Raw genomic sequence first — 57,183 nt, 5'->3', positions numbered from 1 at the left:
CCGCCGCGCTGTAAAGCCCGGCCAGTTCCTTCATGTCCGTAATGAATCCGGCGTTTGTGCTGGGGAAGGGGAATTCCACGCTTTTTTCCTGGTTGCCGAAGAGCAGCAGATGGAGGTTCCGGTGCCCGCGCCGGTATAGTTCTTCCAGCGCCAGGGGGATGAAATGGCCTCCCTTGACCGGATTGAACAGGCCGGTTGCGCCGCAGGCAATGACAAAGGCTCCGGACGGGATGCCCAGGGCCGCACGGATGGCCTCCCGGTTTTCCGCCGGGCGGAAGAGGTCCGTATCCACGGGGTTGTAAATCTGGACAATTCTTCTTCCGGGGAACATGCAGCTTTTTTCCACTTCCTTTTTCAGCCAGAGGGAGGGGGTGACGAGCGTGAGGGAAGGGATGCTGCCGAAGGCCCTGCGTTTACGGGAGAAGAGCCATGCAGGCAGGTTATGGAACAGGCGGGGCGTGCCAAGCTGGGGGCAGAGGCCCCGGCATCCGTCCCGGAACAGGCCGCAGTCCATGGTGCAGTGGCACCCCGCGGTACAGGAAAACATATCGTGAAGCGTATGGACCAGCGGGCGGCGGATGTGGCGCAGCCGCGTGAAATCCACCGTTCTGCCGCCTATCCAGTGCAGGTGCACCAGGTCCGCCTCCTCCATCTGGGCGGTATCAAAGCCCATGCCCAGCACATTCAGTGAAAAAGGAAGGTCCCTTCTTCTTTCCGGCAGCAGAACGTTAAAGCCGTGCGCCAGATGGCGGCGCAGGGCGTCTGTAGCTCTTCTGGCGGCGGACCTTTTGATTTCAAGGCCGTTTACTCCCTTGCGCCTCCTGAGTAAAAGAACGGATTCCATGCCGGAAATGTTCCGGTTCAGAGCATCATTCAGCCGGTAGGGAGCGGAGCTGGCCGATACGCTGTGGGAGACTTGAAATACTGTCCTGCATTGAGGAGAAGCCACATAGGAAAGTATGGGGATTTGAAATCCGAAGTCAATACAAACGGCTGAACGGGAATAGGAATGAAATGAAAGCGTTCCGGAAAGATACGGCCGGCGGGCTGGGCGGCTTAGACTTTATCTACGTCGCAACCTGTTGGTGGAGCTGTATTAAACGGGGATGCTCCGCGGGAGTCCGCTATCTTCGGATTTCAAATCCGCCTTTTTTGGAGGGAAGGAGGAGCTGCCTGCATTTTTGGAGCCAGCCTTTCTTTGCGGTCCGCGGGATTCCCATGTCGCGCCTGTCCTGGAACGGGAAGGAGGAAAGCTCCTTCCAGTCTTCCGCATAAGTTTCCGCACTGTCCAGGGAGGTAATGCCCCGCAGTTTGCACAGGATGGAGAAAATGCTCTGATCATACCGGTTTTCCACAAATCCCGGCAGGTTCGGAGAAGCGGAGGGAGAATTATCCACCAGGTTCAGATGGCCGTAAAAGGTATGGAGCCATTCGCGGATCAGGTTTTCCGTGAGCGGATTCTTTTTCAGAAAGACGTGGCCTCCCGCAATTTGCTGGGTGTGCGTGATCCAGGTATCCGCTCCGGAAATGCCAAAGTGGCGGAAAATGTCTCCCTTGGTCCACTTGTATTCCGGCTGTCCACTGTTGAAAACCAGCATGCCGAGGCTGTCCCGGTCCAGCATGTCCACGTATTCCCGGAAGCGCGCCGCTCCGTTGATGTTGATATGGCAGCCGGCATCCAGGTACAGGAGGCGGTCTCCTTCCTGCATGTCCTGCAGGATGTGGTGGATGGACCAGGGTTTCCAGGACCAGTATCCGAATCCCCGGCAGGACGGCGTCAGGTATTTGCCCATGCGGCTGGTGAATTCCGCGGAAAGGTCACGTTCCGTGAACAGCGTGATCTCATCAAAAAAATCCAGCGCTTCCGCCTGCCTGCCCAGCCGTTCCAAAGCGGCGGACATGCGGGAGTCTGCGAATGAGAGAAAGCGGTTCATTAGTTCGGAAGACGGGGATAAGGCAATTTACAGGGAAGGCGGCGATGTGTCAAACGGCTCTTCCGGCGAGGCGTTTTTCCCTTGGGAACCGCTGGAATGCGTTTGGGAAAAGTGTTCTGCGAGCATTCTTTTGCAGGAGTAATAGCGTCCCTTCTGTCCGGGAAGCAGGGAACAGGCCGCCAGAAGGATGCGGCCCCAGCCGTTGGCCGGCAGTTGCGCCGAGTTCAGCAGGTCCACCAGCTGCCTGTCCCGGCCCGGCAGGACGGAGAGAAACCGCGCCCCGTCCGCGTTCTGGTAGAACAGGTGCCACCAGTCCAGCAGGGATTGCTGCTGAACGGCGGTCATCTGGTGGAAAAGGGGATGTTTGGAGACGAAGAAAGGCCTGATTTTCCGCACGCCGTAGGTGAACAGGCCTTCATTCTGCCACCCATGTTCCTTCCAGTAGTCCACAATGTACAGCAGCCGCTGGAATTCCTGCACACATTTGAAGTAGGTGGGGTCATTGCAGCGGCGGGAAAGGGAACCGTTCCGCATGAGGCGGTAGTAGTACAGGCAGTCCGGGATGAACAGGAGGCGGGAGGCATGGGGAACGGCCATCAGCCGGAAGGTTTCATCCTCCGCGCCGGATTTCAGGTTTACATTGAAGCGGAGGCGGTGGGCGTCCAGCATGCTTTTCCGGAACAGCTTGCTCCACACGCAGATGTCCATTTTACCCCAGATGGAGTCCCGGAAGAAGCTGGCGGGGGAGGCGTTTTCTTCGAAATGCCAGGAGGGCGACCTTCTTCTGGCCTCAATGAGCCGGTCCGAGGAGTCCTCAAAGACGTGGTTGCCGCACTCCACGATGTCCGCATCATGTTCCAGCGCCGCGGAAAAAAGGCGGGAGTACATTTCCGGGTCCACGTAGTCGTCCGGGTCCGCAAAGCCTACGTAAAGGCCGCGGGCTGCATCCAGCCCGGCATTCCTTGCGGCGGAAACGCCCGCGTTCTGCTGGTTCAGGAGGATGATTCTGCCGTCTTTTTCCTTCCAGCGGAGCAGGTGCGCCCAGGTATCGTCCATGGAGCCGTCATTGATGCAGATGATTTCAATGTTCCGGAGGGTCTGCCGTACCAGGCTGTCCAGACAGTTGTCCACATAAGCGGCTACATTGTAGCAGGGAACGATGATGGAAACGTCGGGCCGCATAGAGTTTGTAATGTATGTAACGGATTTACAATCCGTGGTCAATGATAATTTTTGCAAGATAAATATTACCGCAGGTTTTTGATGTTGTCAGCATGAAAAGGAGGGTATGGAGACTGGGGCTTCCGCAGGGTGCGGGGGGATTGCGCACCAATGGTTTTCCGCATGGGGCGGTCAGGGCTTGGAGTGTCCGGATTGTAAATTCGTTGAGAATTTGGAGTCCGGGAACGCCTCAAATGGCAGTTGCCTAGGGCCGGGTGGATGTGGTACAAGAGGCCGTACAACTTCTTCATTTATTCTTCTTTTATGATTATTGTCACGGGTGGGGCCGGCTTCATCGGCTCAAACATTGTCGCCGCTCTGGAAAAATCCGGTAAAAAGGATCTTGTGGTGGTGGATGAACTGGGTTCTTCCGAGAAATGGAAGAACATTGCCAAGAGGGAGCTGTGCGCGGTGGTTCCTCCCGAAGACATGCTTGACTACATGGAGGCGCATGCGGAGGAGATTGAGGCCGTCATTCACATGGGGGCCATTTCCGCCACCACGGAGACGGACGCCGATCTGATTATCCGGACGAATTTTACGCTGAGCTGGTATCTGTGGGAGTTCTGCGCCCTGTACGGCAAGCAGTTTATTTACGCCTCCTCCGCAGCCACGTACGGAGACGGTTCCATGGGGTTTGACGATGACGCCTCCCTGGAGCATGTCAATGCGCTGCGCCCCCTGAACGCGTATGGATGGAGCAAGGCCCTGTTTGACCGCAAGGTGGCGCGCGAGGTCAGGGAAGAAAGGGCTGTTCCGCTCCAATACGCGGGCCTCAAATTTTTCAATGTGTACGGCCCCAATGAATACCACAAGGGAGGCCAGAAGAGCGTGGTGGCCCACATCTTCCCGCAGGTGAAGGCAAATGAAACGGTGAAGCTGTTCAAGTCCTACCATCCGGATTACCGGGACGGCTGGCAGCTCCGGGACTTTGTATGGGTGGAGGATTGTGTGAATGTGGTGCTGTGGCTGCTGGACCATCCGGAGGTGAGCGGGCTGTTCAACGTGGGGTCCGGAGAGGCCCGTTCCTTCCACGATCTGGCGAAGGCGGCGTTCAACGCGCTGGGGCTTCAGGAAAAGATAGCCTACCGGGAGATGCCGGAAGAGCTCAAGGGCAAGTACCAGTATTATACGCAGGCGGACCTTTCCAGGCTGCGCGCCGCCGGCTATGCGGCCCCCATGACTTCCCTGGAGGACGGCGTGCGCCAGTACGTGCAGAAGTACCTGGACCGGGAGGACAGCTACGTTTAACCCGCATTTCTTTTTCTGCCCATGTCTGCGCAGCGCATTCTGATCATCAAGCACGGAGCCCTTGGCGACGTGGTGCTAGCCATGGGGACGATGAAGCGTCTCCGGGAGCTTCATCCGGAGGCGCACATTACCCTGATGACCATGGGGATGTTTGTTCCCATGGCGGAGCAGCTCGGGGTGTTTGACGATTTCATTGTGGACAACCGTCTGCCCTACCGGAAACTGGGCGCCACGCGGGATGCTATCCGTTCCATCGTGAAAGGGAATTTTGACGTGGTGTACGATCTCCAGGAGTCTTCCCGTACCAGAAAACGTTATTATCCCGCCGTGCGCTTCCTGCTGGACCATGACATGGACTGGGTGGCCTGCAATTCCGGGGAGCGGCGCAGGCTGCTGAAAAAAGGAGCCTTCCGGTTTGGCCGGGTGGAGAGGGAGCCGTTCCATCTGGAACGGGTTTTGACGGACCTTTCCTTCATGCACGGGGAAGGGCGGCATTTTGACGAGCTTCCGGAACGCTACGTGCTGATGATTCCGGGCTGTTCCCCAAGCCATCCCTACAAGCGCTGGCCCGTGGAGAATTTCTGCGCCCTGGCCCGGCGCCTGGCGGAACGGGGCATTTCCTCCGTCGTGATCGGCACCCGTGCGGAGGCAGCGGAGGTGGAGGCCATTGCGGCCAGTTCCCCCCTGGCCGTCAGCTTTCTGGGCAAGTCCACCCTGATGGATATTCCCCAGATGGCGCTGCGTTCCCTGGCCTGTGTGGGCAATGATACGGGCCCCACGCACATGTGCGCCTATGCCGGGGTTCCGGTGACAGCCATTTTCTGCCACCGGACGCGCAAGTCCGCCATTACGGCCCGCTGCATTTCCAACCTGATTTCCCCGGGAGCCATTGAGGAAATTACGGTGGACCAGGCATGGTCCACGCTGGAGCCCTTCCTGCCCCCGCGGGAAGAACCTGAATCTGCGAAAATGGAGGATACTCCGCAGGCGTGATGACGGCTCCCGTGAAAATTTCCGTGCTGGTTCCGGTGTACAATGTGGAACCGTATCTGGCCCAGTGCCTGGAAAGCATCTGCGCGCAGACGCTCCGGGAGCTGGAAGTGGTTTGCGTGGACGACGCTTCCACGGACGGTTCCCTGTCCATCCTGCGGGAGTTTGCGGAGCGGGACCCGCGGGTGAAGGTGGTGCAGGTTCCGGAAAACGGCGGCCTTTCCCGCACCCGGAACCTGGCGATGAGCCATGCGCAGGGAGAATACCTAGTGCTGGTGGATTCAGACGACTGGCTGGAAACGGATTTGCTGGAGGAAATGTACAACCGCGCGAAGGCGCTGGATGCGGACAAGCTGGTGTGCGGGTTCCGGTATTATTACGAGTCCGACCCCGGCCGGGAGGACCAGTTCCTGCCGGAGGACGTGGCGCCCCCGGAAAAGGGGTGGATTCCCTGTACGCCGGAAACCATCGGAAAAATACACCATGGAGCGGGCGGCATGATGATACGCCGTTCCGTTGTGGAGGAGCACGGCATCCGGTTCCCCGAGGGCGTTGCGTGCGAGGACCTGTATTTCCACTATGCCTCCTTTCCGCGGTGCAGAAGAGCCTGCGTCGTTAGCAGGGCGGCGTATGTTTACCGCAAGCGCGCCGGGTCCATCACCAGCGGCTTTGCGTCCGGCAGTTCCCTTCAGTCGCTGGGTTACCTGACGGTGGCGGAGCTGGTGCTGGAAGAGTGGAAGCAAGCCGGAATCTTGGAGGAGTACAGGACGGCTTTCCTGAAAATGCTGGTGATGGGCGTGCGGAATATCCGCAAGTACGCCCCCCATGCCGTCCAGAAGGAGGTCACCCGGAAGGTGTCCCGGATGCTCCGTGAAGAAAACCTGTACCGCCCCGGAGAGGATGATTCCAGCCTGTCCCGCCGGGAAGGAAAACTGCTGAAAACCTGGCTGGCCGGAAAATCCGGCTTGGACTTTTCCTATTACTGGAAGAGAATGCGCAAAGCGGGCGCCCGGCTGCTGCGCCGCTGACCCCACCCGAACGATCGACTGATGAAGAAGAATGAATTTGCCGTCGTCCTGGCCAGTGACAACCGGGGCATCCTGCCTTTGAGCGTTACCGTTTTTTCCCTGCTGAATACCGCCGGGCCGGAGACTTTTTACAAGATTTACGTGCTTTCCGACGGCATTGACGGGGAAAGCCGGAACAGCATCGAGCGCCTGGCGGCTCCGTTTGAGTGCCGGTTGGAGTTCATAGACGTTTCCGGCATTCTGGAAGAGCACGATTTCCCCCATACGGAACAGTGGCCCGTTCCCGCCTGGGGCCGCGTGTTCATTCCGGAATTATTGAAGGAGGAGCGGGGCAACATCCTGTATCTGGATATTGACGTTCTGGTTTGCCGTGATTTGACGGAGCTGTTCAGGACGGATATGTCCGGGAAGGCGGTGGGGGTGGTGTTTGAGAATTTTTCCAAGCCAGGTTCCCATTTCAACGAACGCCTGGAGATGCCGCTGACCTGCACGGGGTATTTCAATTCCGGCGTGCTGCTGATGAATGTGGACGTGTTCCGGGAAAAAAACCTGGTCAGGGCCGTGCTGGATTATGCCGTCAGCCACCGGGACAGGCTGACCTGCCCGGACCAGGACGCGCTGAACGGCGCCCTGTGTGAGCTGACCGTGCCGCTGCATCCGCGCTGGAACTGGCATGACGGTCTGACGCGCCGCATCCTGAAAAACGACCCCAGGGAACAATTCTGGCGCGGAGTGACGCCGCGCCAGGCGGTGGAAGCGGCGTTGGAACCGGGCATTCTGCATTACCAGGGGGTGCACAAGCCCTGGCGGTATAATTGGCGCTATGAAGGGGAACGTTATGAACGCGCCATGCGTGAAGCCGGGCTGCTGCATGGCCCGCTGCCTGGAAGAACCCTCCCGGCTATCCTGAAAAAGCACCTTTACAGGCCTGTTTACCGGATGACCAGGAATAAAATTCTCAGGCTGCAAAAGCAGTTTGAGAAGGAGGACGGCACATGCTCCTGAAGCCGGATGCGGGTTAATGCTCCTGTTTTATCCTGGACCGGATATCACGTAAAACCGCCTGGTAATACTTCTCGTAATCCGGGCCATCCGCGTTTTTTCCGGGAGGCGCGGGCAAAGAGGAGCAAACCTCCACATCAAACTCTTCCAGAAGGGCCTTCATGGCTTTGGCGGGCTGGCCGTAGAAAACGATGCGGTTTTGAATGTAGCGCGCCTTTTTCAAATCGCGCAGCCAGCGTGACCGGAGATTCAGGATATAAAGCAGGTCTATTTCTTCCGAAGAAAGATTCAGGCCCATGATGTAAACGTTGGAAAAGAAAAACAGGTCAATCCATGATTCCCCCTGTTGAAGCTGCGGCTTGCGCAGCTTTTCCGGGATGCTTGCTATTTCTTTTTTCTGTGTTTGAACCGAGTAGGTGTAGGCGCCCTTGAGGTAGTTGTCTATTTTGCCGATGCAGCCGCAATAGTGTTCGTACCCGTATTGGATCGTGAAGGAAGAAGGCCTTTCATCATACGTGCCGTGAATGTTCCAGATACGGAGGGAACGGCGGCCGTTCTCCATGCAGACATGGCGGCGGATGCTGTATTTGGTTTCCGAATTCTGGCGATGGCTCGTCCTGTAGTGTTGTGATTCCAGGATTTGAATCAGGAACGTATCGTAATTGGTGGTCAGGTAATCGTCTACCGGGAGACCGGCAAGCCGGTGTAAAATGGAGCCGGGATACTTCTGCGGGGTGAATTCTTCCAGTTTTTTCCTGATTTGATCACGCACCCCGGAAGATACTTTAACCATGTCGGTTTCCGGATGTCGCTTTTGTTTTTTCAGGATTAAATATTCGTAAATCAGGGGAAAGGGCAGGTAATCCCCCTGTTCCATGAACGGGCAATAGCCGCCCTGTTTGCAGCCTTCACAATCGTTGCAGGGAGGACAAACGGTTTCTTTGAGCAGATCGGTGCTGCTCGGGCTTCCCAGCGTGCGGATTAAGCCGTTCCCAAACAGGACGGCGTTCTTTCTGACGGGGGATTTGGTATTGGCGGAAGTAGTCATCAGGAAACGGCGGAACCGTTTTCCATGCTGGTCCATGGACGCGAAAAATCAAGAAACAAAGAAAAATCCTTTTCTTGCCGCCGTCTTGTCCGGCATGGGAACCGGAAAGCCGCGTCAGTGCAACTCCAGCAGGTAAATCTCCGGAGGGCAGTTGAAGCGGAGGGGGAGCGTGCTGGTTCCCAGCCCCTTGGTGATCAGGTAGGTATTACCGCCGGAGATGTGCCAGGGGTAGGTGTAGGGCTGGGCGTGTTCCGGGCTGGCTTCAAACCACAGGAGGTCGAAGGGGAGGCGAATCTGGCCCCCGTGGGTGTGGCCGCTGATGATGATATCCGCGTCTCCGTGGGAGAGCATGTGGTCCGCTTCCGGACGGTGGGAGAGCAGGAAGTGGGGAATATCCGGAGACCGGCGCTGAGGGCGGTGTTTTTTGGAATTGCGCGAGGTGTCCAGGATTCCGGAAAGCTGGAGCTGCCTTCCGTCCCTGAACGTGATGAGAACACTTTGATTTTCCAGAACCGTGATGCCGGCATCGGACAGTTCCCTGCGCCAGTTGTTCCAGCCAAAGGTGAAGTCATGGTTTCCCTGAATGGCGAATACGCCGTAGGGCGCTTTCAGCCCGTGAAGCAGCCGGCCTGCGGCGGAGGGGCTCATGCTGGCATTGGTGCTGGCTCCGCGGGCATAATCCCCCGCCAGCAGGATCAGGTCCGGTTTAAGCTGCATGATTCTCTGGACATAACGCAAGGCCCTTACTTCATCAAAGGCTGTAGGCATCAGGTGCAGGTCCCCGGCAATGACGACTTTCAGGGGTTTTCCCCGTCCGTTCCATTGGGTGATGCGGTAGTCCACCTTCCGGACGAACAGAAGATTGGGCTCTATCAGGTATGCCCAGGTGATGCCGGCCACGCCGAGCGCGCAGGCGCCCAGCAGGAGGGCGCCTAAAAGCCGGAGTATTCTGACGGAGAAGGGCATGGAAAAAGAAATGGCTGGGAAAGCCTATAATTCCCAGGGACCGGAAGCGAGCGCTGAGTGCGTCTTGCCGTTTGAGAAAGGCCCCTTTGCGCCGTAGGGCAGGCGGAAAGAAGCCCCTCCAGGAGATTTTAGCAAATTTGATTGACGGGCGCCCGCATGGTATGCTTTTATGCTCCAAGATATTTCCATATCCTTTATCACCCATCATTTAACCACGCATATGAAGAAGATTACCGTTATGGCTCTTTCCGCTTTTGCGGCGAGCATCATGGCTTCCTGCTGTTGTCAGGATCAGGGTGCCCCCCCCCTGACCCCCCTTCCCAAGTTCAATGACCTGAACCAGCCCGCCGTGGATGTGGCGCCGGTAGTCATGAAGTCCAAGAAGTAATCCTCTTCCGGGATTAGATACGACTTTTCAAGCCGCACTTGGTGATTGTCCAAGTGCGGCTTTTTCTATAGAAACGTGGCAGAACATATGGAAGATTGGAAACATTGTCCCGAATTTGCGCCTTTGGCGGACCTGCTGCGCAAACATGACAGCTTTGCGGTAATCGCGCACGTGCATCCGGACGGTGACGCCATCGGTTCCACGCTTGCCCTGGGGGAAGCCCTGAAGCAGATGGGCAAGAAGGTAATTATGATGAACGAGGACGGCGTGCCTTCCAATCTGGCCTTCATGCCGGGTGTGGAGAATATCATTCCCACGCCCGACGAACCGGTGGAGGTGGACGTGGCCGTCTCCGTGGACAACGGCGCATTCAAGAGGCTGGGGGAACGGAGCCTGAAGGCCCTGGCGGGAGTGAAGGTGTGGGCAAACATCGACCACCACCAGACGAACGAGCTGTTCGGGGACGTGCAGTGCGTCCTGCCGGACGAGTGCGCCACGGGTGCGGTGCTTTATTACTTTTTCAACTACCTGGGCGTTCCCATTACCCCTGTCATGCGTGATGCCCTTTACGTGGCCGTGAGCACGGATACGGGCTCCTTCCAGTACCAGATGACGACGGCCGCCGTGATGGAACTGGCCGCGGACCTGATCCGGATGGGCGTGGACGTGCAGGACATCAACCGCCAGCTGTACCAGGAAAAGCCCTGGGTAAAGATGCAGCTGATGCGTGAAGCGCTGAACGGCATGAGACTGACGCCTGACGGCAGAATCTGCACATTCTGCCTGACGAATGAGGCGAAGGAGCGGATTGGAAGCCGTCCGGAAGATACGGAAGGCCTGATTGACCTCCTGCGTTCCGTGCAGGGAGTCTGGCTGGCCGCCTATCTGGAGGAGGCGGAGGATGATCCGCGCATCCGCATTTCCCTGAGATCCAAGACTCCGGAAGTATCCGTAGCGGAGCTGGCCTCCCGCTTTGGAGGCGGAGGGCACGCCATGGCCGCCGGCGTGCGCATCAGGGGACCCATTGAAGAAGTGCGCCTCATCATCCTGAAGGCCATGCAGGAGGAAGTGGAACGCGTGCTCCAACAGCAGATTTCATGAATACTTCCGATTCCATTCAAGCCCCCTCCGGTGTCCTGCTGGTTGACAAGGCGCAGGACATGACTTCCCACGATGTGGTGGCGATCGCCCGCCGGTCCCTGGGAATTAAGAAGATAGGCCACTGCGGCACGCTGGACCCCATGGCTACGGGGTTGCTGATGCTGGTGGTGGGAAAGGCGACCAAGCTTCAGGACAAGCTGATGTGCGAGCATAAGGAGTACGCCGGAACCCTCACGCTGGGGGTGGAAACCTCTTCCCAGGACGCCATGGGGGAAGTGGTGGCGGAGTATTCCGTGGACGGCGTAACGGAACAAGCCGTCCGTGCGGCGTTTGACCGGTTTGACGGCGCGTTTGAGCAGATTCCCCCGATGGTCTCCGCCATTAAAAAGGATGGCGTGCCGCTGTATAAGCTGGCCCGGAAGGGGCAGGAAGTTGTGCGGGAGCCGCGGCCTGTGGAGGTGTTCGGCCACCGGATTTCCCGTGTGGCCGTTCCGGAAGTGGACTTTACCGTGCAGTGCTCCAAGGGTTTTTATGTGCGTTCCTATGCGTATGACATCGGGAAGGCGCTGGGATGCGGAGCGCATTTGAGCGCCCTGCGCCGCACCAGGTCCGGCGCTTTTACCCTGGAGCGCGCCATTACGGTGGATACGCTGAAAACCGCTCCCAGGGAAGAGCTGTTTCATGCCATGCTTTCCCTGGAGGAGCTGGCGGATATTCTGATTGCCAGGTAGGAGCATGGTCATTTACCAGGAGTTCAAGGAACTACAGGGCGTTTCCTCCCCCGTGCACTGGGCCATGGGGATGTTTGACGGGTTGCACCTGGGGCATGCCGGAGTGATTGCCGCGGCAGTGGAAGGCGCTGCGCGTGACGGCGGCATTCCCGCCGTGCTGACCTTCCGCACCCATCCCCTGGCCCGGGTGCGCCCGGAAAGCGTGCCCCCTGCCATTATGGCGGCGGACGCAGAAAAATTCGCGCTGCTGGAAGAGCTGGGGGTGAAGATGGTGCTGACGCTGGAATTTTCCTCCCGCCTGGCCTCCATGAGCCCGGAGGAGTTTATTAAGGAACTCTGTTCCTCCTGCCGGGTGGCGGAAATTGCCGTGGGAGAAGACTGGCATTTTGGCCGGGGCCGCGCGGGCGATGTGGGAACTCTGCGTCTTCTGGCAAGCCGCTACGAGTTCCGGGTGACGGCCGTTCCCCCCATCCTGCGGGATGGGGAGCGCGTGAGCAGCACCCGGATTCGGAAAGCCGTGCGCGCGGCGGATTTTTTACAGGCGGGGGAAATGCTGGGCCGTCCCTACCGCTGGAAGGGCACGGTGATTCACGGGCGCCAATTGGGGCGCCTGCTGAACTACCCGACGGCGAACATGAAACCCGGCAGCGGAGTGCAGCCTCCCCACGGTGTTTACGCCGTGCGCGCCCGGGTGAAGGGGGCGGAATATGGGGGCGTGGCCAATCTGGGGGTGCGTCCCACCGTGGAAGGAGCCGGGGGGGAACTGCTGCTGGAAACCCATTTGTTTGGAGAGCCGGGGGACATCTACGGAGAGGAAATGGAAGTGGAGCCGCTGCGGTTCCTGAGGGCGGAAGCCAAATTCCCCTCCCTGGATGAGCTGAAAAACCAGCTTGCGCTGGACGCCGCCTATGCCGCGGAAGTGTTGAAACGGGGTAAGTAAGACACAGAAAACCGTAAAATGAAGGATGACGGCTTGACCGCAGGGGCGATCGGGGTTTTGTTGTTCGGACGTCATGTTGGTTGAGCAGTTAAAATCAAAAATCCACCGCGCCATGGTCACCCGTGGCGATGTTCAGTATGAAGGCAGTATTGAAATTCCTGCCGATCTGATGGCCGCTGTGGACCTGTGGCCCGGAGAAAAAGTTCTCGTGGCGTCCGTCACATCCGGAAACCGTCTGGAAACCTATGCCCTGCAGGGGCCTGCCGGTACGGGAAACATCATCATGAACGGCGGCGCAGCCCATTTAATCAAGACGGGTGAACGGGTGGTCATCATGAGCTTTGCCTTGTCGGACAAGCCCATCGTCCCCAAGAAAATCGTTTGCAACGAGCATAACGAAATCATTTCCTAGACTTTACAAACCATCGGAATTCACACATACTCCCCGCGTTCATGAACCTTTTTTTAGCAAATTCACTCAATATCAGCATACAATTACTCTTTGCCGTTCTGGTGATTGTGTCACTTCTTCTCCTGGGCGTGGTGCTTATGCAGAGACCCAAGCAGGAAGGGCTGGGCGCCGCCTTCGGCGCCGCCATTACGGACCAGGCCTTCGGCGCGCGCACTACGGACGTGCTGAAAAAAGCCACAGTGTACTTCGGCACCGCTTTCATGATTCTTTGCCTGGTGCTGGGCATGCTGATCAACCGTCAGCATGTCAAGAGCTCCGAGAGCCTGCTGAGCCCGGAAATGATGAAGGCCGCCGCCAAGCAGGAAGCCGCCGTCCCCGTCAAGACGCCGGAAGAACTCCAGCAGGAGGAGCTGCGCAAGCGCGCCGCTGAAGCGGAAGCCGCTTCTTCCCAGGCCCCGGCTCCCGCCGCTCCGGAAGTACCCGCGGCGCCCGCCAGCTAAGGAAATTTCCTTTTCAAGCACCCCGGCTGTCTGATGATGGCCGGGGTGCTTGCGTATCCGGGCAGCACCGCATGTTTGCCGCACCGGAAGCGCGTTTTGAAATTGGCGGCTCCGGTTGTTTTCCGCTTGCCCTGAACCGTAATTGCGCTACTCTTGGCAAAGTATGAAGGCACCTTTTTTGAACCGTAAATCCAGAGGATTCACGTTGATTGAATTGCTTGTGGTGATCGCCATTATCCTGACGCTGGCCGGCATTGCCATGACGGTGGTGAATGGCGTGATGGAAAAGTCCCGGGTTACCACGGCGCGGAGCGATTGCAACGGGTTGCAGACGGCCGTTGAAAATTACATGCTGGACAATGGCCGCGTTCCCGTAGCCTGGAACAGCCGGGAAATGGCCAAGCAGTCCCGCAAGGACGGACAGTATTACGTGACGACGGCCGTGGATGACGACAGCCGCATCATGAGCATCCTGACCAATTACATGGACCGCGGCGACGAGGACAGGAAGCTGAACCCCAAGAAGACGGCTTATTTCAACACCACCACCACGGATGTGGAAGGCTCCCCCGGCCTGTTCTTTGAAAGCCGCGGGCGCGTGGGATTGATGGACCCGTGGGAATCCCCCTATTACATCATTCTGAATGCCAATCCGGACGACCGCACCCCCCGCGTCCAGGTCGGTTCCCGCATGGTGACCAAGAATGTAGCCGTTTACAGTACCGGCAAGGACAAGCAGGGCAGCACGGTGGACGGGCACATCAATAATCAGGAATTGACGGAAGACAACGTTACTTCCTGGTAACGCATTACCGGACCGTCAGTTGAGAGACGGGACAATTTATGTTGCGGGGCTTCCGGCTTACGGCCGCGAGGCCCCGTGATATATTCAGGCATAAAGCCGCCAAACCGTATTTTTTTCTTTTCAACCACTCTTAAAAACCCCTCAATAAGCCCAGACATGAACTGGTTCAAAACAGACGACGTACGCATTCAAGACATCGAGCCCCTGATTTCCCCCGCCATCCTGATCAAGGATTATCCGGCGACCACGGAAATCGCCAAAATGGTGGCTACGACACGCAAGAATGCGGAGAACATCATTTCCGGCCACGACGACCGCCTGCTGGTGGTGGTGGGGCCGTGCTCCATCCATGATCCCCAGGCCGCGGTGGACTATGCCTCCCGCCTGAAGGAGCAGATGGCGCGCTTTGAAAAGGATCTGGTGATCATCATGCGCGTGTATTTTGAAAAGCCCCGCACCACGGTGGGGTGGAAGGGCCTGATCAATGACCCGTTCATGAACCACACCTTTGACATCAACCGCGGCCTTCACATGGCCCGCGGCCTGCTGCTCCGCCTGGGAGACATGGGAATTCCCGCAGCCACCGAGTTCCTGGACACCATTACTCCGCAATACATCGCGGACCTGATTACATGGGGAGCCATCGGCGCCCGCACCACGGAAAGCCAGGTGCACCGTGAGCTGGCCTCCGGGCTTTCCATGCCCGTAGGGTTCAAGAACGGCACCAGCGGCAGCCTTCAGATTGCCGTGGACGCCATCATTTCCTCCTCCTGCCCGCACTGCTTCCTTTCCGTGACCAAGCAGGGCGTTTCCGCCATTGTCTCCACCACGGGCAACAAATCCTGCCACCTGATTCTGCGCGGTTCCTCCCTGGGGCCGAACTTCGATGGCGAGCATGTGAAGGAAGCCGCGGAAGCCTTGCAGAAGGCCGGCATTAACAACCGCATCATGGTGGACTGCTCCCACGGCAACAGCTGCAAGGATTACCGCAAGCAGCCGTCCGTGGCTGCCAGCATCGCGGAACAGATTTCCAATGGTTCCGACCAGGTGGTGGCCGTGATGATTGAAAGCAACATCGTGGAAGGAGCCCAGCCGCTGAGTTCCGACCTGGTGTACGGCAAGAGCATCACGGACCAGTGCATCGGCTGGGACACCACGGTGGAAGTGCTGGAGAACCTTGCCGGCGCCGTCCGCAAGCGCCGCGCCAAACGGCAGGAAGCGTAAGTCTTCCGGTATGGCCGGAAGGCAGTTGCCAGGGATGAAGGATTAGCCGATTACGCTAGGGATCATTGCGCCCGGAAATTGTAGTTCCAATCTTTCATATCCGGTCATTTTCATTGGCCCTTCGGCGTTTTTGCCGGAGGGTCAATAGTCGTCTCCCCACAGGTAGGAATGGCGTTCGGAAATGGTTTTGCCCCGGTTGTCTTTCAGGACGAGCTTCCATGCAAGAATCTCCCCTTTTGTTTTGGCCTCATCCCCGGTGAATTCAAAAACGGAGTGTTGCGTGCCTCCTTTTCTCCCGGCCGGGTAGGAGATGGATTTGTTCAGAACGGTGGAGCCTGTTTTACCCTGCCGGTACATCATGACCAGGGTGGCCGCCTGTTCCGGGTGTGCATCATTCCACGTGACGAAGTAGTATTGGCCCAGCCGCTGGAGGCGCTGTTGTTGGGAGACGGCTCCATGCAGCAGGTAAGTGGTCTGGGAACGGTGCATGCCTACGTCTTCCGCAGGAATTACCGTGGTTTTCAAGGGAACCTCCCGCACGTGTTCAATCCGGGAAACCTGCTCCGCACAGGAAAACAGGACCGGCAGCACGGCAGCAGCGCAGAGGGGAGCAGGAAACTTCATGGAGCCCATTCAATACATATCCGTCCGGGGAGTCAACACAAAGGTGGGAAAGCTCCAGCATGGAAACGTGGTATGGACGCAGAAAAAATGCAGTCGTTCCAGAGGGGAATTGTTCTGCTGGGGAAGCAGGCGGAGCCCTTGCTTTTCCCGGCAGGCAACGCTGGTTTAAGCAGGGTCATCCGGGCAATGTGCCGCCACCCTAATACAACGGTACGACCAATGTGGAGCCCAGCGCTAGCCAGCAGGGCAGCGTGATGAAGGAGGCCACGGTTGTGGTCAGCAGGATTTGGGTGCCCAGGTCCGGATGGCCGCCGAAGCGCTTGGCCAGAATGACCGGAATAACGGCGGAGGGGATGGCAGCCTGGATGATGATGACGCGCTTGATGTAGTCGTCCACCGGCAGGAAATAGGCCATCAGGAGCAGGAGCGCCGGAGCCAGTCCCAGGCGCGTCAGCAAGCCGCAGACGATGGGTTTGGGCTCCCATTTCATGTTGTGCCACAGGTCTCTCATGGAGCAGCCGAAGAGGATCAGGCAGAGGGGAGTGGCGCAATTGCCGATCATTTCAAAGGTTTTCATCAGGGGCGGCTGGGCCACGTAGATTCCCAGGCCGGACCAGGCGAGGGTGAGGCCCGCAATGACCGCCAGCAGCGGTCCGCGGAAGAAGACGCCCATGTTCAGGTTGCCCGGCCCTCCGGCAATGATGATGACGCCGATGCTCCAGACGACCAGTTCACACCCTACGTTGTGGACGAAGAGGACGCCCAGCGTGGGATCATTGCTGGCCGTAAACAGCATCTGGATGATGGGAATGACGAAGAAGGCGTAGTTCTGCACCCCCGCCGTCAGGGTGAAGGTGCGCAGCCCCGTGCCGATGCGCATGCGCAGCATTTTGGCGACCAGCCATGCGGACGCGATCCCCAGCAGGAGTTCCAGCGCCCCTGCCGCAATGGCCTGAAGGGAGAAAGAAATGCTGCTGAGCGTCTCATTTCCGGAGAGCACCATGTATTTCATGATGCTGTGGAAAACAAGGCAGGGATAGGCCACGTCCATGGCGATGCGCATGATGGGCGCGTCATGGTCCGCCTGGATGACCTGTTTTTGACGCAGGTAGAAACCCGTGGCGAAGAAAAGATAAACGGGAATGGTGGAGAGGAAGGAGGTGAGGATGATGGAACCGGTATCCATGGCGGGAAGATTGCTGGGCGCGACTGGTTAAGGCAAAGGAACGGAGCAGGTCAGGCGCTTTCCCGCAAATGGAGCAGGAAATGCGCCAGGTCCTCAATGCTGAAAAATACCCTTGAAGGATTGGCTTCTTCCAGTCCGCTGATGTCCGCGGTGGTTCCCCAGGCGGCGGACAGGCAGGGCACGCCCGCTTTTTTACAGGCGGTTACATCCGAAACCGCGTCTCCGATGTAATAAAATTCATCCTTTTCCACGTGGTAGGCATTCAGCAGTTCCTCAATAGCTTCCGCCTTGTTCGGCCTGTCTTCCGCACCGGTTTTGACAGAGCAGAACAGATCCTGCATGCCGAATTTTTCAAGTGTGATGCGGCAGCTCTTTTCTCCCTTTCCGGTAATCAGGGCAACCAATATCCCCGCGGCTTTCAGGGTGTGGATCAGCTCGCGAATGCCTTCATACGGTTCCGGACATTCATCATGCATTTGCTCATAAACCGGATAAAAGTCATGAAGGGCTTCCCGCCATTTTTCCCCGGCCACTACCTTGATCATTCCGACTTCATTGAGGCCGAAGGTTTGCGTGATTTCCCGTTCGCTTAGCGTACGGCCCGCGTAGGGGGAGACCGCCTGCTCAAACGCCCTGATGCACAGGGGGACTGTCTCTCCGATGGTGCCGTCCAGGTCAAACGCTATCAGTTTAATCATTGTTCCGGGCTTCCGTTGATTTTACGGATAACTTTGCAGGGATTTCCCGCCGCCAGGCTGTTGGCGGGAATATTCCGGGTGACTACGCTGCCGGCTCCGATGACGCTGCCTTTTCCAATCGTAATGCCCGGCAGGATGATCACGCCCCCTCCAATCCAGCAGCCGTCTTCTATCGTCACCGGAAGGGCAAAGGTATGGCGAACGTATTCAACGCCCTCCGCCGTTTTAACGGGAGTGAGGCGCTCATTCAGGTCAATGGGATGCGTAGCGGTGTAAATCTGCACGTTGGGGGCGATCAGCACATTGCTGCCAATGGTGATTTTATTACAGTCCACGAACGTGCAGCCCGTATTGACAGTGACGTTGTTCCCGATATGGATATTGCAGCCGTAGTCGCAGGTGAAGGAATGGCCTATGGAGACTTTGGCGCCGATGCTGCCAAGCATTTCCTTCAATACCTGGTATTTCTCCTCCTTATGGTCGTAGGGCAGGGAATTGTATTTCATCAAGAGGCGATGCGTCTTGGCCTTGAATTCCAGAAACACCTTGTCGTGGCAGTCATACCACTCTCCCGCCATGCATTTTTCCAGTTCAGTCATGATGGTTCTCCTTTCAATTACCGGCGGTATTGGCGGCAGGCACCCTGCTGCCCGGTCGTCAGCAGGGTGCGGAAGCCTTATTCCCACTCAATGGAAGCCGGGGGCTTGGTGGAAATATCGTAAAGGACCCGGTTGATGCCCTTCACTTCATTGAGGATCCGGTTGCTGGTTTCACGCAGCAGTGCGGGGGGCAGTTCCACCCAGTCCGCCGTCATGGCGTCTTCCGACACGATGGCGCGCAGGTTGGTGGCCCATTCATAGGAGCGTTCGTCGCCTTTCACGCCCACCGTCTTCACGGGAATCAGGCCGGCATAAGCCTGCCAGACTTTTTCATACCAGCCGTACTTTTTCAGATTGCCGATGAAGATGGCGTCACATTCCCGGATGATGTCCAGGCGGTCCCTGGTGACCACGCCGGGGCAGCGCACGGCCAGGCCGGGACCGGGGAAGGGGTGGCGCCACAGGATGTCGTGCGGGATGCCCATGGAGGCTCCCAGTTCGCGCACCTCGTCCTTGAACAGTTCCGCCAGGGGTTCCAGCACTTTCCCCTGCGCCTGGAGCTCCAGTACGCGTTCCACGCGGTTGTGGTGGGTCTTGATGACGGAGGCCTTGGATTTGGCATTGGAGGCGCTTTCAATCACGTCCGGGTACAGGGTGCCCTGGGCGAGCATTTCCGCGTCTCCCACGGCGTCCCAGAACACGTCGATGAACAGGCCGCCGATGATGCGGCGCTTCTTTTCCGGATCGCCTTCCCCGGCCAGGGCCGTCAGGAAGCGTTCGGAAGCGTCCACGGTCTCGATTTCCACGTTCATGCGGGCGAAATTGGCGCGGACCTCATCAGCCTCATTCTTGCGCAGCAGGCCGTTGTCCACAAAGATGGCGCGCATGTTCACGCCTGCTTCATGCAGCAGGACGGCCAGCACGGTGCTGTCCACGCCGCCGGAGACGCCGCAAACCACCTGCTTGCTGCCCACGCGCTCCTGAATTTCACGGATGAGCTGTCTCTTGAAGTCGCCGATGTCGAACTTCTTGAGGTTGGCGGCGCAGGAGAGGAAGTTGCGCAGGATGGTGCGCCCTTCATGGGAATGGGTCACTTCCGGGTGGAACTGGATGCCGAAGGTGGTTTCTCCCCACTGGAGGGAGACGGGGACGCCTTCCGCATTACGGGCGATGACCTGGCAGCCTTCCGCCAGATGGTCCACCGTATCCGAATGACTCATCCATACCTGGGAGGAGGCTGACATGTCCTGGTACAGGCCCGCGCAGGCTTCCGGCAGCAGGGCGGCGGGGCCGTATTCACGCTTGTTGCTGGCTTTCACGGAGCCGCCGTGCTTGATGTTCAGGAGCTGCATGCCGTAGCACACGCCCAGCACGGGGACGTTCAGGCTCTGGAGCCATTCAAAATCAATGTCCGGGGCGTCCGCGTCCGTGGTGCTTTTAGGGCCGCCGGAAAGAATGACGGCGCCGGGTTCATGAATCTGGTCCAGGTCTTCCAGCGCGTACAGTTTGGCCATGTAGCCCAGTTCGCGCACGCGGCGCACAATGAGCTGGGTGTATTGGGAGCCGAAGTCAATGACGGCTACGAGGTGCTTGTCGTCCATGTGAGAGAGGGTTTAACAGGAATAGTTGATGGGTTCTTCCGTAATGGTGATGTCGTGGGGATGGCTTTCTTTCAGGCCGCCGGAGGTGATCTGGACAAAACGGGCCTTGTCCCGGAGTTCCGCCAGGGTGTGGGCGCCCAGGTAGCCCATGCCGGAGCGCAGGCCGCCCATGAGCTGGAAGACCACGTCCGCCAGCATGCCCTTGTACGGGACACGCGCTTCCACGCCTTCCGCGACGAGCTTGCCGGAGCTGTTCTGGCCGTAACGGTCACCGGAGCCGCGGCGCATGGCGCCCAGGGAACCCATGCCGCGGTACTGCTTGAAGTGGCGGCCCTGATAGTGGACCACCTTGCCCGGGCTTTCTTCCGTGCCGGCCAGCAGGCCGCCCAGCATCACCAGGTCAGCGCCGGCGGCCAGGGCTTTCACGATGTCCCCGGAGTAGCGGATGCCGCCGTCCGCAATGACGGTGACGCCTGCGGGACGGGCTACGGAGGCTACCTCCTGGATAGCCGTGAACTGGGGCATGCCCACGCCGGAAATGACGCGGGTGGTGCAAATGGAGCCGGGGCCCACGCCCACCTTGATGGCCTGCACGCCTGCCTTGATGAGGTCGGAGGCGCCTTCCGCCGTGACCACGTTGCCGGCCACGATGGGGCGGTCCGTCAGTTTGCGGAGGTTGGAGACCACGTCCATGACGCGGGTGGTGTGGCCGGTGGCGGCGTCAATGAACAGGGCGTCCGCTCCGGCGGAAATGAGAGCCTTGGCGCGGTCCAGGTAATCGGGGCCCACGCCCACGGCGGCGCCGCAGCGCAGGTGGCCGTGCTCGTCCTTGGAGGCATCCGCAAACATGGCGCGCTTCTGGATGTCCGTTTCCGTAATGAGGCCGGCCAGCACGCCGTTTTCATCCACCAGGGGAAGCTTTTCAATGCGGTGGGTGTAAAGAATGTGGCGCGCTTCCTCAATGGTAGTGGTGGGAGCTGCCGTAATCAGGCGGGAAAGGGGAGTCATGACGTCCTTGACCCGGACGTTCTGGTAATCGTCCACGCCGCGCATGTCTCGTCCGGTGATGATGCCTTCCAGACGGCGGTTGGCGTCCACCACCGGGAAGCCGGAATAGCCCTGTTCCATCATGATTTGATGGACTTCTTCAAGTGTCATGTCCTTATTCACCGTGACGGGATTCGGGATGACCGCGTTTTCAAAACGCTTTACGCGGGAAACCATGGCCGCCTGGATGTCGATGGGATTATTGCGGTGAATGACGGCCAGGCCGCCTTCCCGTGCCAGGGCAATCGCCAGTTCCGATTCGGAAACGGTATCCATGGCTGCGGACAGCATGGGGATTTTCATGTCAAAGCCGGGAACAAGCTGGGAACTGATGTCCGCATCACCGGGAAGAATCGCGCTCAGGCGGGGCAGCAGGAGCACGTCATCAAAACTTAATCCAAGAGGGAGATCTGCCATGCGATAATCTACAGCCGAACACCCTCCGACGCAAGCCGAAACACGGGAGAATCTTATTTTTGGACGGCCCGGCGGGGTTCTGCGGTTTGCTCCCTGCGTTGTCCCGGCGTGTGTCTGCTTTCCGTGCAGGAAACTCTTCCCTCTTGATCCGGGGAAGCGTCTTGCCTATCCTGAAAGAAAATAATTGTCTCCCATGAATGCTTCCGAACCTTACCGAGTCCTTTTTGTCTGCCTGGGCAATATCTGCCGTTCTCCCGCGGCGGAAATCATTTTTAAAAAGATGGTGGAGGAGCAAGGTTTGGAAAACCTGATTGAGAGCGATTCCGCCGGAACGATCGGCTACCACCGGGGCTGTCCGCCGGATGCCCGGATGGTGCAGGCCCTGGAAAAATACGGTTATCGGAATCCGGGAGTCAAATCACGCCCCGTGCGGAAGGATGATCTGGAACAGTTCGACCTGGTTGTAGGGATGGACCGGGAGAATCTGCGGGATTTGAAACGGCTGGACAAAAGCGGGCAATGGGAAGGGAAAATTGTCCCCATGTGCTTTTTCACCACCCGTTTTTTGGATGAGGAAGTGCCGGACCCCTACTACGGGGGCCAGGAGGGCTTTGACCATGTGGTGGAATTGTTTCAGGACGGCTGCGCCAACCTGCTGGAGCATTTGAAGGAGCAGCTCTCCTGAATGATAGAAATGTCCGGCAGAAAGGGTATTCTTCCCTTTTGCCTGTAACGGCTCCCGTACCGGGCTCCGGCGGGAAAAGACCGGTTTGATGCCCGGGGGGACAGGATTGGTCATCTATTCCGGGCGAGGGGGAGCCAGCCGTTATTCAATGAAGCTTCCACAGTAATGAAAAATCCCCTCTTTTTGAAGGGAAAGAAGTAGTTTTCCTGCCGCCGGAGTGAATGGAATGGCAGATATTCTTATGACCCTTGGAGCGCGCCTATCCCGTTTTGGACGTGTTGAAGAGTAAAAATTAGTTGGCATAGGTAATGAATTGATAAAGTTATTGCTGGGATTCCCGTACCGGAATCAAGCAATGATTGATAATCAATAATTAATCTATTTCAACCATGAGAGAACAATTTAACGATGATATCAATTCCCTGACAGGGGCGCGCAGTTCCGGCAGCGGAGGAAAACCGACGCCCATCGATCAAAGCGCTCCGGATGCTTTTGACCGGAACTGGAATTGGGAATTTGAGGTGCGCCCGCTGGGGCCTTCTGAAACGGCCAAATGCTTTGTCACCATGGGCGCCGATGATTTGGCGACGCTGACGGTGGATCAAAAAGAGGTGATGGATCTCGGTCCGCGCGGACCGGAAGGAGGCGGTACTTACAGCCCGGAGACAACCTCATTTGATATCCAGGGAGGGAAGCATGAGGCCCATTTGGAATATCATAACATTACCCTTAAGGACCATAAGAAGAATGTCGCCAAACTTACTTTTGACATGAACGTGGTCATCACTGACCATCAGACCGGTTCTTCCTCTTCCTATGTTCCTCCGGATACGGAAACGGAGCCGATGGACAATGATGATGAAGGTGAAGACGATGCATGCGGCTCCAGCAGCGGAGGGAGCAGCAGCTCTCCCAACAGCAGCTCCAGCAATCCATGTCCGGACGGCAACAATGGAGGGGATGAAGACGGTGATGATCCGGTTGGCAACCCTTCTTCCTCGGACGGATGCATGGATAACACAGGAGGGGATGTCCCCCTTCCTACAGCTCGCGGGCTGTTCTCTTCTCCCGCCATGCGCGGCAACATTTCTTCCGCCGGCAGGCGCGTAACCACCCAGACCAGGAAAACCAGCATGGTGTGGCGCACCAATTTCGGCGCTTTCCGGGGGATGGAAGGAATGCCTTATGGCATGTTGGAAATTGTAGCTTACAACTTTTCATCCAAATTGTGGACTCCCGCCGCTCTTCAATACCTGCACCCGATGGCAAGCAGCATCCGGCCGCCTGCCGGAAGTCCCTTGAGAGCGGACACGGCTTTTCAGATCAGGAATGGGGGGACCAATGTCAACTACTATTGCTATGCCGGCGCGGCCAGTGCGGGTTCCATAGGCGGCTCCAAGAAACGGGGAGGTTCCGTTTCCATGACTTACGCACAGGAAAGCAGCCGTACTTCCGATGCGGCTTCTTCCTTTGCCGCGGAAATGCGCGTGAGCAATAACAGGGGAAATTCCGTTCTGTACGGAGGGTCTTCCCTCTCTTCCCTAAAGAATGCTACCGGGTATGTCTCCAAACTTGGTTCTTCCTATACGACGCAGGATTTTTCCCGATACCTGGACATCGTGCGGGGGAGTGACGGAAACATCCGCCAGATATGGAATCTGTGGGATGGCCTTGCCAGCATAGAACATGTGACGGCTGACGGCTATGTGATTGCCTTTTATCTGCCGGAGCAGGTGGGGGAAAAGGCGAATGGCGTTTATCCCGTCACGGGGACCCCTTTTAAAACTTTCTCCATTTCCGGAGATGCGGCAACCAGCAAGCTCACGGTTACGGAACAGGCTGAAGGCCGTTCTCCATATGTTACCCGTTATTGGCAGGGAACGGGAGGCGCCTGGTGCATGTCCCAGGGTGAAGGAGAAGACGCCATTTACACCCTGCGGGAAAAACAGGCTGTCACTTCCACCACATGGAAATTGATCACTACCGTTCAGCGCGGAGAAACCGGAACACCCATTTCACGTGTATGTGAAACTTATGAACAGACCTCCAAGGGGAACCTTTGCACCAGCCGCATTGAAGCCTACGGCACCGACTATGCCCGGGAAACCACTTACGATTATAACAGTATAGGAAAGCTGTCCCGGGAGACGGCTCCCGACGGGAGTGTCAAGACGTGGGCCTACGACGCTTTTGGCCGTGAAACAGTTCGCATGGAACCTTGGTCCGGAGGGGAAAGAAAAGGCACCTACACCTATTACCGGTACTCGGACCGTCCTGATCCGGATATCATTCACCAATATGTCGTTCTTACCATCAAAGCTGTGCGGTTGAGGGACACGCACTACACCTATGAGGAAGCCAATGACGTGCGCCGTGTGACTAAGCGGACGACTGCCCTGGGTGCGGAAGGAGAGCAAGTGGAAATAACGGAAACATGGATGCCCTCGGCTTCCAATGTCCATGCAAGGGGCCGGTTGAAGATGCGGCAGGCCGTCAATGGAGTACAGACCTCTTACGAGTATGAAGCAAACAGTCAGCACGGCGCCCTGTACAGGATTACGGCGGAAACCCGGGTTGAGGGAGAAGCTGTGCCGGGGCAGAGCAAGCGCAAATTGACTTACGTATCTGCGCAGGGTACCAACACCCGGATAGAAAAATACGCTTTTCTGATGGATGGAACCTGGGCATTGACAGATACGGCGGACTACGAATATGACAAGGAGAGGCGATGGATCAAGCGCACGCGCGGCAACGGACGCGTGACGGAACGTGAAATGATGTGTTGCGGCCCCTTGTGGGAAAAGGATGAAGACGGAGTGATGACTACGTATGCCTACAACACGGCCCGCCAGCTTGTGGAAACCATTCGTTCGGCTACGGAAACTACTCCGGAAACCATTGTCAGCTACACGCGGGACGCTTTTGGCAGAACCTTGGCGATACGGCGGGACGTCGGTCCCATGGCCACCAGTGAAGGGCGGGAATACAACCTGCTGGGGCAGCTTGTTCGTGAAACGGACGTGCTTGGGAGAGACCATGCTTATGCCTATAGTGAGGATGGATTGACGGAAACCGCTACCACGCCGGCAGGAGCTACGCTTGTCACCCGCCGCCATGCGGATGGAACCGTTTTGGAACAAAGCGGAACGGGACAGAGGCATTTGCTTTATCAAACGGAATGCACGGAAGAAGGGATTCTCCATTCCACCCTTATACCGCAGGAAGCCGGGGAACCGGTCCTCATGGAACAATCTGTAACGGATGGCTGGGGCAACGTGGTCCGTCTTTCCCGGGCTAGTGCCAACGGCGGCCTCATCCATGAACGGTACAGTTTTGATACAAAGAACGGGCTGTTGCGGAAAGGGACGGACGGCATGGCCCCGATGCTTTACGACTATGACTCCTTCGGCAACGTAGTGAAAGAGACATGGAAGTTGGCGGAAGAACCTGCCCCGGCTAACTCCCGTGTAACAGAATACTCCTATGCCTGTGAACGGAGGGAAGACGGCATATACCGTGTGAAGACCGTAATTAACTACAATAGTTACGGGCTGCCTTACTCGAAAAGCACGTCTACGCTGGTCTCTTTCCTGTCCCCAGTCGTTGCTGAAAAGATCATCTCTTCGGATACGAGAGGCAATGAGATTCCGGAATGGATGGAATATACGGCTCCCGGCAAACGTACAATCAGGAAACAGGTTCCTGATTCCGTAGTCATTGCGGAAGTGCTTGTCATTGACGGGTATGAGGTCTCCAAAAAGGATTTCGCAAACATGACTACGACCGCGGCGCGTTCCTACACGGCCACGGGGAAAAAGGAAATCCTGACGGACACGCGCGGCAATGAAACCACGATCATGTTTGATCTTGCCGGACGCGAAACCGGGAGAACAGACGCTGCCGGCAATACGGTTACGACTGCCTATGATCCGGCGACGGCATTGCCCTCCTGCATCACGGACGCACTGGGGAAAACGGCTTGCTATGCTTACGATTTGCGCGGACGCAAGACTGCTGAATATGGTACGGCAGCGCAGCCCTCTGTTTTTGCTTACGACGATGCGGACAGGCTGATTGAACTCAAAACTTTCCGGGCTCCGGAAGAAACCATAGCGGGTGACCCGAGTGAACGGACGGATGGCGATACCACCGTGTGGAGCTATGATGAAGGTTCCGGCCTCATGACGGCAAAAACCTATGCTGACGGGCATGGAGAAACCTATTCCTATGATGGGTGGAACAGGCTGGTGGCCAAATCACAAGCCCGGACGGTTGATGAACAGGGAACTCATCTTATGACGACTTACGGCTATGATGAGTTGACGGGGAATCTACTCTCTGTCACCCACAATGATGCCACGCCGGCCATAGGTTACACGTATAACCATCTCAATCTCCTTACGCAGGTAACGGATGATTCCGGTACGCGCACGATTTCCTATAACCAATATAATGAAGCGGTACGGGAAAATACGGCAGGTCTGGTGGCCAGCCGGCTTGACTACCAAATTGACAGTCTGGGACGGCTTTCGGGCTATGGTTTGCAATACAAAGACGATGTCGTTTTTCAGACCATTTGGAATTATGATATGTATAAACGCCTTGGCACCGTTTCTCTCAGGCATGCAGGCGAACGGTTTACCTACGGCTATCATGCAGTTCATGGACTTTTGGAAACGCTTACCTATCCCAACGCCCTCAAGAGATGGTATACCCGGGAGGAAAAGCGTGACTTGCTGACTAAAATAGCCTACCAGCGTCCCGGGAGCTCCGACTATGTGGCTAAAGTCGACTATACTTACGATGCGCTGGGGCGCCCCCTGGAAAAGAAGGATTACTTCAATACTCCCAATCCCGATCTCATTCATGTGTACACGTATAATGACCGGGGAGAGCTGGCAGCGGACGCGATGAGCCGGGGTGGAACGTACAGCTACTCCTATGACAATATCGGCAATCGGTTAACCTCCCAGGAAGGAGCGGAAGCGCCTTCCACCGTTTATGTATCGAATAATCTCAACCAGTACGTTTCCGGTGATCGTGCGCCTTCCCGGGGAGGTACGGAAGAAGTTGAAATCGTTTATGAAACAAATAGCCTCAACCAGTACACTTCCATTACCGGTGGAGAAGAAAGGCCTTCGATACGGGAGTACGACGAAGACGGCAACCAGATTAAGGTAAAAACCTCTACAGGCGAGTGGGAGGTAAAGTATAACGCCCTGAATCAGGCGGTCAGATTCACGCAAGACGCCAAGCGGGTGGAATGCCGTTACGACTATCTGAACAGGAGAGTGGAAAAAGCAGTCTATGAAGGAGAAGTACTAGTGTCCCGGAAACGGTTTATTTACCGTGGTTTTCTCCAACTTGCGGAACTGGATGCAGTCAATGCGACGGAAACGGTACAACCTGTTCTTCGGAAAACCTATCTATGGGATCCGATGGAGTCCACAGCAACACGAATCCTTGCAATGACTACATTCGACGAAACGGGAACCTATGTGGAAAACCTTTTTTATACGCATGACCTGCTGAAAAATACCACAGGCCTATTCGATACCCAGGGAGAGCGCCGGGCTCTGTACGAATACGGTCCATACGGCAATGTCCTCAGGATGGAAGGCAATATGGCAGAGGACAATCCGTTTAGGTCTTCTTCTGAATACTCTGATGACGAATTGGGGCTGGTATATTATAATTACAGGTATTACAATGATTTGGATGGCAGATGGATTAATCGAGATCCTATTGTAGAAAGAGCGCAGGATAATTCTTACACATATGTGTCCAATATGCCTTGTAGCCTAATAGATGTCCGTGGACAATTTGGCTTTGCAATTGCTTTGGTTAATCCCATAGGATTAGCTATTGCTGCTATTGTTGTTGTTGGGGCAGCCATTACAGAAGTTGTTGAACCAGGGACTATTCGAAAAGTAGTAAAAAAAATATCTGAAGAAATTACGCCAAAGGTTGAACCAGTTGCAATTCCTGTTTCTGATACAAAGCCTAAAATAGACTGTGAAGAATTAAGACGGATAAAACGTGAAGCAAAAAAAGCATCCCGCGGTCAATCATGCAAAGAATTGTGTATCCCAGAGCATCCAAAAGTTTCTGATTGTGAGGATTTTAAGAACCGAGCTCAAAAATTAGAAAATGCCGAGAAAGCAAGAAAAGCATACGATTCAAATTGCTTTGATGGTGGGGATGCTGGACATATAGAGCAATCTGAAGGAATAGGAAATGGTGCCAGGAGATGTTGGAATCTATATGATGAATGCAGAAAGAAATTACCATAAAAATGGATTATTATACTCATAAAAACCTAAATGACATGATTCAGGAAGTGGAAAAAGAATTTCCTCTAGAAAATTCTTTTTTTCCGACAGATAATATTTGGAAGCTTATTGAAAATCCGGACTATCCTGATGATGAAGCAACAGAATGTGCCAAGCCATTTTTAAACAAACGTTGGATTGATGTTCCTGCCATCCAATGGTATTATAATGCGGAATTTGTGAATTTTTCATCAATCGGCGCTCTTTCATATTTTTTCCCTTCTATTATCAGGAATTCCTATATGGAGGAAATATCAGGAGCAGATAATTATATGACAGACACTGAGGAATGGATGATGAATAAACTTATTGTAATTTGTTTTTCAGAAAGAATACGGGACTACGTACAAAAAGAAGTAGATTATATATATCATTCCTATACAAAAGATCAACTCAGCATCGTGAGGAAATGGATATTATTTCAAAATAAGGATAATTATTTTACTGATGGATGTGATAATGCCTTAAAAATATTAGACATGGCAATAAGGAATAAGTAACAATTCATATGTTAATTCTTAGGGAAATGTCCTCTACAAGGGAATAACTAACTATGGGATCTTTCTACATCATCGGCTTTCCGTCCCTCTATGGTGGAGCGGGAGCCGAGCTTTACCACCAGGTTAAGGTTAGGGACACATGGATGCGGATATGCATCTTATACCCACGCAAGAAAACGTTCACCGGGCCGGGCTTCATCTGGAAGTGTTTGAGCAGAGTATTACGGGGGGGCGAAGCAAATTCTTCTATAGGAGCTTCTTCTGTCGCTGAAAACAAAGGTCAATCAAAATTCTTCTTATCAACATTAGGTTTTATCTATGGAGAGTATTGGTCATGTAAAAAACAGTTTCAATATACATATGATAAATACACTTATGATCAAGAATGCTTTAATAATTTTATGTCTTCTTCTATTTCCTGTTGATTCATACGCTGAACATGTTGAGATCCCAACAGCAAAAATAAATACAGACAATGCATTTTTGTGTAAAGAAAAATTGGCAATTGAAAGAATTGCTTTTCAAGCTGCTGCATTCCTGTTGCGCGCTGTTGGAAAATCTGAATATCCATCCATAATACTTGATGATTGCAATCATAAATTTATAATAAAGCAAAATATTAAATTTTATAAAGATAAGAATTTTTCTGACGCACCCGAGGCAATCAAAAAATATTTTTACGAATGTTTTTTAATCAATTCTCTTCTTTTGAAGAATAATTCAGATAAGAATCTAAAAGAATTTAACGAAAAAAGAAAATAATTTAAATGAGTATTTGTCTCAATATGGCATGGAATGGGATAATATAATTTTCGAGGCGACGGGAAAAACAGGAAGCGATTTAATGTATCCTTTTATCAAAAAGAATTTTTCAAAATATAGCCTCGAAAGAGTGAATATGAATGATCCTGCAATTATGGAAAAAGTAATCAAACAGTCTTATGTTGATTTAGCAGACTTTCTCGATGCGGAGTCTTTGAAATTAATTAACAAATAATAGATTTGTTTATTGTGACAAGGTGTTGTCGTTTAAATTAACATTTTGAATGGAATTCATCATGCGAATCATTATATTTTCTGTCCACAATGCTTGATATCCTCTATGTGGCTGGTTTTCCGTCCCTCTATGGAGGGGCGGGAGCCGAGCTTTACCACCAGATTAAGGTTTGGGGGCATATGGATGTGGATATACATCTTGTCCCCACGCAGAAAAACATTCACCGTGCCGAGCTTTATCCGGAAATGGTTGAGCGGGGCGTCACAGTGCATGAGGGGTATGACTGGTCAGCTATTCCGGAAGGCGCGCCCGTCATCAGTTTTTGCAATGAAGAGTTCCTGGCTGCGCTGCCGGAGATACGGAAACGGACGAGAAAGACGGTCTTCGTCAATTGCATGACCTGGCTTTTCGGACGGGAAAAGGAAGCTATGAAGAGGGGAGATATTTCCCTGTTTCTTTACCAGAATGACCGGGTGAGGAAGAACATGATGCCGCGCCTGAGAGCCTTGAATGCTGATCCGTCCATCCGCTTCATGACGTTCAAGCCGTATTTTGATACGACTGATTTTCCCTTCATTGCCCAGCGATCCGCGGACTGGTTCGGCGCGGGACATATTTCCCGGCAGGATGAGGATAAATTCAGCAAGGATACATGGCACATTTACGAGAATTTCGCTTCTCCCGTCCGGAAGAGCGGAACTTTTCTCGGGTTTGACCACCGGAGTGAGGCAAAGACCGGCAAGCCTCCCGGCTGGGTGGAGACGTTCCATGACCAAAAATCATTGTCCCAGCAGGAGTTTTACCAAAGGTGCCACATTGTGTTGCAACCCACGGATACGACGGAGAATTGGCCGCGCGTAGGTTTTGAAGCGATGGCAAGCGGAAGCGTGCTGATTGTGGACAAGCGCGGAGGCTGGGAACAGATGGTGGAACACGGGAAAACCGGATGGTTGTGCGAGAGCCCCGGGGATTTCATCACGTACGCCACCAAGATGGCCTGGGAGCCGCATTACCGGGAGGACATGGCCTCCGCCGCCCGGGAACGCGGCATGGCCCTGGGAGGGCTGGAGGCGTCCAGGGAAAGCTGGCGGGAGGTGTTTGAAGCAATCAGCCGGATACCGGATTAGCATCCTTCCCCCCGCCATGATTGGCATGTGTTCTGTTGCCGTATACGGTCAGATAAGCCACGTGCCATATTGGCAGAGGTTTTTCTGCCTGTTCATGCTGTAGGCGAGGATGTATTTGAGCAGATCCGCCTGGGAGTAGCCGTGTTCCGCGGCAGCCAGGCAGATGGAACCGCTTTTGCCCAGGTGGCAACAGATGTTCATTTCCAGGATGCGCCGTTCACCTTTTTCAAAGTCAATGCGGTAGTCGATTCGGAAGTAGTCCATGGGGCCCAGGGCGTCCCAGACTTTCTGGACGTCTCTGGCGATGTCCTGTTCCAGGTCGTGCACGGAGACTATCTGGTAGCCCAGGTGGTCATGCAGTTTCAGGTCTTCCGTGATGATGCTGCCCGGTTTGTCGGATTTCGGCTGCACGTATCCCAGGATAATGGGCTTTTCTCCGCCTAGAACGGGGACCGTCACGTCAATGCCTTCGCAGTATTGTTCCACGAGCACTTCGTGTCCTTCCTTCATGAGGCGTTCGGCACATGCGGCGACTGCTTCCCAGGAGCCGCAGATGCTGTCTTCCCGGATGCCGCCGGAAGCGGCCCCAAACCGTTTTTTGACGAAGTAGGGGCCGGGGAAGGGCGCCTTGTCCGGAATGCCTTTTTCCCTGGACAGCCCCATGCCTTCCGGAATGTTCAAGCCCAGGGAGCGGAACACCATTTTGGTCAGGAACTTGTCCTCCGCAATGGCGCGGATGTTGGGCGGAGCTCCCAGATAGGGAACCTGGATGAATTCGCAATAAGAGGAGATGAATATTTCAGGCTTGGACATGGCGAACCTGTTCATCAGGGAGAACACGTAGTCCACGTTTCCTTTGGCAAATTGCACGGAATAGGGTTTGGAGGTGGGGACGACGTCGTAGCCGATGTCCTGGATGGCCTTGTAAATATTGTAGTGATACTGGGGATAGCCTCCGTTGCCGGTATAGGGCTTTTTGGAGAAATCGGGAGCGTCGGGGGCATAGGGGGCCAGATACATGATCCTTGCCGGCTTGCCATATTGATTGAGTTGAATATCCGGTACTTCAAACATGGTTTGTGGCGATTGCGTGGAATGTTTCTTGGATTATGGAAATCGCCGCAGTGTTCAAACAATAGATAAATAATAAGGGACGGCGTGCAGCCGTCCCTCCGGGAATGAAAAATTGGTACAGGGACTCAGCCCCCTATTTTCTGGCAAATCCCCTGGCCAGGCGCTGGACGTATTGTTCCATGACCGGAAGCTCCCGTTCAATGCATTCCACCAGCTTGAGCTGCGTGCGGCAGCGGATGAGGTTGTGGTCCGGACGGGAGACTTTGAAGTACTGGTCCCCTTCCAGGTAGTCCGTCAGGAACCGGATGCCGATTTCCAGCGTGATAAGTTTTCCGGAAAAGGCAAGCTGGTCTATTTCCGCCTGCGTCAGGAAGCCGTGGGCGGCGGCCAGGTAACCCTCCACGATGGACTGGAACATGGGCATGCGCATGCGCACCTTGTCCAGGTCTTCCTCATCTTCTTCCGTGGGCGGGGTGACGGTGCGGACCATGTCGCCGAAGTCGTACAGGACAAGTCCGGGCATGACCGTATCCAGGTCAATAACGCAGACGGCGTGGTCCGTATCTTCATCCAGCATGACGTTGTTGATCTTGGTGTCATTATGGGTGATGCGGGTGGGGAGCACGCCGCTGGCCTGAAGGTCCAGCAGGCGGTCTACATCCTCTTCCCGCGCCTTGATGAAGTCCAGTTCCGGAAGGCAGGTGGAAAGGCGTTCCCGGGGGTCCTGTTCCGCCACTTCCATCAGGCGGTTGAAACGGTTCCGGGTATGGTGGAAGCCGGGGATGGTTTCCACGATGTCCTCCGGATTCATATCACTGATCAAGTCCTGGAAGGAGCCGAACGCAAATCCGGCCTGGTAAGCCTGCCGGGTGTTTTCCACCACGTCATAGGTGTGCGTGCCGGCCAGGTAATTGTAGCAGCGCCAGATGCCGTCACCGGGAATGTCAATGTAGTTGCGCCCTCCGCGGGCCGGATAAAGATTGAGGGTCTGCCCGGCGGAGTCCTTCAGGCGGCGCAGGACTTTCCAGTTGATGTGGCGCGTGACTTTCTCCACATTGCGCATGACGGCCCTGGGATCCTTGAATACGTAGTCGTTGATACGCTGGAGGATGTAGGAGTCTTCCGTCCCGTCGCTTTTACGGTAGGTGGCCTTGTAGGTGGTGTTGATATGGCCGCTGGGGATTTCCTTCCCAGTGACGAATTCCCCTTCAATGGCGAAGAGGTCTCCAATTCCGGCGATGCGGCACAAAAGCTGGCTGGGGTCTGTTGCTTCAGTAAACGGAGCGGTCATGTCGGATGGGGAGAGAGGATTGGCGGTTAGCTTTAACGGACGAATTTATAGCCTACAAGCTCATCAAGCTTGCTTTTGAGCTGGGAAATGCCATCCCCGTTGAGGGCGGAGATGGGAATGACGTCCACCTTCGGGAAACGCATGCGGAAGTTGTTCAGGTTTTCCTCTGCGCCTTCCAGGTCCATTTTATTGGCGACGACGAACCAGGGTTGTTTGGCCAGGTCTTCACTGTACAGTTTGATCTCCGTGCGGAGGTTCTGAAGGTCTTCAATGGGGTCGCGGCCTTCGCTGCCGGCCATGTCCAGAACGAAGACCAGCACCTTGCAGCGCGTGATGTGGCGCAGGAATTCATGTCCCAGGCCGCGGTTGTTATGCGCTCCCTCAATGATGCCGGGAATGTCAGCCACGATGCAGCGGCGGAAGCTGTTGAATTCCACCACCCCGATGATGGGCTGGAGCGTGGTGAAGGGATAGTTGGCAACCTTGGGCTTGGCTTGCGAGATGTCGCCCAGCAGAGTGCTTTTGCCCGCATTGGGGTAGCCCACCAGTCCGGCGTCCGCAATGCGGCGCAGTTCCATGAAAAAGACGCCTTCCTCCCCTTCCGTCCCCAATTCGGCTTCCGTGGGGGCCTGGTTGGTCGCAGAACGGAAATGCCAGTTGCCCTTGCCGCCTATGCCCCCCTGGCACAGCGTGAACCGGGTGCCGATTTCCGTCAGGTCCGCAATTTTTTCCAGCTCAATGCCTTCGCCTTCCCGTTCCAGCCATGTTGCCTCCGACATGGAAGACGCATTGCTGCGGTAAATGATGGTGCCGGGAGGCACTTTCCCGATGACGGATTTGCCGTTTTTGCCATGTTTTTTGGCACCCTGGCCGCCTACTCCATCCGTGGCAATCAGTTTGGGATCATAGAAAAAGGAGCGCAGGTCATTCGTATGCGGGTCCACCTCCAGAATGACGCTTCCGCCATCGCCGCCGTCGCCGCCGTCCGGGCCGCCCTTGGGCACGAATTTGGCCCTGCGGAAACTGACGAGCCCGTTTCCTCCCTTTCCTGCCCTGGCAAATATGCGGATGTTGTCAACAAACATGTTCTGAATATGAAACATTTCCCCCTCAAACGCAAGACAAGTGCAGGACTGTACGGCTTTTCCATGGCATGTGGCGCTGACTTTTCCAGTGAACAGGAAATAGGCGCCGCGGCAGAAAACGGCCCTGGTGGGGCGGCAAAGCCGTCACCGGTAAAAAACGGCATAAAGAAGCCGTTGCCAGGGAATGCCGCTGTTCTGAAACCAGGCTGCCGCCATTCGGAGGCACTCCGGTGTTTTTTACTGCCGGAGGAGGCGCAAACGGTCTTTTGGATTGAAAATGAGCATCGGCATGGCATCATGCCCGCAAATCATGCCCCGCCTTTCCATCCAACTCCCCGACGGTTCCGAGAAAACCATAGTCCTTCCGAAGAACGGCGAATATTTCGCCCGCATCGGGCGGGACGAACATTGTGAAATCGTGCTGCCTTTTCAATCCGTGTCCGGGGAGCATGCCCTGCTCCAGTTCAAGGAAGGCGGCTATGTCCTTGAAGACCTCGGCTCCACCAATGGAATTAAAATTAACGGGCTGACACCCATGGGAGGCGCTCCCCTTTACGACGGGGACGAGATAGCCTTGGGGGATGCCCGGCTCCGGTTTGTTGAAGAGCCTTCCCCCGGCCTGTCTCCAGCTCCGGATGAAGAGGAGGATGAGAACACGGCCCCCTCTCCCGCCATGCGGAATTTGCAGCAGCTGGCGGACCAGGCTACCCGTACGGCGCGGAAAAATTATTTGTGGATGGCCCTGTATGCCGTCCTGATGTTTCTCCTGGCCGTCTTCGCCGGTTTGACGTACAAGCATTACAAGCTGACGGGAGAGCTGCTGCCCCTCCAGTGGCTCGGCATTGAATCTCCCAAGGCCGCCTTGAAGTCCATGACTCCTCCACAGGAGGACGCACCGCACTGAGAACGGGCGCGGCTTCTGTGCCGGAATCAGGAATCAGCGGGGATGTCCCATAACATGCGTTCCGTATCCGGAAACAGCATGAACGGGGCCACGGCCCCCTGTTCCAGTTCCAGCAGGTATTGCTTGATGGTCAGGCCGCCTGCATAGCCGGTCAATTTGCCGTTGGCTCCAATGACCCGGTGGCAGGGGATGATGATGCCGATGGGGTTCTGGTTGTTGGCATGCCCCACGGCCCGGCAGGCGGACGGACGCCCTATTTGCCGGGCGATGTCTCCGTAGCTTCTGGTTTCTCCATGGGGAATGGTCTGAAGGGCTTTCCAGACCGTTTGTTCAAATTCCGTTCCCTGCGGGGATAACGGCACGTCAAAAGTGCGGCGCGTGCCTTGGAAGTATTCGTCCAGTTGCCGGGCTGTGCGGCGCAGCAGGGGCGTTTCCTTCCATTCCACATGCTCCGGCTGCATCAGGCGGCCAAAGAAGACATGCGTGACAGCTGTTCCGTTCTCCACGATGACGATGGAGCCTGCCGGAGTTTGATGAAGAAGAGCCGGACCACGGGGAGAGGGATTTGTCTTCATGCCGTAAATAATAGCATGCGGCGGAGGGAGGTTTCGATTCATTTTACCGGTAGTTTTGCCATTCCGGGAACAGGAGGCGGGGAAAAGGCACTGTCCGGACGTATTTTGTTTGAAAGGCCGGGATTCCGGGTACAGTATTGCTCCGTATGAAGAAAAGCCTGTTTGCCGTGCTGTTGACCGCATGCTTCTGCATGTCCGGAAAGGGAGAAGACGTCAAACCCCCTAAAACCCTTCCCGGCGGATGGGTTTACGTTTGGGGGGATGAGTTCAACGGTTCCAAGATAGACGCCAAGAAATGGAAGCCGGAACTGGGCGTGGTGCGCAACCAGGGTTCCCAGCAGACTTATACCGGACGCCCGAAGAATATGAGGGTGGAGGACGGCTGCCTGGTGCTGGAGACTCATTTTGAAAAGTTCGCCAATGTCAATTACAAGAAGAGCCCGGCGGACTGGATCAGGAATACCAAGTTCATGCCTTATACGTCCGGATCCGTCACCACGATCAAGACGAAAAACTTCATGTTCGGCAGGCTGGAAGTGCGGGCCAAAGTTCCCAAGACCAAGGGCATCTGGCCTGCCATCTGGCTGCTTGGCAAGAACAAGTGGGGCTGGCCCGGCAACGGGGAGATTGATATGCTGGAAAACATCTCCCAGCAGCCGGACGTGGTTTACTCCACCTTCCATTTAAGCCCGGACGGCGTATCCAGCAAGGACGCCTCCCGCGGGGGCACGGTGAAGATTGATCATCTTTCCGATGATTTCCATACTTACGTCATGGAATGGGACAAGGATTCCATCAAACTGATGGTAGATGACAAGCTCGTGAAGTCCATTGACCTGAATACCACGAATTACACCAAGGATGAGGGCAATCCGTTCCGCACGCCGTTTTACCTGATTCTCAATTCCGCCGTGGGCGGCAACTGGTGCGAGAAAGCTCCGAAGGACGGCCAGGGCTATCCCGTGAAGTTCCTGATTGATTACGTCCGGTTTTACCAGACGAAGGAGCACGCCCAGCAGGCCAAGCAGTTTGATCCGCAAACCGGATTGCCGAAGAAGAAATAGGGCTGTCTTTTTTTCGCGCCGGGGTGCGGCTGTCCGGAGGATCAACGGAGTTTGGGCTTTTTTGAAGCGTCTCTCCGTTGCGCTCCGGAATAAATTGCTCCAGGAAGGCCGGGAGGCCTTCATTCCCGGCTGGCGTTTTTCATTCAAACCGTGGAGACAATCCTTCCACCGGGTCTTTTGACGGCTGCCCTGCTGGGAACAAGAGTCTCCTGGCCCTTGTAAGGGATAATCCTCCGTTGTTTTCCGGAATGAACCAGGTATGAAAGCCGGAGACTCCGTTTCCAATTGGCTATGTTAAATTCAAGCCGTGGGAATACGTCCTTCCCCTTCTTCCGTCTCTGTTGCTGGCCGCTCTGCCGGGAATGCGGGTTTTCGGGCTCTTTCCCTATAAAAACTCCGGTCAATGAATCCCATCCGGCTCTCCGGTCCTGATGCAACAAAAACGACCCCGCCGATTGGGGGGCCGTTTTTGTTGTTTAAAAGGGAATCAGCGTGTCTCAGAAGTCCGTTCCCGTGGTCTGGGTCAGTTCCTGGAAGCGGGCCAGGATGCGGGCCGTCACCGGGCCGATTTTTCCGGAACCCAGTTGGTAGGCGTCCAGCTTGGTGACCGGGACGCATTCCGCTGCCGTGCCGGTCAGGAAGCATTCATCCGCGCAGGTGATGGTAAAACGGTTCATGGTTTTTTCTTCCGCAGGGATTTGCAGTTCCCGGCAAATTTCCAGCACCACGCGGCGCGTGATGCCGTCCAGGCAGCCGTCCGTGACGGGCGGCGTAAAGACGGCGCCGTCCTTCACGATGAAGATGTTGTCTCCCGTGCATTCAGCCACGTTGCCCAGGTCGTTCAGCATCAGGGCTTCCGCCACGCCCTGGCGCACGGCTTCCATCTTGGCCAGGATGTTGTTGAGATAGTTGAGGGATTTGACCTGGGGGCAGAGGGCGTCCGGACGGTTGCGGCGCACGGAGCTGGTGATCAGGGCCAGGCCGTTTTCATATACGGCGGGATCATACAGGGAGATTTTATCCGCGATGATGAAGACGCTGGGGCGTTTGCAGTTGAAAGGATTGAGACCCAGGTTGCCGATGCCGCGGGTCACCACCAGGCGGATGTAGCCGTCTTTCAGGCCGGAAGCCGCCGCCGTATCACATACGGCCTTGGAGAGTTCTTCACGGGTATAGGGAATGTCCAGAAGGAGGTAATGGGCGCAGTCGTACAGGCGGTCCATGTGGTCCTCCAGGCGGAAGACGCGCTTGTTGTAAAACCGGATGCCTTCAAAAATGCCGTCTCCGTATAGCGTACCGTGGTCAAAAACGGAGGTCTTGGCCTCCTCCTGCTCCACCAGCTTTCCATCTAACCAAATCTTCATCTTGTCTAAAATTAGAAATTATTTATGCCAGAGCAGGATAGCCCCATTTGAAGGCAGGGGGAAGCTATAAATTCACCGTAGAAGATAAAAGTTCCGTCACCTGCGGCTGTCACGGCACGCGCGCGCGTAAAAAATATATGGAGGTATTCATGGAGCAGGCTTGACATTTATTTTCCAGTGCTTTTAGCTCTCGCGCGCAATGTCAGACCCTTCCAAGTTCCGCAACCTCGCTATTATCGCTCACGTTGACCATGGGAAAACGACCCTGGTTGACCAACTTTTGCAGGCGGGGGGAGCCTACCGGGCCAACCAGGCCGTGCAGGAACGCGCCATGGACTCCATGGATCTGGAACGTGAAAAAGGCATTACGATCAAGGCCAAGAATACTTCCATCCTCTGGAATGGCTATACCATCAACATTGTGGATACGCCCGGGCACGCCGACTTCGGCGGCGAAGTGGAGCGCGTGATGAAGATGGTGGACGGCGTGCTCCTGGTGGTGGACGCTTTTGAAGGTCCGCAGGCCCAGACGCGCTTCGTGCTCCGCAAAGCCTTGCAGGAGGGGCTGATGCCCATCGTGGTGATCAACAAGATCGACCGTCCTCATGCGGACCCCGCCGCAGTGCATGACCAGGTGCTGGAACTCTTTCTGGAACTGGGTGCTACGGACGAGCAGTTTGAAGCCCCCTTTGTATACGGTTCCGCCCGCGACGGCTATTTTATGAATTCCATGGAGGGGGAACCTCCCGTGGACTGCACGCCCCTTCTGTTCAAGATTGTGGAACACATTCCCGCTCCGAAGGATGCCGATCCGGAAGGCGAGTTCAAGATGCTCGTTTCCAATATTGACTGGGATGACTACGTAGGCCGCGTGGCCATCGGCCGCATTACCTCAGGCACCGTGAAGAAAGGGGACACCGTCTGGCTTCATCAGAGCGACGGCACCTGCATCTCCGGCAAGGTGACCCGCATGTTTGAATATTCCGGCCTGGGCGCCACGGATTCCGCCATTGGCGTGGCGGGCAACATCGTAGGTGTGGCGGGGTTTGAAAACGTGAACATCGGGGAGACCCTGGGCGGTTCCGCAGAGACGGAACCCCTGCCGTTCGTGGCGATTGACCCGCCCACCATCTCCATGGAGTTTTCCATCAACAACGGGCCTTTCGGCGGCCGTGACGGCAAGAATGTTACTTCCCGCGTGATCCGTGACCGCCTGATCAGGGAAATGCGCACGAATATTTCCATCCAGGTGGAAGATACGGACAAGGCCGGCGTCTTTTCCGTCTCCGCCCGCGGCGCCATGCAGATTGCCGTGCTGGTGGAAACCATGCGCCGTGAAAATTATGAACTGTGCGTCTCCCGTCCCACCGTCATCATGAAGAGGGATGAGAACGACCGCCTTACGGAACCGTATGAAACGATCTACGTGGAAGTTCCGGACGAACACGCCAATGGCGTCATGAAGCTTCTCCATGCCCGCAAAGGGCAGATGGAAGACATGGTGTGCAAGGAAGGGACAGGCCATACCTTCATTCAAGCCTACATTCCTACCCGCGGCATCATCGGGTTTGAGTTTGAGCTGGTCAACCTGACATCCGGCCACGGCATTTTCTCCCACCTGTTCCGGGATTACGGCCCTTACGCCGGAGACATCACCACGCGTACCACGGGAACGCTGGTTTCCATGGAAACGGGCGTCTCCACTCCCTTTGCACTGGTGGCCCTGGAAGAACGCGGACGTTTGTTCGTAGGAGCCCAGGAAGATATCTACGAGGGCCAGATCGTGGGTGAAAACCCGCGCCAGATGGACATGCCGGTCAATCCGTGCAAGGAAAAGCACCTGAACAACATCCGGTCCGCCACGAAGGGTGACGGCATCCAGCTTTCCCCTCCCGTCATCTTTTCACTGGAGCGCGCCATTGAGTACATTGAACCTGATGAACTGGTGGAAGCCACTCCCCACTTCATCCGCCTGCGCAAGCGCATCCTGAACGCCAACGACCGCGTGAGGGAGTCCCGCAAGGCCGGGAATTGATCTCTCTACAAGCCGGAAAAGCCCGCTGTAACGCGGGCTTTTCCTTTGGTGGGGTACTGTGAATGAAAGACGGTTCTCCTTATTGCCTCCTTGGGAAAGGTTCAGTGCGGGGTTGCAGGACCCGGAGAATGCGTCAAAAGTCAGGATGCCTTTTTAAAGATTCTTTTTATTTTTCTCATAAAGCGCAATATTTTTCTGGAACGCTTCAGGAATTTTTTACTGTGGCCGCGTCCCCAGAAGTATAGAACCTTCAATTCATCAGAAACCTGTTCGGGATACATGTATTTGGGAACGGCCTCTTCAAAGCCGATGCGGCGGTATTCTTCAAGGAAAGCTTTTCTTTCTTCCCGGGTAGCCAGGCGGGGAGAAAATCCGCCGTTGCAGAGGCTCATTTCTCTGGGGCGCACGCACCACACCAGTGAAGGTTTGATGGCTTCAAAAGCCTGCTTCCCTTCTTCCGTGTTGCACATGCACATGGAGATACCCTTGTCATCATCTTCAAAGCCTCCGTCAGAAGAATGGTAGCCCCAGAAATCACTCAGGGTGATATCCGCATAGCGTTGATGCTTGCTGTATTTGCATGCATAGCAGCTTTCCCTCAGGAAATAGTCCCGTAAAAATCCACGCATGAACACGTCCTCTTCCCACGTTCCCAGATATGGAGACCTGCGGTTTTTAAATTCAGCCTTTGTATTGAAATGGTACCAGCTCCATTTTTTATCACGGAAGCTGTAATTACTGATGAAAGCTCCGTGTTTACGTTCCAAATAACTGATATAATCCGCAAAGACGACCGGGGAGGGAACACCGTGGCAAACGATGTCTACAGTCAGCAAGCCGGCATATTCCTTTTTCAGAAAAAGATGTAATCCCGATGTTTGACAGGGGGTTCCCACGAAAAGGATTTTTTGGCCTTTCCTCAACATTTGCCGGATTTCATTAAAACATGCCCCTATCCTGCTTTGCGTATATTTGGACGTGCGCAGCCGTGGCATCTCCTCTTCCGAGTGTACGATGATATGTTTCACTCCTTTGAAATCATCATCATAGGCAGCCGCGCATACATAGCCGCCCTGCTGGAGCATCCATGAAGCCAGAGCAGAAAAAGCCCCCCCGGAAGAAGAAGACATGCGTATGGCTTCATCCTGGTGGTAAGCGGCAAAAAACAATTCTTCAGAGAGCCTGTTTCCACGCTCCGGTTCATGAAGAGCCGAACATGCCTGTGTGCATAAATTGCAGTCAATACAGAGAACCTGGTCTATCTGCGGATGTAAAAACCCTTCCTGGTCGGGAACCATGGAAATGGCTTTTTTGGGACAGATGGAAAAACACGCGGAACATCCCGTGCATTCAGTGGCCGAACAGATGCTGATCATACTTTTGGAAGCTGAAGCTTTTCTAACAAATGGTCATAGTAATTTTCCGAAAAATAAGGCGGCAGCGGTTCCTTGGGGAAGTGCTCCAGGATGTTCCGGACAAGAGAGGGAACCTGTTCAAGAGATTCGGCAAAATGGACATACTCTTTGAATGAGCCCGGGAACCATTTGACTCCGGAGGAGAGTTTATGGTCGGTGGAATTGAGTACAATCACGGGTGTATTGCTGATTAATGAGAAAATGGTTCCGTGGTAACGATCGGTAATAATAACTTGGAAATGGGAGAAGTAGCGAAAGGTTGAATCAAGAATTTCCCTTCTTCGTACAGTCAACTCCGCCGCCGGAGTATCAATGGTAGTATCCGTCTGTTCTGTAAGGATAAAGGGTTCCAGTTCCCTGCGCAGCCCGGCTATGGCCTGAGGCTGGTAAAAGGCTTCCTTATCGTTCCGCATGCAGAAGAGAACTCCCTTGCGCGGATGGGCGGGCAATTGAACTTTCCCGATGAGAGAGGTCACGATATCAGGATAAAGGAAAAGCCGGCAGTGGTGGAACAGTTCTTTAGCCGTTTCATAAGAATGCCCATCCCGGCAGAACAGCGTACAGTTGGGATGGCGGTTAAGAACGTCAGCCGTCGCTTGAGCACACGAGCTATCCTGATAATGAATGGTTTGGGGAAGTATGGTCAGCGGGTAGTCCGGGAAGAGCTGCGCGAGACGAAGATAATGGGATTGTTCGTCGTACAGGTCCGTCATATGGTATCCGCTGTGGCACAGGAGTATGTCTTTTTTTCGGATGTATTTGCGTATTTTCCGCAGGAGGCGCGGAGTGGTGTTTGTGTAGGTGGAGATAAATACTTCGTAACCGGGCAGATTGTTCTTAATCCAGTTGATAATGCATTCCATTTGCGCCTGGTCACCCAGATTGGAGTGAAACGGGGCACCAAATAAAAAGACGTATGGGGGCCTGAAAAAACGGCGGAACCCCTTGGTCCGTTCGTAAAAGGCCATTTTCCTTTCCATCCTTTGCCGGTGTTTTTCCGAGGCACCGGGAAGATGATGGCAGAGCTTCAGAACGAGGGAAAGGATAGTCATAGGCTTTCCTGCTAACCCTAGGCAAACTGCGGGACGCTGACAATCTCTTTTTTACGAAGAGGAGGCAGGTAATGAAAAATGCCCGGTTTCCTGAAAGGAACCGGGCATTTTATAAAGCTTTTAAGAGAGCTGTTTAGATCTTGCCGAAGAGGGTCTTGCCGGCGGACATGAGGTTGTCTGCGGCTTCCTGGAGACGGGCGGCGACTCCCTTTTCACCCTTGGCGAGGTAGGAACGGGGATCGTAGTCCTTCTTGTTGCCCACTTCACCGTCAATCTTGAGCACTCCGTTGATGTGTTCGCACATGTGGGAGACGATCGGGCGCGTGAAGGCGTACTGCGTATCGGTGTCGATGTTCATCTTGACCACGCCGTAGGAAACGGCTTCGCGGATGTCGGAAAGCTCGGAGCCGGAACCGCCGTGGAAGACGAGGGGCATGCGGGCCGCTTCGCCGTGCTTGGCGACTACGGCTTCCTGGCCGTCGCGCAGGATGCTGGGCTTCAGCTTGACGTGGCCGGGCTTGTACACTCCGTGCACGTTGCCGAAGGTGGCGGCCAGCATGAATTTGCCGAGGGGGGCCAGGGCTTCATAAGTCATCAGCATGTCTTCCGGAGAGGTGTAAAGCTTGTCGGCGGGGTGGCCGGAGTTGTCTACGCCGTCTTCTTCGCCGCCCACGACGCCGATTTCAATTTCAAGAACGATTCCCAGTTCGGCGCATTCCTTCAGCAGTTCCCGGGAGAGCTTGAGGTTTTCAGCCATGGGGAGGGTGGAGGCGTCCAGCATGTGGGAGTTGAAGAGGGGGGCTTCACCGCGTTCCACGCGGCGGCGGGATTCAGCGATCAGGGGGCGCAGGAAGGTGTCCACGTGTTCGGGCTGGCAGTGGTCGGTGTGCAGGGCCACAAGCACGTTGTGCTTTTCAGCCAGGCGGCGCGTGGCTTCCGCCAGAACAATGGCGCCAAGGGCGGAATTGCCGATGGAGGTGCCGGAGGCGAATTTGCCGCCGCCGATGGAGACCTGGATGATGCCGTCGCTTTTGGCTTCGGAGAAGGCGCGGAGGGCGCCGTTGACCACTTCGATCGTGGTCACGTTGACGGCCGGATAGGCATAGCCTTCCTTCTTGGCCGTTTCAAGCATGTTGATGTATTGTTCTGGTGTGGCTATTGGCATAACGGCGGTATGATAGGTGTTTTTTTTCAGGAGGGCAAGGCTGAACTCCGGCGCGCGCAGGGGGCGCCGCGCTCTTGCGGGACATGGTCATTCACGGATCATTTTTGCCTCCGGCTGCGCCGGTTCCCCGGAGTCCGTCCGGTAGTTGACGCGCAGCGCGTCCAGAAAAGGCTTGTGCCTGTCCAGGCGCTCCTTGAAATCCGTAAAATCCTTGCGGCCGGGCTGCGTCCAGCCCAGTTCCGCGATGGCGAACATGCGCGGAAAGACCATGTACTGCCACTTGGCCAGCGTGGTCATGTATTCGCTCCAGCAACTTCCCTGCACGCCCAGGACGTTTTTTTCCTGTTCCGGGGTAATTCCCTTGGGGATGGGATTCATGTTGTAGACTTTTTGCAGGGGGATGACGGAGAAAGTAGCCATTTCATATTCGGGCCCTTCCGGATGCGGGCCTTCCTGCCGGATCAGGTACGTGCTTTCAAACGGGGTCATGATGACCTTGTTTCCGTGCTTGACGGCTTCCCTGGCAATGCCGGGATCGTGCCAGACCATCAGGGTGGCCGTTTTGGAAAGGCCGCCTTCCCGGATTTCATCCCAGCCGATTATTTGCTTGCCGCGCGCGTTAACGAGCTTTTCCACGCGGTGGATGAAGTAGCTCTGGAGCTCTTGTTCGTTTTTCAGGCCGTTTTTCTTCATTACCTCCTGCGCCTGGGGGGAGTTCTTCCACTGCTGCTTGGGGGCTTCGTCCCCGCCTATGTGGATGTAGGGGGAATCCGGGAAAAGCTGGCAGACTTCTTCCAGAATGCCGTCAATGAATTTGAAGGTGGGTTCCGTGGGACTGAACGTGAAGGGAAGAATGCCCCAGCGCGTCGCCACCCGCGGCTTGTAGCCGGGAATGTCCTTGTTGCCGAATTCGGGATAGGCCGTGATGGCGGCCGCAGCGTGTCCCGGAGTTTCTATTTCAGGCACGATGGTGATGTGCCTGCGTTTGGCGTAGTCCACCAGTTCCTTCACTTCCTTCTGGGTGTAGAAGAAGGTGAAGGGCTTGCCGTCCCCCTTGTTGCGGTTGCCCGGGATGGGGCTTTCCGGCCGGGTGGCGCCGATGGAAGTGAGCCTGGGATACTTTTTAATTTCCAGCCTCCAGCCCTGGTCTTCCGTCAGGTGCCAGTGGATGGTGTTCACCTTGTAACGGGCGAGCAGGTCAATGATGGTTTTCAGCTCCTCAATGGACCGGGGGTTGCGCCCGCTGTCAATCATGATGCCGCGCCATGTGAAGCGCGGGCTGTCCGTGATGGTCATGCAGGGAAGGGCCCAGCGGCCGGAGGCATCCTTCTCCAAGGATTGCTTGAGGGTCTGCGCCGCATAAAAGGCCCCGGCAGGGGATGTGCATGAGACGGTGACGCCCTGCGTGGTGACCTTGACGGAGTACCATTCCGGAGACAGGGAAGCGTCTTTTTTCAGGAGGATCTGCACGGCATTGGCCGCAGAGGGGGCCGGGCTGATTTTGATTTGCCGGAGGTTGTCGGAGAACCCCGTCACGAAGGAGGCAATGCAGCTTTTGTCTCCCTTTTTGGAAACGGACAGCACGTTGTTAACCAAAAATCCCGGCTTGTTCTTTTCCATGTCCAGCGCGGATGGAAGAGGGATGATGGCCGGGTTTCCCGGTACGGGCCTGGAGGGCAGGGAGAAGGCGGCTGACGCAGACAGGAGGCCGGCGGCCAGAAAGAGGCTTTTGGAAAACATGACCAAGAAAGGGAGGAAAAAGTTTTAACGTAAATAGTACATTCCGCAGGCGTTTGCAAGGCGGCTTTACGGGATTTGACTTCCGGATGCGGAAAGGACTGGAAAGGGGATGCCCATTCCCGGTTTTACCCTGGAGGGACATCCCCTGAAGAGGAATTGAAGGGGGGAGAGATTATTCCGGAATGGATTCTCCCCGGATGAGGTCTTCCCAGGTCTGGCGGCTGCGGATGACGTTCCACTGGTTTCCGTCCACCAGGACTTCTTCCGCCATGGGGCGGGAATTGTAGTTGGAGGACATGGAAAAACCGTAGGCTCCGGCGGACAGCACGGCCAGGAGTTCTCCCTGGCGCACGTCCGTCATGTCCCTGTTCTGGGCCAGGAAGTCCCCGGATTCGCAGATGGGGCCCACCACGTCCGTGGTGATGCAGGATTCGGAGAGGTGTTCCTTTACCGGAATGATTTCATGATAACCCTGGTAGAGGGCGGGACGGATGAGGTCGTTCATGCCCGCATCCACGATTTTAAAGGTCTTTGCCTTTCCCGTTTTTTCATACAGGCAGCGGGTGATGAGCGCGCCGGCATTCCCCACGATGAGGCGCCCCGGTTCCACGATGATGTGCAGTCCCAGAGGCTGGAGGGTGGGTACGACGGCCTGGGCATACGTGCTCAGCGTGAGCTGGGCGCAGTCCTCGTTCCACCATTCCTGAACGCCGGAATCCAGCGTGTCCTGGTAAACGATGCCGATGCCGCCGCCTATGGAGAAGAATTCAATGCCGTGCTTTTCTTTCAACGTGGCGGCCAGCGGAGCCACTTTCCTGACGGCTTCCAGGAAGGGTTTCGCCTGGGTGAGCTGGGAGCCGATGTGCATTTGCAGGCCTTTCAACTGGAGGTGCGGAAGTTCGCGGGCCGCCATCTCGTAAAGAGGCTCAATGAGTTCAAAGTCCACACCGAATTTGTTTTCAGCCTTGCCGGTGGTGATGTATTTGTGCGTTCCCGCCTCCACGTTGGGATTGACGCGCACGGCTACCGGGGCTTTCACTCCCATGGATGCGGCAATGGAGTTAATGGCACGCAGTTCCGCCTCCGATTCCACGTTGAAGCAGTAAATGCCCTGTTCCAGGGCGTAGCGGATTTCCTGCTCCGTTTTTCCCACTCCGGCATAAGTGCATTTGGAAGGGTCTCCCCCGGCTTTGAGGACGCGGAAGAGCTCGCCGCCGGAAACGATGTCAAACCCCGCGCCGTTGCGGGCCATGAGGTTCAGGATGGCGATGTTGGAGCTGGCCTTGACAGCGTAGGCCACTTCCGCGTTAAGGGGCGCCAGGGCTTCCCGGAGGCGGTGGAAATGGTTCAGGATGGTCTGCTTGCTGTAAACGTACAGGGGCGTCCCTTCCTTGTCCGCCAGTTCCTGGAGGTTGACGTTTTCACAGTAGAGCGTGCCGTTTTTGTATGCGAATGAATGCATGGATTATTCCTTGGTTGTGCTTTCGTTGGTTTTCCCGGAATGGAGAGGGGGGAGCGGGAATCTGGGCGTGGGAGGGTTGTCGATGAGCTGGGCGATCCAGGCGAGGTCCTTGGAGCTTTCCAGCCCCAGCTTGATCAGCATGGTTATGGGTACCGCCAGAAGCATGCCGATGGGACCCCAGACCCAGCCCCAGAAGATGACGGAGAGCAGCACCATGCTGGTGACGATGCCGAACTGGCGCCCCAGCAGCATGGGTTCCAGGCAGCTCCCCAGGGCCGTATTGATTACCAGATAGCCGCCGGCCACGATGATGCCCGCCGTAGGGCTGATCAGCAGCATGGCGAGCAGGGTGGGGGGAATGGCCGCGATGATGGAGCCGAAGGTGGGAATGAAGTTGAGCGCAAAGGCCACGATGCCCCACAGCAGGGGAAAGTCCACCTTCATGTAGTAGCAAAGCAGGAAGGCGAGCAGGCCCGTAGCCGCGCTGATGAAGGTTTTGATGATCAGGTATTTCTGGACTCCGGCCAGGGCTTTGGAGAATTTGCGGATGCCCGTGTCGCTGTTGTTCCCCAGCTTGTTGATGTTCATCCGGAAACGGGGCGCCTCTCCCAGGAAGAAGGTCATCAGGATCAGGATGAGGGTGGTGAAGGTCAGCATGGAGGCGAGCTGTCCCATGACTCCCGTGGAAAACGCCACGATGCGCTGGCCATTGAGCAGGTCCGGCAGTTCCTGGAGTACCTGGTCCGCCAGGTTGTTCCAGTCATGTTCAATCAGGAAGGCGCGGAGTTCATGGATTTTTTCCACCAGCATGGGCTGGTATTTGTTCGTAACGGTGTTGGCGAGATCCTGCCCCAGGTACTGGGCCAGATAACCGAGCCCCACCAGAATACCAAAGTCCATGATGACCGTGAAGGTCACTGCCAGCCAGTGCGGAAAGCGCAGGCGCCCTTTGAAAAAGGAGGTCAGCGGATAGCTGACAATAGCCAGGAAGCCGGATAGAACGATGGGAAGCAGTACCGGCTTTCCCGCATGCAGTCCGGCCGTGATGACGATGACGCTGGCGAGCATGAGCAGGATTTTCAGGCCCTCTTTTCCGGATTCTTTCTGGGAAGTCATTGAAGGATTGGTTTTAACGGGGTGAACAATGGTGTCTGATTTCCTGCGGGATTGCAATATTAAAGGCCTTCATTTCCACCATGGAGCGGCGCCGGTCCGCCCGGCGTTCCGGGCGCATGCTCCCGGAAAAAGCGGTCCATGTCTTCAAAGCGGGTCAGCAGGTAGTCCGGCTTCCGTTCTTTCAGCCCTTCCACGTCCGCTTCCGCGGCCCAGCCTGCGGCAAGAATGCGGATGGGGACGGCGCGGCACGCGTCCACGTCCGTGGGGGAGTCTCCAATGTAGATGGCTTCTTCAGCGGTGGAATTCAGGCGGTTCAGCGCCCGCTTGATGCAGTCCGGCTTGATGCCTCCTTCCGGGGAGCCCGTTTCCAGAATGGGAAAGAATCCGTCCAGGTGGAAGAACCGGAGGGAAATGTCTGCGCTTTCCAGGCGCTTGCCGGTGACCATGGCCAGCCGGACGCCGCGGCTGCGGAGAGCGTGCAGCAGCTCGTGGACGCCGGGGAAGGGGGCGGGGGCCAGTTCCGGGTGAAGTTCACGGTAATGGCGGATGAAAAGCTCCCTGCCGCGTTCGTGGAGCTCCGGTTTTCCGGGAAGCAGCCTTTGAATGACGCCCAGGTCGTCCGGCCCGAACTGGCGTTCTATTTCTTCATCCGTCACCGTCCTGCCGTCCAGATCCCGCACAGCCCGGCGGAAGGCTTCCCGGCACAGGGGCAACGTATCCGCGAGGGTTCCGTCAAAGTCAAAAATGGCGGTTTTGATCATCAGCCGTACCCTACATGTCCCCTGAGGGCGGTTCAAGGGGAAAGCCGTGCCGGAATAGTCATGATGACGTTGTACGTCCGGAACCGGCAGACGTGTCATGCCGCGGCGAAAGGTCAACGTTCCGAGGGGCTGAGCTTTCTAATTCCCTTATGCACGGAAAGGCTCCAAAAGAATATTTATCCCTGTGGAGCGTGATTGCATTGGGAATAGGTTCCATGGTGGGAGCGGGAATTTTCGCCCTTATGGGTCAGGCGACCCTGATGGCGGGCAAAAACGTGTACTGGTCTTTCCTGCTGGGGGGCGCCGCCGCCCTGCTTTCCGGTTATACGTATGCCAAGCTGGGCTCCCGTTATCCCGGTTCCGGAGGAATCATGGATTATTTCAATCAGGCGTTTTCCCACAAGACCTTGTCCGGCGCGCTCACATTGATTTATTTGGGAACGCTGGTCATCACCGTGGCTCTGGTCGCCAAGTCCTTTGGCGCGTACGCGTCCCGCCTGTTTTTGCCGGACGGAGTGGTCAGCATGTACTCCACCGCCCTTTTTGCCAGCGTTGCCATTCTTTTGCTGGGGGCGCTGAACATGGGCGGGGCCAAGGCCGTCGGGAAATCGGAGGTGGTGATGGTGGCGTTCAAGCTGCTGATTCTGACAGTGCTGATGCTTGCCAGCTTCGGTTCTACCGTGCCGGTGGGCGCGGACCCCATTCCGGTAAAGGGGCTGGACGGCCTGCTGGGGAGCGTGGGGCTGACATTCTTCGCTTTTGCCGGTTACGGCATGATGGCCAATACGGCGGGCAATCTGAAGAACCCGGCCAAAACGTTGCCCATGGCTATTTTCGTGGCGATCGGCATCGTGCTGGTGCTGTATCTGGTACTTTCCTACGTGGTGCTGTCCAATGTTCCCGCCACTTCCCTGGAAAGCCATACGGAAACCGCCGTAGCGCAGGCCGCCTATCCCGTGCTGGGCGTGTGGGGGTTCATGGCCGTCTCCGTAGCGGCCTTGATTGCCACGGCGTCAGCCATTAATGCCACCATGTTCAGCATGCTGGACATTTCCAGGGCCCTGGCCCACAACGGGCAGCTGGGTGCCATTTTCAAACGGCCATTCTGGGGGAACGGCACAGAGGGCTTTTTTTACCTGCTGCTGGGCATTCTGGTGATGACGAATGCCTTTAACCTGGTAGCCATCGCCAATCTGGCGGGGGCATGTTTCCTGATCAGCTATCTGGCGGTGTTCGTAGCCCATTGGCGGTTACGGAAGGAGACGAACGGGAACATCCTGCTGATTATCCTGGGATTCCTGCTGATGCTGTTTATTCTGGGCGCCTTTTTCTACCAGATGTTCTTCAGCCAGCCTTACCTGATTCCGCTGATTGTCCTGTTTGTGGCTGCCTGCTTCGTTCTGGAGTTCCTGATTCGCAGGAAGATGGCGAAAACGGCGGCGTCCCAGGCCCCCTGAGCCGCGGCAGTAAAGAAGAGGCTCCCCGCTCCTGCTTTTAATGCAGGAAGGAAGTGAGGGGACTGGTGGCGGCGGCCTTGGCGGAGACGGAGGGAAGGCCGGACAGATAGGCCATGCGGCCTGCACGGCAGGCCAGGGCAAAGGCTTTTGCCATGCCCGCAGGGTCTCCGGCGGCGGCGATGGCCGTATTGACCAGCACGGCGTCCACTCCCATTTCCAGAGCTTCCGCCGCGTGGCTGGGCGCCCCCAGCCCGGCATCCACCACGACGGGAACAACGGCTTGTTCAATGATGATGTTGACCAGTTCCCTGGTGAGAACGCCCTTGTTGGTGCCGATCGGCGCGCCCAGGGGCATCACCGCCGCTGCTCCGGCTTCCTGAAGCCGCTTGGCGAGCACGGGGTCCGCATTGATGTAGGGAAGCACCGTGAAGCCTTCCCTGACGAGAATTTCCGCCGCCTTGAGCGTTTCTATAGGGTCCGGCATCAGGTACTGGGCATCCGGGTGGATTTCCAGCTTGATCCAGTTGGGAAGACCGGCCGCCACGGCCAGACGCGCCAGGCGCACGGCTTCTTCCGCCGTGGCCGCTCCGCTGGTGTTCGGGAGAAGGAGGTGTTTTTCCGGATCAATGAAGTCCAGGATATTGGCGGCGGGATCATGGGAGCCCGTCAGGTCCGCCCGGCGCAGAGCCACCGTAACAATTTGAGAGCCGGAAGCCTCCAGAGCATCTTTCATGCTTTCATTGGAAGAAAACTTTCCCGTTCCCACCATCAGGCGGGAGGTGAATTGGCGTCCGGCTATCTGCAAAGGTGTATCTGTCATTGCGGGGAGAAGGGTACCTCCGCTTTCTTTTCCAGGCAAGGGAGAATGGAGAAAAGGGTGAACGGGGAATAGTGCGGGAGGCGGTTTTCCCGGGCAGAAGAGCGGGAAGGAAGCGGCCTGCTGCCCCCGTACGGAGTCCAGGTTTCATCGTTACGAGGTCCGGAAAACCGGTTTTCCCGGAATGTACCGCATGAACCCCGCAGGGTGGGCAAAATCCGGAAGGTGAAGGAACTGGCCCCTTGCTTTCAGAAGCGCGTCCATCGGAAGACATGAAGGAGCCGCCGGCTCAACCACGGGGGAAAGTTCCTCCCTATTCCCCGCTGAAGGAGACGCCCCGGAGGGCACGGGGCTTGCCCAGGATTTCCTGATAAAGAATAGCCGTTTTCAGGGATTGGGAGCGGCGCAGGGAATTTTTCAGGGTAAGGGGGCTGTCTGGAGCAACCGCCGGGAGCGGTTCAGGAAGGTTTTCCTTCATTTCCCTTTCCTGTAAACGGCGCAGGGCGGCTTGCTCCGCGTCAGACAGGGCTCGCATGGACTGCTGTGCTTCTTCCGTAGCTTTCACGTACTGCTCCAGAACGTTCCGGGCTGCTTGCTGGGCAGTGGGCACGGCCTGTTCCGGCACGGGGGCCGGTGCAGGGCGCGGCTTGCGGGCCACGGAGGGGTTGGGGAGCTCCACAGGAGGCGCAGAAGGGCGCGGTGCGTGCTGTGGTGCCGGCTTCGGAGGTTGCGGAGGAGTCCGGCGCATTTCCGCAATAACCTCCTTCACGCGTTTTTCATGATTGTCCTCCGTGTCCAGAATGGGTTTTTCCTTTTCCTCCTCTTTTGGTTTCAGGAAATTTACCACCATCTTGATGAGGTAGATGGCCCCCACGACCACCCAGAACCAGATTTTCAAGTGGTCGTCATCGCCGCCGGAGGCAAGCATGTATGCCAGTAAATCCATAAGGAAGGAGGGGGCCTCCGGAGAGGCCGTCCGGGTCTCTCCGGAGGCCGGAAAGTTTATTTAATGGAGGAAGGAGAGGTATCCGGCTTGGCGATGGAGTCCCTCATCCGGGTGTCAGCCACCACGTTCTGGTAACGGGCATAGTCCAGCACGCCCAGGTTGCCGTTGCGGAAGGCTTCCGCCATGGCCATGGGGATTTGAGCTTCCGCTTCCACCACCTTGGCACGCATTTCCTGCGTCTTGGCGGCCATTTCCTGTTCCGTGGCTACGGCGGCGGCGCGGCGCACTTCCGCCTTGGCCTGGGCAATCTGCTTGTCCGCTTCCGCCTGCTCTGCCTGGAGGCGTGCGCCCACGTTGCCCGCTACATCCACGTCTGCAATGTCAATGGAGAGCACTTCAAACGCAGTGGCGGCGTCCACGCCCTTGTCGCTCACGGTGCGGGAGATCACTTCCGGTTTTTCCAGAACGTCCTTGTAGGAGGGGGCGGAACCTACCGCGGAAACGATGCCTTCCCCTACGCGGGCGACCACCGTTTCTTCCGTGGCGCCCCCGACGAAGAGGTCAAGGTTGGTGCGCACCGTTACGCGGGCGCGCACCGCCACGGCAATGCCGTCACGGGCCACTGCCGTCAGGCGCGTCTGGCCGGAGCTGGGGTTCGGGCAGTCGATGACGCGGGGGTTGATGGAGGTTCTCACGGCTTCCAGCACGGTTTTGGACGTGCCTTTCACGGCCAGGTCAATAGCGCAGGCGCGGTCATAACTCAGCGGGATTCCGGCTTTTTCCGCGGCGATCAGGGCCAGCACGCAGTCCACGATGTCGCCGCCGGCCAGGAAGTGGGCTTCCAGTTCATCCGTGCTGATGTCCAGTCCGGCCTTGGCAGCCGTAATGCGCGTGTCCACCACCAGGGGGTAGGGCACTTTCCGGAGCCACATCCCCAGCATGTTGCTCATGGAGACGGGAGCTTTTGCCAGCCGTGCGCGCAGCCATGTCTTGAAGAATTTGGCGATGATGGCGAAGAAGATAACCAGGAAGATGACCAGGACGACTACCAGGATGGTCCCCCAGGCAGTGGTGTTGGAAATGTTTGCTGACAGCAAGTTGTTCATGTTCCATTCCATATCATATTATCCGGTACAGGCAAAGATATAATTGTGTTACCTATGGTTTAAAGGTATTGACCTTTCAGCGGATTCGTGGCAATGCACTTGGCCGTGCGCACCATTGATTTTGATTATCCGCTGCCGGAAGAATTGATTGCGGACCGGCCCCTTCCGGACCGCGCCGCTTCCCGGATGATGGTCATCCACCGGGACACGGGCCTGATTGAGCACAGGCATTTTAGTGATTTGCCGGAGTATGTGCGTGCGGGGGACCATTTTATCCTGAATGATACCAGGGTGGTTCCGGCGCGGTATTTTTCCAATGACGGGTCTATTGAAATTGTGCGTGCGGAGGTGCTTAACCCACTGCTGTGGAAGTGCATGGTGCGTCCGGGGCGCAAGATGAAGCTGGGGCGTACAGTGGCCATTGGAGAAGCGGTGGGCACTGTGGAAGGCATTGATGAGGAAGGCTACCGCCTCATCCGGTTTGACCGGGAGGTGGATGAGGAGAAGTACGGGCGCCTGGCGCTTCCCCATTACATGAACCGGGAGAGCGACCCGTCCGACAAGGAGCGCTACCAGACCGTTTACGCCAGGCATGAGGGAGCCATTGCCGCCCCTACGGCGGGCCTGCATTTTACGCCGGAGCTGCTGGCGTCCGTTCCTCATGATTTTCTGACGCTTCACGTGGGCGTGGGGACGTTCCGCCCGGTCAAGGTGGACAGGATTGAAGACCACCAGATGCACACGGAGCATTTTTTCCTGCCTGAAGCCACCGCCCGGGCGATCAATGAAGCCGGGAGGGTGTTTGCCGTGGGCACTACCAGCGTGCGGGTTCTGGAACATGTGGCTGCCGCGGAGGGTTTGCCCTTGAAGGAGTGCGCCGGGTCAACGAACATTTTTATTTATCCCCCCTATAAGTACAAGGTGGTGGATGCCCTGATCACGAATTTCCACCTGCCGCAGAGCACGCTGCTGATGCTGGTGAGCGCCTTTGCCGGGAAAGAGCTGGTCATGAAGGCTTACCTGGAAGCCATCCGGGAACGGTACAGATTCTTCTCCTACGGGGACTGCATGCTGATTCTGTAGGGTTACGGCCTGCGGCCCGGAACGGATTCCCGGTCACGGGAGGCCGCCGGAGTGCACGGGGCGTCAACCGGGTTTTGTGAATATTGTTCCCGGCTGAGCGTCAGCATGTTTTTGCCGTGGTTCCTGATTTGCCGGAGGGAAACTAGGGAGCGCAGAGTTTCCCCCAGCAGGATGTACATGAGGTTGGCGTAATGGCGGTCCGTGTTTTCCCGGCATAATCCCGGGAAGTAGCCCTCCTCCAGCTCCGGCGCGTTCCATTTGTCCCGGATGAGGCGGCTCCTGCGGGAATCCGGCGGCCAGCAGGAGTGCTGCCTGTCTTTCAGATAAAGGAGGTAGCAGTCTTTTAACATATCAAGCTGGGAAGTTGTTTCAGTTCCCGCGTGCGGCTTGATGAAAGGCGGTTCATCCTTTACCCCCTGGAGCGTCATGTGGATATTCGTTTCCGCGAGGACGGTCCAGTAAAGAATGGATTCCGCCAGGGAGCGGCTTCTCCTGCGGAACCGCAGGTAAAAGTGATGGCTGAGTTCCAGGATGGACAGGGCTTTGATGTAGTGCGTCAGGACCATCAGGCCATACTGGCGGAAAATGAAGTGTTCCAGTTTTTCCCGGAGGACAGCGGAATCCATTTCCGTTTCCTTCCGGAGGAGTGCCCATTGTTCCTCGAATATTGAATCTCCCGTCATGAATTTGATAAGGGTTTATTTTTAATAAATATGGAATATATTTCTATTAAATTCAAATAAAATAACAAGTAAGCCTGATAAATATCAAATACATGCAGGGGGAGGAATGAAAGTCCGCGGGAAAGCGTTTGGGGAAGTTGAAGCGGCATGTGCGCTTGAAGTTGGGAAACAGGACATAAAAGCGCCATGCCCGGAGTGCAGGCATGGCGCTTGTCAAATGCGGCTTGGGCCGGATCAGAAGTTATAGCGGTAACCGAGGGCCGCGCCAATGGAGGTGTCTCCGGAGCGGAGGTCGGCGTTGCCGTCCACATAAACCGCGCCATAGTCGGCGCACGGGATGTTGAGGCCCACGCCCAGCTGGATGCCGGTACGGCCAAGCTTGGCGCCTCTGATGGTCTGGACGAGGCCCGGATTGGCAAGATAGGCCACATTGGCCTGGGCCTTGTCATCTCCGAAGTCCTGGGAGACGAGGACGCGGAATTCTCCCGTGATGTCTCGCCCGGTCAGGCTGGTGCCCAGAACCCCTTTCAAGCGCAGACCGGCGGCAACGCTTCCGGTGGTCATGTCCATGTCATCCACACGGAGCCCCGCGCCGCCTGCGCCGGCTTCATTGAAGCCGTCCACGGAGGAACGCATGATGCTGGCGTTGGCGACCGGCTGGAGGATGGCCGTCCGGCGCTTGTTGAGAGCTAGGTCATAGGTAAGCTCGTACATGGCCCCGAAGCTCATGCCCGTGGTGCTGAAGCTGGTCTGGTAGCTCCCCAGATCATGGCGTACGCTGCGGGTGATGTCTGCATCAGACCATCCGGCGGAAAGAATGAGGGAGTGCCCCCATTTCTTGTGACGGTAGTGGCCGAAGAGGCTGACGTAATAGGTATCCAGATTGCCGGAGGCGGAATCAGCTCCGTCGGAGGAGTAATCCCCGTAGTTGGCGGAGAAAGCGCCGCCCACGGTGAAATTCTCCGTGCAGTTGACGTCCAGTCCGGCCGTGCCGCCCCAGGAATTGAGCGTGAATCCGTTGCCTTCATTGGAGCCGTCCAGGGAGTCCCTCCCCGTGTTGGCTTCAATCCAGCCGTTTACCTGGGGAAGGTCCCCCGGGAGGTTGTTGGGATTAAGGCCCATGGTTTCCGCCCGATTGCGGAGGAAGGTCATTTCCCTCCGCAGGCCGGACCTCTGGGCGGCCAGGATGCCGGGAATGGCCGTACCCGCGGAAGCGCTCAGCAGGCGGTTGGCTCTGGAGTAGTCCCCGTCATTCCAGGCATCGGAAACGGCGCGGTTCAGATAGCCCAGCTCCGTTCCGTCTTCAATCTTGTCGCAGTTCCAGAGCAGGACGGCCCCGGCGGCGGAATTGGAGGTGTCAGCCGTGGAAAGCAGGGCATTGTCCGCCTTGCGCGTGCCGGTCAGCACGATCCGTCCGTCGCGCTCTTCCGCATGCAGGTCGGAATAATAGGTTCCCAATGCGCCGTAGGCGTTGATATTGAGATCAGCACCCACCAGATCTCCTTCAAAGAGAACCAGTTCAAGCGTTCTTTCCGGCGCGGCGACATTGGATTCAATGTTGAGGGTGGTCCCGTTGCGGTCTCCCTGGACGGTCAGCGTGGCTCCGTCTTCCGTGGAAATGAAGGGCGTGTTGT

General features: G+C 56.2%; 50 protein-coding genes (2 of these 50 cut by a window edge). 22 read left to right on the top strand and 28 right to left on the bottom strand.

From position 1 onward, the window contains the following. The 3 genes from ABGM91_RS04235 to ABGM91_RS04225 all read right to left on the bottom strand — a co-directional run. Positions 1–844, bottom strand: the 5' portion of a protein-coding gene (locus tag ABGM91_RS04235) for a glycosyltransferase (RefSeq protein WP_354833933.1). Its footprint begins 326 nt before the window's first position; only the first 844 of its 1,170 coding nucleotides appear in the window; its start codon is at positions 842–844; its stop codon lies off the left edge, out of view. A 280-nt stretch (positions 845–1,124) separates the two neighbouring features. Then, positions 1,125–1,901 (bottom strand): hypothetical protein, encoded by a 777-nt coding sequence (locus ABGM91_RS04230; RefSeq protein ID WP_354833931.1) that lies wholly within the window; start codon positions 1,899–1,901, stop codon positions 1,125–1,127. Positions 1,902–1,961: 60 nt separating this feature from the next. Then, positions 1,962–3,116, bottom strand: coding sequence for a glycosyltransferase (locus ABGM91_RS04225; RefSeq protein WP_290565199.1), 1,155 nt, complete (start codon positions 3,114–3,116; stop codon positions 1,962–1,964). 303 nt (positions 3,117–3,419) lie between these two features. Between ABGM91_RS04225 and rfaD the strand changes: the two genes are divergently transcribed. The 4 genes from rfaD to ABGM91_RS04205 are packed head-to-tail and all read left to right on the top strand — an operon-like array spanning position 3,420 to position 7,429. After that, the gene (gene rfaD / locus ABGM91_RS04220) at positions 3,420–4,406 is read left to right on the top strand and encodes an ADP-glyceromanno-heptose 6-epimerase (protein WP_354833928.1); all 987 of its coding nucleotides are present in this window, start codon (positions 3,420–3,422) and stop codon (positions 4,404–4,406) included. 21 nt (positions 4,407–4,427) lie between these two features. Next, a complete protein-coding gene (locus ABGM91_RS04215) occupies positions 4,428–5,399 on the top strand; it encodes a glycosyltransferase family 9 protein (RefSeq protein ID WP_354833926.1) in 972 nt (323 codons plus the stop codon). After that, the gene (locus ABGM91_RS04210) at positions 5,399–6,424 is read left to right on the top strand and encodes a glycosyltransferase family 2 protein (RefSeq protein WP_354834809.1); all 1,026 of its coding nucleotides are present in this window, start codon (positions 5,399–5,401) and stop codon (positions 6,422–6,424) included. The genes ABGM91_RS04215 and ABGM91_RS04210 overlap by 1 nt, the downstream gene beginning before the upstream one ends. Before the next feature lie 21 nt (positions 6,425–6,445). Further along, positions 6,446–7,429: a glycosyltransferase family 8 protein gene (locus ABGM91_RS04205; protein WP_290565197.1), complete on the top strand. Its 984-nt coding sequence runs from the start codon at positions 6,446–6,448 to the stop codon at positions 7,427–7,429. Between the two features lie 13 nt (positions 7,430–7,442). Here ABGM91_RS04205 and ABGM91_RS04200 read toward each other — a convergent pair whose 3' ends face one another. Both ABGM91_RS04200 and ABGM91_RS04195 read right to left on the bottom strand, forming a co-directional pair. Next, a complete protein-coding gene (locus ABGM91_RS04200) occupies positions 7,443–8,510 on the bottom strand; it encodes a hypothetical protein (RefSeq protein ID WP_354833924.1) in 1,068 nt (355 codons plus the stop codon). A 78-nt stretch (positions 8,511–8,588) separates the two neighbouring features. Continuing rightward, positions 8,589–9,440, bottom strand: coding sequence for a metallophosphoesterase (locus ABGM91_RS04195; protein ID WP_354833922.1), 852 nt, complete (start codon positions 9,438–9,440; stop codon positions 8,589–8,591). Between the two features lie 220 nt (positions 9,441–9,660). Here ABGM91_RS04195 and ABGM91_RS04190 point away from each other — a divergent pair, with 220 nt between their 5' ends. From ABGM91_RS04190 to ABGM91_RS04155, 8 genes are all read left to right on the top strand, one after another. Further along, entirely contained in the window at positions 9,661–9,828 is a 168-nt protein-coding gene (locus ABGM91_RS04190) for a hypothetical protein (protein WP_180972336.1), read from the top strand. Between the two features lie 87 nt (positions 9,829–9,915). Continuing rightward, positions 9,916–10,929 (top strand): bifunctional oligoribonuclease/PAP phosphatase NrnA, encoded by a 1,014-nt coding sequence (locus tag ABGM91_RS04185; RefSeq protein ID WP_354833920.1) that lies wholly within the window; start codon positions 9,916–9,918, stop codon positions 10,927–10,929. After that, entirely contained in the window at positions 10,926–11,660 is a 735-nt protein-coding gene (gene truB / locus ABGM91_RS04180) for a tRNA pseudouridine(55) synthase TruB (protein WP_354833918.1), read from the top strand. The genes ABGM91_RS04185 and truB overlap by 4 nt, the downstream gene beginning before the upstream one ends. Positions 11,661–11,664: 4 nt before the next feature. Continuing rightward, the gene (ribF, locus tag ABGM91_RS04175; RefSeq protein WP_354833916.1) at positions 11,665–12,600 is read left to right on the top strand and encodes a riboflavin biosynthesis protein RibF; all 936 of its coding nucleotides are present in this window, start codon (positions 11,665–11,667) and stop codon (positions 12,598–12,600) included. Between the two features lie 73 nt (positions 12,601–12,673). After that, positions 12,674–13,012, top strand: a complete 339-nt coding sequence (locus ABGM91_RS04170) for an aspartate 1-decarboxylase (RefSeq protein ID WP_215426849.1) — start codon at positions 12,674–12,676, stop codon at positions 13,010–13,012. 41 nt (positions 13,013–13,053) lie between these two features. Then, positions 13,054–13,512, top strand: a complete 459-nt coding sequence (secG, locus tag ABGM91_RS04165) for a preprotein translocase subunit SecG (protein ID WP_286010571.1) — start codon at positions 13,054–13,056, stop codon at positions 13,510–13,512. 163 nt (positions 13,513–13,675) lie between these two features. Next, a complete protein-coding gene (locus ABGM91_RS04160; RefSeq protein WP_286010572.1) occupies positions 13,676–14,317 on the top strand; it encodes a prepilin-type N-terminal cleavage/methylation domain-containing protein in 642 nt (213 codons plus the stop codon). A gap of 156 nt (positions 14,318–14,473) precedes the next feature. Beyond that, positions 14,474–15,541, top strand: coding sequence for a 3-deoxy-7-phosphoheptulonate synthase (locus ABGM91_RS04155; protein WP_215426852.1), 1,068 nt, complete (start codon positions 14,474–14,476; stop codon positions 15,539–15,541). Between the two features lie 141 nt (positions 15,542–15,682). Here ABGM91_RS04155 and ABGM91_RS04150 read toward each other — a convergent pair whose 3' ends face one another. The 6 genes from ABGM91_RS04150 to guaB form a co-directional block, all read right to left on the bottom strand. Continuing rightward, positions 15,683–16,165: a hypothetical protein gene (locus tag ABGM91_RS04150; protein ID WP_354833912.1), complete on the bottom strand. Its 483-nt coding sequence runs from the start codon at positions 16,163–16,165 to the stop codon at positions 15,683–15,685. Positions 16,166–16,364: 199 nt separating this feature from the next. Beyond that, entirely contained in the window at positions 16,365–17,351 is a 987-nt protein-coding gene (locus ABGM91_RS04145; RefSeq protein WP_354833910.1) for an AEC family transporter, read from the bottom strand. A gap of 50 nt (positions 17,352–17,401) precedes the next feature. Continuing rightward, positions 17,402–18,049 (bottom strand): HAD hydrolase-like protein, encoded by a 648-nt coding sequence (locus ABGM91_RS04140; protein ID WP_354833908.1) that lies wholly within the window; start codon positions 18,047–18,049, stop codon positions 17,402–17,404. After that, the gene (locus ABGM91_RS04135; RefSeq protein ID WP_354834806.1) at positions 18,046–18,651 is read right to left on the bottom strand and encodes a sugar O-acetyltransferase; all 606 of its coding nucleotides are present in this window, start codon (positions 18,649–18,651) and stop codon (positions 18,046–18,048) included. Before ABGM91_RS04135 ends, ABGM91_RS04140 begins: the two co-directional genes overlap by 4 nt. A 74-nt stretch (positions 18,652–18,725) precedes the next feature. After that, positions 18,726–20,249, bottom strand: a complete 1,524-nt coding sequence (guaA, locus tag ABGM91_RS04130) for a glutamine-hydrolyzing GMP synthase (RefSeq protein ID WP_102726103.1) — start codon at positions 20,247–20,249, stop codon at positions 18,726–18,728. A gap of 12 nt (positions 20,250–20,261) precedes the next feature. Then, a complete protein-coding gene (gene guaB / locus ABGM91_RS04125) occupies positions 20,262–21,713 on the bottom strand; it encodes an IMP dehydrogenase (RefSeq protein WP_215426857.1) in 1,452 nt (483 codons plus the stop codon). Positions 21,714–21,906: 193 nt separating this feature from the next. Here guaB and ABGM91_RS04120 point away from each other — a divergent pair, with 193 nt between their 5' ends. The 5 genes from ABGM91_RS04120 (at position 21,907) to ABGM91_RS04100 (ending at position 31,354) form a co-directional block, all read left to right on the top strand. Next, entirely contained in the window at positions 21,907–22,398 is a 492-nt protein-coding gene (locus tag ABGM91_RS04120) for a low molecular weight protein-tyrosine-phosphatase (RefSeq protein WP_354833905.1), read from the top strand. Between the two features lie 389 nt (positions 22,399–22,787). Next, complete coding sequence (locus ABGM91_RS04115; protein ID WP_354833903.1) at positions 22,788–28,691, top strand: RHS repeat-associated core domain-containing protein; 5,904 nt, start codon at positions 22,788–22,790, stop codon at positions 28,689–28,691. After that, entirely contained in the window at positions 28,670–29,230 is a 561-nt protein-coding gene (locus ABGM91_RS04110; RefSeq protein WP_354834888.1) for a hypothetical protein, read from the top strand. Before ABGM91_RS04115 ends, ABGM91_RS04110 begins: the two co-directional genes overlap by 22 nt. 360 nt (positions 29,231–29,590) lie before the next feature. Next, positions 29,591–29,992 (top strand): hypothetical protein, encoded by a 402-nt coding sequence (locus ABGM91_RS04105; protein WP_354833901.1) that lies wholly within the window; start codon positions 29,591–29,593, stop codon positions 29,990–29,992. A gap of 324 nt (positions 29,993–30,316) precedes the next feature. Further along, on the top strand, positions 30,317–31,354 hold the full coding sequence (locus ABGM91_RS04100) for a glycosyltransferase (RefSeq protein WP_354833899.1): 1,038 nt from the start codon (positions 30,317–30,319) through the stop codon (positions 31,352–31,354). Between the two features lie 48 nt (positions 31,355–31,402). Here the strand turns inward: ABGM91_RS04100 and ABGM91_RS04095 are convergent, their stop codons facing one another. The 3 genes from ABGM91_RS04095 to obgE form a co-directional block, all read right to left on the bottom strand. Beyond that, entirely contained in the window at positions 31,403–32,428 is a 1,026-nt protein-coding gene (locus tag ABGM91_RS04095) for a hypothetical protein (protein ID WP_354833897.1), read from the bottom strand. Positions 32,429–32,561: 133 nt separating this feature from the next. Further along, entirely contained in the window at positions 32,562–33,719 is a 1,158-nt protein-coding gene (locus tag ABGM91_RS04090) for an aminoglycoside phosphotransferase family protein (RefSeq protein WP_354833895.1), read from the bottom strand. A 32-nt stretch (positions 33,720–33,751) separates the two neighbouring features. After that, complete coding sequence (gene obgE, locus ABGM91_RS04085; RefSeq protein ID WP_290565582.1) at positions 33,752–34,804, bottom strand: GTPase ObgE; 1,053 nt, start codon at positions 34,802–34,804, stop codon at positions 33,752–33,754. Between the two features lie 310 nt (positions 34,805–35,114). Between obgE and ABGM91_RS04080 the strand changes: the two genes are divergently transcribed. Continuing rightward, positions 35,115–35,708, top strand: a complete 594-nt coding sequence (locus tag ABGM91_RS04080) for an FHA domain-containing protein (protein ID WP_290565583.1) — start codon at positions 35,115–35,117, stop codon at positions 35,706–35,708. Positions 35,709–35,734: 26 nt separating this feature from the next. On the opposite strand, the gene ABGM91_RS04075 is transcribed toward ABGM91_RS04080, so the two are convergent. Further along, on the bottom strand, positions 35,735–36,283 hold the full coding sequence (locus ABGM91_RS04075) for a methylated-DNA--[protein]-cysteine S-methyltransferase (protein ID WP_290565584.1): 549 nt from the start codon (positions 36,281–36,283) through the stop codon (positions 35,735–35,737). A gap of 146 nt (positions 36,284–36,429) precedes the next feature. On the opposite strand from ABGM91_RS04075, the gene ABGM91_RS04070 reads away from it, so the two are divergent. Further along, a complete protein-coding gene (locus ABGM91_RS04070; protein WP_290565585.1) occupies positions 36,430–37,347 on the top strand; it encodes a glycoside hydrolase family 16 protein in 918 nt (305 codons plus the stop codon). A 497-nt stretch (positions 37,348–37,844) separates the two neighbouring features. Here ABGM91_RS04070 and ilvE read toward each other — a convergent pair whose 3' ends face one another. Next, on the bottom strand, positions 37,845–38,711 hold the full coding sequence (gene ilvE, locus ABGM91_RS04065; protein WP_354833892.1) for a branched-chain-amino-acid transaminase: 867 nt from the start codon (positions 38,709–38,711) through the stop codon (positions 37,845–37,847). A gap of 199 nt (positions 38,712–38,910) precedes the next feature. On the opposite strand from ilvE, the gene typA reads away from it, so the two are divergent. Continuing rightward, positions 38,911–40,746, top strand: coding sequence for a translational GTPase TypA (gene typA, locus ABGM91_RS04060; RefSeq protein ID WP_215426874.1), 1,836 nt, complete (start codon positions 38,911–38,913; stop codon positions 40,744–40,746). A 140-nt stretch (positions 40,747–40,886) separates the two neighbouring features. Here typA and ABGM91_RS04055 read toward each other — a convergent pair whose 3' ends face one another. From ABGM91_RS04055 to ABGM91_RS04025, 7 genes are all read right to left on the bottom strand, one after another. Continuing rightward, positions 40,887–42,122, bottom strand: a complete 1,236-nt coding sequence (locus tag ABGM91_RS04055) for a Coenzyme F420 hydrogenase/dehydrogenase, beta subunit C-terminal domain (protein ID WP_354833889.1) — start codon at positions 42,120–42,122, stop codon at positions 40,887–40,889. Then, positions 42,119–43,213, bottom strand: a complete 1,095-nt coding sequence (locus tag ABGM91_RS04050; RefSeq protein WP_354833887.1) for a polysaccharide pyruvyl transferase family protein — start codon at positions 43,211–43,213, stop codon at positions 42,119–42,121. Before ABGM91_RS04050 ends, ABGM91_RS04055 begins: the two co-directional genes overlap by 4 nt. A 133-nt stretch (positions 43,214–43,346) precedes the next feature. Then, positions 43,347–44,378: a class II fructose-bisphosphate aldolase gene (gene fbaA, locus ABGM91_RS04045; RefSeq protein WP_354833885.1), complete on the bottom strand. Its 1,032-nt coding sequence runs from the start codon at positions 44,376–44,378 to the stop codon at positions 43,347–43,349. Between the two features lie 87 nt (positions 44,379–44,465). After that, the gene (locus tag ABGM91_RS04040) at positions 44,466–46,118 is read right to left on the bottom strand and encodes a beta-N-acetylhexosaminidase (RefSeq protein ID WP_354833883.1); all 1,653 of its coding nucleotides are present in this window, start codon (positions 46,116–46,118) and stop codon (positions 44,466–44,468) included. A gap of 172 nt (positions 46,119–46,290) precedes the next feature. Beyond that, positions 46,291–47,580, bottom strand: a complete 1,290-nt coding sequence (gene lysA / locus ABGM91_RS04035; RefSeq protein WP_354833881.1) for a diaminopimelate decarboxylase — start codon at positions 47,578–47,580, stop codon at positions 46,291–46,293. Positions 47,581–47,583: 3 nt separating this feature from the next. Then, the gene (locus ABGM91_RS04030; RefSeq protein WP_290565592.1) at positions 47,584–48,696 is read right to left on the bottom strand and encodes an AI-2E family transporter; all 1,113 of its coding nucleotides are present in this window, start codon (positions 48,694–48,696) and stop codon (positions 47,584–47,586) included. A 59-nt stretch (positions 48,697–48,755) separates the two neighbouring features. Beyond that, positions 48,756–49,457, bottom strand: coding sequence for an HAD family hydrolase (locus tag ABGM91_RS04025; protein WP_354833879.1), 702 nt, complete (start codon positions 49,455–49,457; stop codon positions 48,756–48,758). Between the two features lie 14 nt (positions 49,458–49,471). On the opposite strand from ABGM91_RS04025, the gene ABGM91_RS04020 reads away from it, so the two are divergent. Next, positions 49,472–50,914, top strand: a complete 1,443-nt coding sequence (locus ABGM91_RS04020; protein WP_354833877.1) for an APC family permease — start codon at positions 49,472–49,474, stop codon at positions 50,912–50,914. A gap of 37 nt (positions 50,915–50,951) precedes the next feature. Here ABGM91_RS04020 and ABGM91_RS04015 read toward each other — a convergent pair whose 3' ends face one another. The 3 genes from ABGM91_RS04015 to floA all read right to left on the bottom strand — a co-directional run bounded on the left by ABGM91_RS04015 (position 50,952) and on the right by floA (position 53,783). Continuing rightward, the gene (locus ABGM91_RS04015) at positions 50,952–51,734 is read right to left on the bottom strand and encodes a thiazole synthase (RefSeq protein WP_354833875.1); all 783 of its coding nucleotides are present in this window, start codon (positions 51,732–51,734) and stop codon (positions 50,952–50,954) included. A gap of 310 nt (positions 51,735–52,044) precedes the next feature. Then, the gene (locus tag ABGM91_RS04010) at positions 52,045–52,677 is read right to left on the bottom strand and encodes a hypothetical protein (protein ID WP_354833873.1); all 633 of its coding nucleotides are present in this window, start codon (positions 52,675–52,677) and stop codon (positions 52,045–52,047) included. A 56-nt stretch (positions 52,678–52,733) separates the two neighbouring features. Further along, positions 52,734–53,783 (bottom strand): flotillin-like protein FloA, encoded by a 1,050-nt coding sequence (gene floA, locus ABGM91_RS04005; RefSeq protein WP_215426885.1) that lies wholly within the window; start codon positions 53,781–53,783, stop codon positions 52,734–52,736. A 105-nt stretch (positions 53,784–53,888) separates the two neighbouring features. On the opposite strand from floA, the gene queA reads away from it, so the two are divergent. Then, entirely contained in the window at positions 53,889–54,866 is a 978-nt protein-coding gene (queA, locus tag ABGM91_RS04000) for a tRNA preQ1(34) S-adenosylmethionine ribosyltransferase-isomerase QueA (RefSeq protein ID WP_354834803.1), read from the top strand. 2 nt (positions 54,867–54,868) lie between these two features. Here the strand turns inward: queA and ABGM91_RS03995 are convergent, their stop codons facing one another. Continuing rightward, positions 54,869–55,549, bottom strand: a complete 681-nt coding sequence (locus tag ABGM91_RS03995) for a hypothetical protein (protein WP_354833871.1) — start codon at positions 55,547–55,549, stop codon at positions 54,869–54,871. Between the two features lie 234 nt (positions 55,550–55,783). Beyond that, a protein-coding gene (locus ABGM91_RS03990; RefSeq protein WP_354833869.1) for an autotransporter domain-containing protein crosses the window boundary here: on the bottom strand, positions 55,784–57,183 show its final stretch. It continues 2,557 nt past the right edge of the window; 1,400 of the gene's 3,957 nt are visible here — the last part of the coding sequence; the start codon falls outside the window, past its right edge — the gene reads right to left on this strand; it ends in the stop codon at positions 55,784–55,786.

This window comes from Akkermansia muciniphila (assembly GCF_040616545.1).
GTDB classification, from domain to species: domain Bacteria; phylum Verrucomicrobiota; class Verrucomicrobiia; order Verrucomicrobiales; family Akkermansiaceae; genus Akkermansia; species Akkermansia muciniphila_E.
This window is presented reverse-complemented; position numbering and strand designations above follow the sequence as displayed.

Bases quoted from the DNA above. Each gene is read 5' to 3' on its own strand.
- ABGM91_RS04080 (WP_290565583.1), top strand. From the start codon at position 35,115: ATGCCCCGCCTTTCCATCCAACTCCCCGACGGTTCCGAGAAAACCATA.
- ABGM91_RS04095 (WP_354833897.1), bottom strand. From the start codon at position 32,428: ATGTTTGAAGTACCGGATATTCAACTCAATCAATATGGCAAGCCGGCA.
- fbaA (WP_354833885.1), bottom strand. From the start codon at position 44,378: ATGCCAATAGCCACACCAGAACAATACATCAACATGCTTGAAACGGCC.
- ABGM91_RS04070 (WP_290565585.1), top strand. From the start codon at position 36,430: ATGAAGAAAAGCCTGTTTGCCGTGCTGTTGACCGCATGCTTCTGCATG.
- ABGM91_RS04160 (WP_286010572.1), top strand. From the start codon at position 13,676: ATGAAGGCACCTTTTTTGAACCGTAAATCCAGAGGATTCACGTTGATT.
- ABGM91_RS04105 (WP_354833901.1), top strand. From the start codon at position 29,591: ATGATAAATACACTTATGATCAAGAATGCTTTAATAATTTTATGTCTT.
- ABGM91_RS04210 (WP_354834809.1), top strand. From the start codon at position 5,399: ATGACGGCTCCCGTGAAAATTTCCGTGCTGGTTCCGGTGTACAATGTG.
- ABGM91_RS04190 (WP_180972336.1), top strand. From the start codon at position 9,661: ATGAAGAAGATTACCGTTATGGCTCTTTCCGCTTTTGCGGCGAGCATC.
- ABGM91_RS04200 (WP_354833924.1), bottom strand. From the start codon at position 8,510: ATGGACCAGCATGGAAAACGGTTCCGCCGTTTCCTGATGACTACTTCC.
- lysA (WP_354833881.1), bottom strand. From the start codon at position 47,580: ATGCATTCATTCGCATACAAAAACGGCACGCTCTACTGTGAAAACGTC.
- guaA (WP_102726103.1), bottom strand. From the start codon at position 20,249: ATGGACGACAAGCACCTCGTAGCCGTCATTGACTTCGGCTCCCAATAC.
- ABGM91_RS04090 (WP_354833895.1), bottom strand. From the start codon at position 33,719: ATGACCGCTCCGTTTACTGAAGCAACAGACCCCAGCCAGCTTTTGTGC.
- ABGM91_RS04150 (WP_354833912.1), bottom strand. From the start codon at position 16,165: ATGAAGTTTCCTGCTCCCCTCTGCGCTGCTGCCGTGCTGCCGGTCCTG.
- floA (WP_215426885.1), bottom strand. From the start codon at position 53,783: ATGAACAACTTGCTGTCAGCAAACATTTCCAACACCACTGCCTGGGGG.
- ABGM91_RS04110 (WP_354834888.1), top strand. From the start codon at position 28,670: ATGCAGAAAGAAATTACCATAAAAATGGATTATTATACTCATAAAAAC.
- ABGM91_RS04195 (WP_354833922.1), bottom strand. From the start codon at position 9,440: ATGCCCTTCTCCGTCAGAATACTCCGGCTTTTAGGCGCCCTCCTGCTG.
- ABGM91_RS04025 (WP_354833879.1), bottom strand. From the start codon at position 49,457: ATGATCAAAACCGCCATTTTTGACTTTGACGGAACCCTCGCGGATACG.
- truB (WP_354833918.1), top strand. From the start codon at position 10,926: ATGAATACTTCCGATTCCATTCAAGCCCCCTCCGGTGTCCTGCTGGTT.
- ABGM91_RS04170 (WP_215426849.1), top strand. From the start codon at position 12,674: ATGTTGGTTGAGCAGTTAAAATCAAAAATCCACCGCGCCATGGTCACC.
- ribF (WP_354833916.1), top strand. From the start codon at position 11,665: ATGGTCATTTACCAGGAGTTCAAGGAACTACAGGGCGTTTCCTCCCCC.
- guaB (WP_215426857.1), bottom strand. From the start codon at position 21,713: ATGGCAGATCTCCCTCTTGGATTAAGTTTTGATGACGTGCTCCTGCTG.
- ABGM91_RS03995 (WP_354833871.1), bottom strand. From the start codon at position 55,549: ATGACGGGAGATTCAATATTCGAGGAACAATGGGCACTCCTCCGGAAG.
- ABGM91_RS04155 (WP_215426852.1), top strand. From the start codon at position 14,474: ATGAACTGGTTCAAAACAGACGACGTACGCATTCAAGACATCGAGCCC.
- ABGM91_RS04050 (WP_354833887.1), bottom strand. From the start codon at position 43,213: ATGACTATCCTTTCCCTCGTTCTGAAGCTCTGCCATCATCTTCCCGGT.
- secG (WP_286010571.1), top strand. From the start codon at position 13,054: ATGAACCTTTTTTTAGCAAATTCACTCAATATCAGCATACAATTACTC.
- ABGM91_RS04115 (WP_354833903.1), top strand. From the start codon at position 22,788: ATGAGAGAACAATTTAACGATGATATCAATTCCCTGACAGGGGCGCGC.
- ABGM91_RS04215 (WP_354833926.1), top strand. From the start codon at position 4,428: ATGTCTGCGCAGCGCATTCTGATCATCAAGCACGGAGCCCTTGGCGAC.
- ABGM91_RS04020 (WP_354833877.1), top strand. From the start codon at position 49,472: ATGTCCCCTGAGGGCGGTTCAAGGGGAAAGCCGTGCCGGAATAGTCAT.
- ilvE (WP_354833892.1), bottom strand. From the start codon at position 38,711: ATGAAGATTTGGTTAGATGGAAAGCTGGTGGAGCAGGAGGAGGCCAAG.
- rfaD (WP_354833928.1), top strand. From the start codon at position 3,420: ATGATTATTGTCACGGGTGGGGCCGGCTTCATCGGCTCAAACATTGTC.
- ABGM91_RS04040 (WP_354833883.1), bottom strand. From the start codon at position 46,118: ATGTTTTCCAAAAGCCTCTTTCTGGCCGCCGGCCTCCTGTCTGCGTCA.
- ABGM91_RS04010 (WP_354833873.1), bottom strand. From the start codon at position 52,677: ATGGATTTACTGGCATACATGCTTGCCTCCGGCGGCGATGACGACCAC.
- ABGM91_RS04145 (WP_354833910.1), bottom strand. From the start codon at position 17,351: ATGGATACCGGTTCCATCATCCTCACCTCCTTCCTCTCCACCATTCCC.
- ABGM91_RS04100 (WP_354833899.1), top strand. From the start codon at position 30,317: ATGCTTGATATCCTCTATGTGGCTGGTTTTCCGTCCCTCTATGGAGGG.
- obgE (WP_290565582.1), bottom strand. From the start codon at position 34,804: ATGTTTGTTGACAACATCCGCATATTTGCCAGGGCAGGAAAGGGAGGA.
- ABGM91_RS04185 (WP_354833920.1), top strand. From the start codon at position 9,916: ATGGAAGATTGGAAACATTGTCCCGAATTTGCGCCTTTGGCGGACCTG.
- ABGM91_RS04075 (WP_290565584.1), bottom strand. From the start codon at position 36,283: ATGAAGACAAATCCCTCTCCCCGTGGTCCGGCTCTTCTTCATCAAACT.
- ABGM91_RS04140 (WP_354833908.1), bottom strand. From the start codon at position 18,049: ATGATTAAACTGATAGCGTTTGACCTGGACGGCACCATCGGAGAGACA.
- ABGM91_RS04225 (WP_290565199.1), bottom strand. From the start codon at position 3,116: ATGCGGCCCGACGTTTCCATCATCGTTCCCTGCTACAATGTAGCCGCT.
- ABGM91_RS04230 (WP_354833931.1), bottom strand. From the start codon at position 1,901: ATGTCCGCCGCTTTGGAACGGCTGGGCAGGCAGGCGGAAGCGCTGGAT.
- typA (WP_215426874.1), top strand. From the start codon at position 38,911: ATGTCAGACCCTTCCAAGTTCCGCAACCTCGCTATTATCGCTCACGTT.
- ABGM91_RS04205 (WP_290565197.1), top strand. From the start codon at position 6,446: ATGAAGAAGAATGAATTTGCCGTCGTCCTGGCCAGTGACAACCGGGGC.
- ABGM91_RS04055 (WP_354833889.1), bottom strand. From the start codon at position 42,122: ATGATCAGCATCTGTTCGGCCACTGAATGCACGGGATGTTCCGCGTGT.
- ABGM91_RS04120 (WP_354833905.1), top strand. From the start codon at position 21,907: ATGAATGCTTCCGAACCTTACCGAGTCCTTTTTGTCTGCCTGGGCAAT.
- ABGM91_RS04015 (WP_354833875.1), bottom strand. From the start codon at position 51,734: ATGACAGATACACCTTTGCAGATAGCCGGACGCCAATTCACCTCCCGC.
- ABGM91_RS04030 (WP_290565592.1), bottom strand. From the start codon at position 48,696: ATGACTTCCCAGAAAGAATCCGGAAAAGAGGGCCTGAAAATCCTGCTC.